Here is a 55,276-nt window from a genome sequence, read left to right on the forward strand (position 1 = left end):
GTTCCGCCATGGCGGCGTCAAAACCCGCGCGGTCGACGCCCAGCCCCTGCGTGCGCAGCGCATCCTCGGTCAGGTCGTAGGGGAAGCCATAGGTGTCGTAGAGCTTGAACGCGGTTTCGCCGGGCAGCGTGCCGCCTTCGCCCAGCCCCGCAGTCGCTTCGTCCAGCAGGCGCAGACCGTTTTCCAGCGTGCGGCGGAAACGGGTTTCCTCGCGCAGCAGCGTTTCCTCGATCAGCGGCTGGGCACGGACCAGTTCGGGATAGGCGCCGCCCATTTCGGACACGAGGCTGCCGACCAGGCGATACATCAACGGGTCTTTGGCGCCGATGATGTGGGCGTGGCGCATGGCGCGGCGCATGATCCGGCGCAGCACATAGCCGCGGCCTTCATTGGCGGGCAGCACGCCGTCTGCGATCAGAAAGCTGGTGGAGCGCAGATGATCGGCGATGACGCGGTGGCTGGCCTGGAGGTCGCCATCGGTCGCGGTGCGGGTGATCGCGCCGCTTTCGGCGATCAGCGCCTTGAACGTGTCGGTATCATAATTGTTATGGACGCCCTGCATGACGGCGGCGATCCGTTCCAGCCCCATGCCGGTGTCGATCGACGGCCTGGGCAATTCGCTGACGATCTCATTGGCTTCCTGCTCATATTGCATGAACACCAGGTTCCAGATCTCGACGAAGCGGTCGCCATCTTCCTCCGGACTGCCGGGAGGGCCGCCCCAGATATGGTCGCCATGATCGTAGAAGATTTCCGAACAGGGGCCGCAGGGGCCACTGTCCCCCATCGCCCAGAAATTATCCTTGGTCGGGATGCGGATGATCTTGTGATCGGGCAGGCCGGCGATCTTCTTCCACAGGTCGAAGGCTTCGTCATCGGTGTGATAGACGGTCGCGGTCAACTTTTCGGCCGGAAGCCCCCATTCCTTGGTCAGCAGGGTCCAGGCATGGGTGATCGCCTGTTCCTTGAAATAGTCGCCAAAGCTGAAATTGCCCAGCATTTCAAAGAAAGTGTGATGGCGCGCGGTATAGCCAACATTGTCGAGATCATTATGCTTGCCGCCCGCGCGGACCGACTTCTGGCTCGACGTCGCGGTCTTGTAGGGGCGGGTTTCAAGGCCGGTAAAGACATTCTTGAACGGCACCATCCCCGCGTTGACGAACATCAGCGTCGGGTCGTTGTGCGGCACCAGCGGCGCGGAGGGAACGATGGTGTGGCCGTTGGCCCCGAAATAGTCGAGGAAGGAACGGCGAATGTCGTTGGTCGATGTCATGGGGGCGATTTAGTGGGAAGCGGCCCGCCGCACAAGCGGGGCTTTTTGTCGTGGAGGACATTCGCACGTCACGCGGCAGCAACTGTCGATAGCCAGATGGATATAGGCAAGGACACAACGCCGATCAGGCGTAGGCATAGGGGCCGCCCGCCGCCAGCGCCGCCTGATAGGCGGGGCGTGCCTGCATCTCGGCCAGCCAGCGCATGATCGCGGGCCGCGAACCGTTCAGGCCGCCGCGCGCGCGGGACGCTTCGATCGGGAAGCTCATCATCATGTCCGCAGCGGTGAAGCTGTCACCGGCAAAATAGGGACGCGACGCCAGTTCGCTCTCCAGCCAGTCGAGATGATCGTCGAGCATCCGCTGCACCGTGGGCCGGGCGGGGCGGCCAAGCAGGCCGAGCTTGCCTATGATGAGCAGCGCGAGCAGCGGCGGCATCATCGATCCTTCGGCATAATGCATATATTGGCGGTAGCGGATCGCCCCCGGCGCGTCTGCCGGTGGGCCGAATCGGCCTGCGCGGGCGACCAGATAGTCCATGATCGCGCCGGTTTCGATCAGCGCATGGCCATCCACCTGCACCACCGGAGAGCGTCCCAGCGGATGGATGGCGCGCAACGTGGCTGGCGCACGCATCGTCTTGCGGTCGCGTTCGTAGCGGATGACCTGATAGGGTTCGCCCAGTTCCTCCAGCAGCCAGAGAATACGTTGCGACCGGCTGTTGTTGAGGTGATGGACGATGATCATTTGGGTTCCGGCGCTCCGTTACGGGCCTGTTGCAGCACATCGGCAAAGGCTGCAACGCCAGCGCCCGGTCCCCCCGGATGGTTCCACACCGCGCTGCTGACCGCCAGAAAATCCGCGCCTGCGGCGACCAGTGGCGCTGCGTTTTCCGCCGTCACCCCGCCGATTGCGACGCAGGGCAGTTCGAACAGCGTCGTCCACCACCCCAGGATGGACGGTTCGGCATGGTGCAGCACCGCCTTCGTCGTCGTGGGAAAGAAGGCGCCGAACGCGACATAGTCGGCCCCCGCCTCCCCCGCTTCCATCGCCAGATGGCGGCTGTCATGACAGGTCACGCCAATCTGCACCTTGGGCCCAAGGATTTTGCGGGCCTCCCGCGGGTCGCCATCGCCCTGCCCCAGATGCACGCCGTCCGCCCCCAGGCGCTGCGCCAAAGCGACGCTATCGTTGATGATGAACGCGACGTCACGTTGCGCGCAAAGCGCCTGCAACGGCGTGCCGAGCGCGGCAATCGCGTCCTCTTCCAGCCCTTTGAGCCGCAACTGAAACGCGGCCACTTCGCCGCCGTCCAGCGCCGTGGCCAGCGTGTCGACGAAACTGGCGTCGATGGTGGGCGGGGAGATCAGATAAAGCTGGCAGGCCGGGCGGAAACCCTGTTCGAACTGGTCGGCGAAATGCGGGTCGAGCGCCAGCTCTTCATCTGTGAAATCGGTCATGCTTCGCGCTTAACCCATAGCAGAGGAGCGCGAAAGGGGGGCCGGGCGGGCCTGCGCCCACCCGACCGGCAATCAGGCAGCGACGGGCGTTTTCGCGACCGACGCGCCGTGGATTTCGTCAATCGCTTCGCCCAGCGAGGCGTTGAATTCATCATCGCTCATCTGGTGGCGCAGATCGTTGAGCAGCGCGCGGCTGAAGCTGGCGATGATGCCGCGATTCTTCGCCAGTTCGACGCAGGCTTCCGGACGGGCAAAGCCGCCCGACAGGGCCACGACGCGCAGGACGCGGGGGTGATCGACCAGCGGGTCGAACAGGCCCGGCTGGACCGGCAGCGACAGCTTGAGCATCACCTGCTGATCAGCGGGCAGCGCATCGAGCGCCTTGAGCAGTTCGTCGAGCAGGATCGCGTCAGCCTCGGCCCGCTCCGGCGACTTGATGTTCACTTCCGGCTCGATGATCGGCATCAGGCCAGCGGCGAGCACTTGGCTACCGATTTCGAACTGCTGCTTGACGACCGCGGCGATGCCTTCGCGGTTGGCAAGGTTGATGACCGAGCGTTCCTTGGTTCCGAACACGCCCAGCCCCTTGGCGCGGTGCAGCAATATGTCGAGGTCGGGATTGGGCTTCATCACCTGAACGCCGTTCGCCTCATCCTCCAGACCCTTGTCGATCTTGATGAAGGGCACGACGCCGCGCTCGATCAGCGCCTGCGGGGTCGGCTTGCCATCGACGGTGCCGTCCATCGTGCGTTCAAACAGGATCGCGCCCAGCACCTTGTCGCCGGTGAACACGGGCGAGGTAATGATGCGGCTGCGCATCGCGTGGATCAGGCCGAACATTTCCTCGTCATTGGCCCACGCACCTTCTTCGATACCATAGCCCTTGAGCGCCTTGGGCGTCGATCCGCCGCTCTGGTCGAGTGCGGCGATAAAGCCTTCGCCTGTCGCAATCTTCTGTTTCTGAACCTGATCCAGCATCTGCACATACTCTCTCTTGAATGGGATAGCGCTGCCCTCTCCAAGACGGCGCTACCGTTGACCGGGTCGTCAGACCATCAAAGCCTTTACGCCCGGTAAATCCTTGCCTTCCATCCATTCCAGGAAAGCGCCGCCCGCCGTCGAGACGAAGGTGAAATCGGCTGCTGCCCCTGCATGGTTAAGGGCCGCCACAGTATCGCCGCCGCCAGCGACCGAGGTCAACTGGCCTTCCTTGGTCAGTGCCGCCGCGGTGCGGGCCAGCGCGACGGTCGCCGTGTCGAACGGCGCAATTTCGAACGCGCCCAACGGCCCGTTCCACACGAGCGTCCGGCAGGTCTTGAGCACATCGGCCAGCGCCTCGACAGCGGCGGGGCCAACATCGAGGATCATTTCGTCATCCGCAACCTCATGGACGTTGCAGGTGCGGACCGAGGGCGGGTTGGCGGCAAATTCCTTGGCCACCACCACGTCATAGGGAAGATGGATGGTGCAACCCGCCGCTTCCGCCGCGTCGAAAATGGCTTCGGCGGTGTCGGCCAGATCCTTTTCGCACAGCGATTTGCCGACATCGACCCCGCGCGCATGGAGGAAGGTGTTGGCCATGCCGCCACCGATGATCAGATGATCGACCTTGGTGACCAGATGGTTCAGTACGTCAAGCTTGGTCGACACCTTCGCGCCGCCGACGACGGCGGCGACCGGCTTGACCGGCGTGCCCAGCGCCGCTTGCAGCGCATCAAGTTCGCGCTCCATCGCACGCCCGGCGAAGGATGGCAGCTTGTGCGCCAGCCCTTCGGTCGAGGCATGGGCGCGGTGCGCGGCGGAAAAAGCGTCGTTGACGTAGAAATCAGCGATGGCCGCCATCGCATCGACCAAGGCGGGATCATTCTTTTCCTCGCCCGGATGGAAACGGGTATTTTCCAGGATCGCTATGTCACCGGCGCGCATCACGGCAATGCCGTCCCTCGCCGCGTCACCCTGGCAATCGGGAATGAACTGGACTTCGCGCCCCAGCACCTGGGTCAGGGGCCGGGTGATCTTCGAGAGCGAATATTCCGGGTTCTTCTGCCCCTTGGGACGGCCGAAATGGGCCAGGATCAGCACCTTGGCACCGCGATCGGCCAGTTCCAGCACGGTCGGCATGGCCGAACGCAGGCGGGTGTCATCGCTGACCGAGCCGTCCTGCATCGGCACATTCAGATCCTCGCGCACCAGCACGGCCTTGCCGTGAATGTCGCCCATATCATCGAGTGTCTTGAACGGCTTGGTCATGGATATTCCCTGTTGCTTCTCAACAAAAAGGGGACGGTTTTACCCGCCCCCGCTTCCCTTACAGGAACTTTGCCACCACGCCGCTGGTGTCGATCATGCGGTTGGAGAAGCCCCATTCATTGTCGTACCAGCTGAGCACGCGGACCAGCTTGCCGTCGATGACCGCCGTTTCCAGGCTGTCGACGGTCGAGGATGCCGGGTCGCCATTGAAATCGATCGAAACCAGCGGTTCGTCGGTATAGGCCAGAACGCCCTTCATCGGACCGTCGGCTGCGGCTTTCAGCAGGCCGTTGACTTCCTCGATCGTGGTGGCGCGGCTGGGGATGAACTTCAGGTCCACAACCGACACGTTCGGGGTCGGCACGCGCACCGACGAACCGTCCAGCTTGCCCTTGAGCGCAGGCAGAACTTCACCCACCGCGCGGGCGGCGCCCGTGGTGGTCGGGATCATCGACAGGGCAGCGGCGCGGGCGCGGCGCATGTCCTTGTGGATCTGGTCCAGCGTGTTCTGGTCGTTGGTGTAGCTGTGGATCGTCGTCATGAAGCCGCTTTCGATGCCGATGGCATCGTGCAGCACCTTGGCGAGCGGTGCCAGGCAGTTGGTCGTGCAGCTGGCGTTGGAAATGACGATGTCGTCAGCGGTCAGCGAGTCATGGTTGACGCCGAACACGATGGTCTTGTCCACGCCGGTTGCGGGCGCGGAAATGACGACGCGCTTGGCGCCAGCGGTCAGATGGGCGCTGGCCTTGGCCTTGTCCGCGAAGATGCCGGTGCATTCCAGGGCGATTTCCACGCCCTGCGCCGCGTGGGGCAGCTTGGCGGGGTCACGCTCGGCGGTCACGGCGATGCGCTTGCCGTCGATGACCAGGAAATCGCCATCGACGCTGACGCCGCCCTTCCAGTTGCCATGCACCGAATCGCGCTTGAACAGCAGGGCGTTCGCCTTGGCGTCGCCCAGGTCGTTGATGCTGACCAGTTCAAGATCATGGTCGGTGCGCGAAAGAATGGCGCGCGCCACCAGGCGACCGATACGTCCGAAACCGTTAATTGCTACCTTCGTTGCCACTGCACTAGCCTCCGCAAGTTGTTGTTCGGTCAGTTGTTGAGAGCAGCCACGATCTGCGGCGCAATCTTTGCGGCCGTCAGGCCGAAATGGTCGTAAAGCGCTTCGGCAGGCGCGGACGCGCCGAAACTGTCGATGCCAAAGCGCAGGCCAGCGATGCCGGTATGGCGTTCCCAGCCAAAGGTCGTGCCCGCCTCGATCGACACGCGCAGCACATGGTGCGGCAGCAGGTCGTCCTTGTAGCTTTGCGGCTGCGCGTCGAAATGCGTCCAGCTGGGCATGGAAACGACATCGGCGCCAATGCCCTGTTCTTCCAGCGCCCTGGCGGTATCGACTGCGATCTCGACTTCGGAGCCGGTGGCGATCAGAACCACCTTGCGCTCGGCGGTCGCTGCAACCAGGCGATAGGCGCCCTTGGACGACAGATTTTCGCTCTTTTCCGTGCGCAACTGCGGCAGGTTCTGGCGGGTGAGCGCCAGAACCGACGGGCCGGTTGCATCCTTCAGCGCAAGTTCCCAGCATTCTGCCGTCTCGACAATGTCGGCGGGGCGATAGACGTCCAGATTGGGGATCATCCGCATCGACATGACATGCTCGATCGGCTGATGGGTCGGACCATCTTCGCCAAGGCCGATGCTGTCATGGGTCAGCACATGGATGACGCGCTGCTGCTGGAGCGCGGCCAGGCGGATTCCAGCACGCATATAGTCCGAAAAGACGAGGAAGGTGCCGCCATAGGGGATGACGCCGCCATGCAGCGCCATGCCGTTCATCGCGCAGGCCATGCCGAATTCGCGAATGCCATAATAGACATAGCGACCCGCATAGTCATCGCGCGTCAACGGCTCGGTCGACTTGGTCTTGGTATTGTTGGAGCCGGTGAGGTCTGCCGAACCGCCCAGCGTTTCGGGCAACAGGTCGTTGATCGCGCCCAGCGCCAATTCGCTTGCCTTGCGGGTCGCGACCTTCTGCGGCGCGGCGATCAGGCTGTCGATATAGGCTTCCAGCGAGAAATTATCGGGCAGATCGCCAGCCATGCGGCGCGTGAATTCCGCGCCCTTTGCATCGCTTGCAAGGCGCGCTTCCCAGGCGGCGCGAACGTCGCTGCCCTTCGCGCCAATCGCCTGCCACGCGGCGGCAATGTCCTCAGGGATAACGAAGGGCGCTGCGTCCCAGCCCAGAAATTCGCGCGCGGCGGCGACTTCGGCCTCGCCCAGCGCGGACCCATGAACGCCCGACGTGCCTGCCTTGTTGGGCGAACCATATCCGATCTTGGTGGCGCAGGCGACCAGCGACGGGCGCGAATCAGCGACCGCCTCGGCCAGTGCGCGGCGCACATCGGCCACGTCATGGCCATCGCACGACACGACATGCCAGCCGGTCGCTTCGTAACGGGCGCGGACATCTTCGCTGCTCGACAGGTCGACAGCGCCGTCGATGGTGATCTTGTTATCGTCCCACAGCACGATCAGGCGGCCAAGGTTCAGGTGACCGGCCAGGCCAATCGCTTCATGGTTGATGCCTTCCATCAGGCAGCCATCGCCCGCAATCACCCAGGTGCGGTGATCGACCAGCGCGTCGCCGAACTGGGCGTTCAGGTGCCGCTCGGCAATCGCCATGCCCACGGCAGTGGCAAGGCCCGAACCCAGCGGGCCGGTAGTCGCCTCGACGCCAGCCAGCTCGAAATTTTCAGGATGCCCTGCGCACGGGCTGTGCAACTGGCGGAAATTGGCGATGTCCTCGATCGTCGGGCGCGCATAGCCGGTCAGGTGCAGCAGGCTGTAGATCAGCATCGAACCATGGCCAGCCGACAGGACGAAGCGGTCACGGTCGGCCCATTTGGGCTGGGTCGGATCGAATTTCAGATAATCGCTGAACAGCACCGTCGCGACGTCGGCCATGCCCATGGGCATGCCCGGATGGCCGCTATTGGCGGCCTGCACCGCGTCCATGGAGAGCGCGCGGATGGCGTTGGCGAGCGACTTATCGGAAACGGTCATCGGCAGCGTGTGTCTTTCCTGAGCAGGACGGGCCTCCCCGCAAGCTGTACGGGCGAGTCGAGATCGCGCCTCCTTTGTCGCGTCAAGCCCCATGCGTCAACCGCAGCGGGCCGGAAAGCGGCTACTTGTCCGCCCAATGATCGCTTTTGTACCGCATCAAGTTTCGCTATGCACAGGCTATGGCAAGCGAGCGCATGATGCAGGCAATTGGCACGCTGGAACGTGCAGTGGGTCGGCTCGAACAGGATGTGGCCCGCCTTGTGGCGGCCCCGCCCCCCTCCTCACCCTCCAATGGCGAACCGGATATGGATGTGGACGGCGCGCGCGCGGCGCTGCGGTCGCTCGATGAACTGATTGCCGATCTGAAGGGCCGGACCATTGGCTGAAACCACGCTGCACCTAGCCGGGCGTCATTATGACATCAGATGCCGCGATGGGGAGGAGGCGCATCTCGCCCATCTCGCCAGCCTGATCGAGGAAAAGGCGAAAGCGGCGCAGCAGGGCGCGCCGGGCATGACGGAGGTGCGCAGCCTGTTGTTCGCCGCGCTGTTCCTGGCCGACGAACTGAACGACATGCGCCGCGACACCGCAGCCCGCCAGCAAAGGCTGGCGCTGGAAGCAGAGGACGAACCGGCGGCGCAGGCGATAGAGGCGCTGGCGGCACGAATAGAAAAGCTGCGCACCGGGCTTGCCGCCCGCGCCACGGACGCCTAGATTGGGGTGGACGGGTACTGCCTGGTACGAGCTTTAGCGAACATCCCTGAGGCGATAATCACATCCTAGGGGGCTGTCCCTGGGCGGGTTCCGGCCCGATCTACATGGTCCCCACCTGACGTTGAGGCGTCAGAGGATTTTCCAGCAAACGGCCAAGGCGGTCCCGTCACCCTTCCAACGCAGGCGATCCAAATATAGACGTGCTCCCGCGCAGGCGGGAACATGGTGCGTACGGCAGGATCGGGTTCCCGCCTGCGCAGGAACATCATAGCGAACGGGCAGAGATACGAATGAACGGCGACACCATCGACAAGACGAGCTTGCGCCAGATCGCCCGCGATCGCCGCCGCGCGTTCGTCTCGACGCTTGACCCGCTGGCGCACCGGCTGGCGTTCAAGGTGCTGCCTTCACCCCTCGCCCGCCGCATCGCGGACGCGCAGGTGGTAGCGCTCTATATGGGACTGGACGATGAAGCCCCGGCGCAGCGGCTGGCGCAGCAACTGATCGCCATGGGCAAGACCGTGGCGTTGCCGCGCGTGCTGGATCGGCTGGGCAGCATGGACTTCCTGCGCTGGCAGCCTGACGACATATTGCTGCCCGGCCCGTTCCGCACCAGCCACCCAGCACCCGGCGATGGCCCGGTGACGCCGGACGTCATCATCGCTCCGCTGGTCGGATTCGACCGCGCGATGAACAGGCTGGGTCAGGGCGGCGGCTATTATGACCGCGCCTTTGCCCGCCTGCCCGACGCGCTGCGCATCGGCATTGCATGGTCGGTGCAGGAACAGGATATGGTTCCGGCCGACCCATGGGACTTGCCGCTGCACATGGTGCTGACCGAAGTGGAACTGATCGAAGGCCTTCCCGCCGCAGGAGCTGTCGCATGAACATAGACCCGCGCCATTATCATCAGCCCAGCTGGCGCAAGCCGGTGGGGATGCTGGCGATTGTCGGGCTGATCGCATTATGGGCGGTCATGGTGGCCAGCCTGTCCGGCATCATCGGCACGCTGCCGATATGGGCGCAGACGCCGATCTATGTCGTGCTGGGGATCGTGTGGATCTGGGTGCTGCCGCTGCGCCGCCTGCTCGCCTGGATGGAGACGGGGCGCTGGCGCTAAAGCCGACCATGTATCGAAGAAAACACTTTCCGATGAAGGAAAGTGGCGCGAGTGACGGGGCTCGAACCCGCGACCTCCGGCGTGACAGGCCGGCACTCTAACCAACTGAGCTACACCCGCGCAGGGTGACATCCGTTCGGGATTTCACTCCCCAGACGATGCTGTCTGATCCACCTTATTCCCACCTTCCTGTCAAGGAAAGTGGCGCGAGTGACGGGGCTCGAACCCGCGACCTCCGGCGTGACAGGCCGGCACTCTAACCAACTGAGCTACACCCGCGTTCGGTGTGGAAGCGCCGTCTATGTGCGTCCGCCGGGACTGTCAACCGTCCGTTTCGGCTGTTTTCGCATTCTCGTCACTTTCTTTGCGCGGCGCGACCGTCAGCGTCCCCTGCTCGAACAGGAAACCGGCGATATCCGGCGTGCCTGCGGCGGAAACGACGGTCTGGATGATGATCAGCAGCGGCACACCCAGCAGCGCGCCCGGCGTCCCCCACACCCAGCCCCAGAAGGTGAGCGACACCAGAATCAGCAGCGGGTTCATCGTCAGCCGCCGCCCCAGCACCGTCGGCGTGATGACGTTCGCCTCGACCAGATGGAAACCGACCTGCAAGGCCGCGGGCATCATGGCGACCCACACATCGTCAAATACCATCAGCCCGCCCAGCGCCAGCAGCACCGCCGCCAGCATGGGTCCGAAATAGGGGATGAAGTTGAGCAGCGCGACGATCCCGCCCCACATCAGGGGCGATGGCATACCGATCAGCCACAGTGCGAGCGCGACCGCCAGCCCCAGGCACAGGTTGATGACGGCGATGGTGATGACATAGGCCGATGTGGCGTCGACCACATTCTGGATCACCCGCGCCACCGCCAGCGCGCCGTCGAAACTGTCCCGGCTGTTGATCGTGCGCCGCCGCAGGCGGGTCCAGCCCGCCAGGAAGAAATAGATGATGAGCAGCGCAAACACCATCTGGATGATAGCCGCAGGGGCCGATGTGGCGGCAAATTGCAGCAGGGAACGCGGCGTGTCGACCGTCGCCGTCTGCGCCGCTGCAACCGGCCCTGTCGCCAGCATCTGCACCGTTTCGTCGACGAAGCGCTGGAGATTGGAGTAAAAATCGATCAGCGGAGCCAGGTTCGCCTGTATCTGTGGCAAACGCTGCGGCAGGATACGGAACCAGTCGGTCGCTGGCACGATGATCAGCACCAGCGCGGTATTGGCCACGATCAGAAAGCCGATCACCGCCAGCAGCGCGGCCAGCCCCGACGGCAACCGGCGCCGCTCCATCCATTCCAGCAGCGGCACCAGCGCGATCGCGATCACCAGCGCGGCGGTCAGCGGCAGGAAAAACTCCGCCCCCGCACGCAGCGCAAAGGGCAGCGCCAGAATCAGCCCGATCCCCGTCGTCAGCGCGATCGACGCGAGCAGCCGGTCGCGCCTGCGGTTGATTTCCAGCTGTTCCGGCGGTTTCACGGTGAATTGATTCTCCGGTCGAAAGACCCGCCAGATGTGCGCTCGCCGCCAGCGGGCGTCAATTTGCAAAGCGTCTCCGATCGTGGGCTGATCGCGGAAAAACAGTCGCTTAACCAAATATTGGGCCGGCCGTTCTAGGATGGGAACGGGGACGCAGAACGGGGACAGGCATGAAAGCCGCCACATTGTCATGGATCATCGCGCTGAGCGGCCTTGCCGTGCCGCACGCGGCATCGGCGCAACCGGGCGTCGAACTGGACACGCAGATGTTTGTCGAACGGGTGACAACCGACGTCAACGGACGGTCCCGCCGCATATTGGCAAGCGCTGACAAGGTCGCGCCCGGCGATCAGCTGATCGTCATCGTCCATTGGCGCAATGCGGGCAACGCGCCGCTGCGCGATCAGGCGGTGGTTCGCTCGCTGCCGCGCGGCATGCAGATCGACCCGACCGATCCGACGATGCAGGTGTCCGTCGACGGCGGCGCGCATTGGGGCCGGATGGATCAGCTATGGCTGCCCACGCCCCTGGGTGGCACGCGCCGCGCCGTGGCGGCAGACGTTACCCATATCCGCTGGTCGTTGCCGCAAGCGGTGCCGCCCGGCCATGCCGGACGGCTAAGCTATCGCGCGACTATGCGCTGATTATCAATCCACGAACAGAAGAGCGGGATTTTCCAGCAGTTTGCGGACGGCCTGAACATAGCTTGCCGCGTCCCAGCCATCGACGACGCGGTGGTCGCAGCTGATCGACAGGTTCATCAGCTTCGCCGCGACAATCTCCTTGCCCCGGAAAACGGGCCGCTCGATCACGCGGTTGGGACCGATGATCGCGACTTCGGGCCGGTTGATGACCGGCGTGGTGGCGATCCCGCCAAGCGGACCCAGCGACGTCAGCGTCAGGGTGGAGCCGGACAGTTCCTCCGACTTGGCCTTGCCCGACCGGGCAGCGTCGGCCAGGCGACGGATTTCCCCCGCCAACTGCCAGACATTGCGGTCCTGCGCGTCGCGGATCACCGGCACCATCAGCCCCGCATCGGTCTGCGTCGCCAGCCCCAGATGAACCGATCCGTGGCGCGTGACCACGCCCGCCTCATCATCATAACGGGCGTTGAGCATCGGAAAGTCGGGCAAAGTCTTGCAGATGGCGACGATCAGCAGTGGCAACATGGTCAGCTTGGGCTTGTCGCCCCGGCTGGCGTTGAGCTGTTCGCGCAAGGCTTCCAGCGCGGTGACGTCGATTTCCTCGACATAGGTGAAATGGGGAATGTGCCGTTTGGACGCGGCCATATTCTCCGCAATCCGGCGGCGCATGCCGATGACCTTGACCTGCTCGTCGGGGCGGCGCGCCGATTTTCCCGCCGCGCGATAGCCCTGCCCCTGTCCGTAGAGCAGATAGGCGTCGAGATCGGCATGGCGAATATGATCGCCCGCCGACTTCACCTGCGCGAGGTCGATACCCAGATCCTTCGCACGGGCGCGGACGGCTGGAGAGGCGAGGATGGGGGATGAAGCCTCATGCCCGCTTCCGTTAGGGCTGAGCGAAGTCGAAGCCTTCGGCTCAGCCGCAGGCGACGCCGCCTCTCCTTCGGTTCGGCTGGGCCGTTCGACAGGCTCCGCGCCTGCCCCCGGCTCGATCGCGGGGCGAACGGATGTCGGTTCCTCGATAACCGCTTCACCCGGCACTTCCGCCTCGATCGCCTCGACCGATGGCGGCGGCGCGGCGACATCCTCGCCTTCCACCTCGATCTCGACCAGCATGCTGCCGATCGACACCTGATCGCCCTCCTCGCCCGCCAGTCGCACGACGGTCCCCGCGACCGGGCTTTCCATCTCGACCGTCGCCTTGTCGGTCATCATGTCGGCTATCGGCTGGTCCTCTTCGACCCGGTCGCCGACCTTGACGTGCCAACCGACGATTTCGGCCTGCGCAATGCCTTCGCCGATGTCCGGCAGCTTGAATGTGAACAGAGCCATGGCGCTCAATCCTTCATGATCTTGTTGATGGCTTCGCGGATGCGGACGGGGCCGGGGAAATAGGCCCATTCCAGGCTGTGCGGATAGGGCGTGTCGAACCCGGTCACCCGCTCGATCGGCGCTTCGAGATAGTGGAAGCAGCGTTCCTGCACCTGCGCCAGCAGCTCCGCGCCAAAACCGCTGGTGCGGGTCGCTTCATGCACGATCAGGCAGCGGCCGGTCTTTTTCACCGACGCTTCGATCGTTTCGATGTCGAGCGGGACGAGGCTGCGCAGGTCGACGATCTCCGCGTCCAGCCCCAGCATCGCAACGGTATGTTTGACGACATGGACCATCGTGCCATAGCACAGGATGGTCAGCGCCCCGCCCGCCCGCGCGATCCGCGCCTTGCCCAGCGGGATGCGGTAATAGCCGGTCGGCACCTGCGCGTCGCGATGCCCGGCCCAGCTGGTCGCCGGCGTGTCATATTCGCCATCGAACGGGCCGTTATAGATGCGCTTGGGTTCAAAGAAGATCGTCGGATCATTATCCTCGATCGCCGCGATCAGCAGCCCCTTGGCATCATAGGGGGTGGACGGGATGACCGTCTTGATCCCCGAACAATGGGTGAAAATGCCTTCGGGTGACTGGCTGTGCGTCTGCCCGCCGAAAATCCCGCCGCCAAAGGGCGATCGCACCGTCATGGGCGCGATGAACTCGCCCGCCGAACGATAGCGCAGCCGCCCCGCTTCGGACACAAGCTGGTCGAGCGCGGGATAGATATAGTCGGCAAACTGGATTTCCGGCACGGGCCGCAGGCCATAGGCGCCCATGCCGACCGCCACGCCAATGATACCGCATTCGGTGATCGGCGTGTCGAACACGCGGTTCTTGCCATATTTCTGTTGCAACCCGGCGGTGGCGCGGAACACGCCGCCGAAAAAGCCGACATCCTCGCCCATCACCACGACGGTGGGGTCGCGTTCCATCATCACGTCCATGGCGCTGTTGATCGCCTGGATCATGTTCATCTGCTGCACGTCCGTGCCTGCGTCTTGCGTCATGACATCACTCACAGCCCCGCCGCCTTCCATTCGTCCAGCATCTGCTGCTGCTGTTCCTTCAGGTGCCGGGGCATCTCCTCGAACACATCCTCGAACATGCTTTCCATCGGATGGTGGAGGCCATGGCCAAGGATGCCGTTCTTTTCCGCCTCGCGGGCGGCGTCGCGGACCAGTTCGGCCAATTCCTTGTCCATCGCGGCGTGGCGGTCCTCGTCCCAGATGCCAAGGGCGATGCAGTGCTGCTTCAACCGCGCGATCGGATCGCCCAGCGGCCACAGGCTGCTTTCTTCGGCAGAGCGATAGGCGGACGGATCATCCGATGTGCTGTGCCCCTCCACCCGATAGGTGAAATGTTCGATCAGCGTCGGCCCGGCATTGGCGCGCGCCCGGTCCGCGGCCCAGCGGGTCGCGGCATAGACCGCCAGCACGTCATTGCCATCGACGCGCAGGCCGGCAATGCCATAGCCCACGGCGCGCGCGGCAAAGGTCGTCGCCTCCGCCCCGGCAAAGCCCGAAAAGCTGCTGATCGCCCACTGGTTGTTCACGATGTTCATGATGACGGGCGCGCGATAGACGCTGGCGAAGGTGCAGGCGCTGTGAAAGTCGCCCTCCGCCGTCGATCCTTCGCCGCACCAGGTCGCCGCGATCCGGGTGTCGCCGCGCGCTGCGCTCGCCATCGCCCAGCCGACCGCCTGGGGATATTGGGTGGTCAGATTGCCGGAGATCGAGAAGAATCCGGCATCCCGCGCCGAATACATGATGGGCAGCTGGCGGCCCTTCAGCCGGTCGCCCTTGTTCGAATAGATCTGGTTCATCATGTCGATGATCGGCCAGTCGCGGGCGATCAATATGCCCTGCTGGCGATAGCTGGGGAAACACATGTCGTCGCGGTCCAGCGCCAGCGCCGCGCCGATCGACACGGCTTCCTCACCCGTCGACTTCATGTAGAAACTGGTCTTGCCCTGCCGCTGCGCCCGGAACATGCGCGCATCGAACGCGCGGGTCAGCGCCATGGTGCGCAGCATCCGCAAGAGCGTTTCAGGGGGCAGATTGGGATTCCACTGGCCCACCGCCGCGCCATTTTCGTCCAGCACGCGCACCAGCCCATAGGCCATGTCGCGCATCGTCGCGGGCTGCGCCGTCTCGTCGGGCCGTGGTGCCGCGTCGGCAGCGGGAATGTCGAAATGGGTGAAGTCCGCGCTCTCGCCGGGCCGGGCTGGCGGTTCGGGAACGTGCAGGCGCAGCGGGGGGAAATTATGCCCGGCCTTGCCCTGCAATCCTGCCGAATCGTGGGGATCGGTCATCCTGCCTCCTATGCTGCATCGCAATAATGTTGCTTGCTAATAACATTATATTACGTCGCCGCGAAAGGCAAGCCTTCCTGACCCATTTTTCCTCGTCGCCATGTTCGGCTCACTGTCGGCCTAGACAGCAACCGGCGCAGCAATATGGGCCTGCGGCGTATAGTCAGTCACCTCGAAATCCTCGATCGCGTAGCTGAAAATGTCCGAAGGCCGCCGATTGATCCGCAGCTTTGGCGCGCCCGACGGAATTCTCTCCATCTGCTCCTCCACCAACGCAGTGTGGTTAAGGTACAGATGGACGTCGCCACCCTGCCAGACCACCTCGCCCGGCTCCAGATCGCATTGCTGCGCCAGCATCCGTGTGATCATCGACAGGCCGAATATGTTGAACGCAAAGCCCAGCCCCAGGTCGCAACTGCGCTGAAACAGCAGGCCGTTGAGCTTCCCGTTCGCGACCTGGAACTGATAGGTCATATGACAGGGCGGCAGCGCCATATTGGCGACTTCCGCCACGTTCCAGCCGGTAAACAGCAGGCGGCGAGACCCCGGCGTCGACCGGATCGCCGCGACCAGATCGGCAATCTGGTTATGCCCTTTCTCCGCGCGCCGGTAGAGCCCCTCTCCCGCCGCCTCGTAACGCGGCCAGTTGACCCATTGCGCGCCATAGACCGGCCCCAGATCCCCCCATTTCAATGCGAACGCCTCATCCTCGATGATTCGCGCCTCGAACGCATCCCGGTCGATCGCCTCGCCGGTGGCGCGGCGATAGGCATCCAGCGGCCAGTCGGTCCAGATATGGACGCCCTGCCGCACCAGTTCGCGAATATTGGTGTCGCCCGACAGGAACCACAGCATCTCGCGGGCTGCGACCTTCCAGTAAACTCGCTTGGTCGTCAGCAGCGGCACTGCGTCGTCGGCCAGCGAAAAGCGCATCGTCGCACCCAGGATCGACCGGGTGCCAACCCCGGTGCGGTCGATCCGTTCGTCGCCATGACGCCAGATATGGCGCATCAGGTCTATATATTGCTGCTCATAATGGGGCATCGTGTCGCGCAAGGGCGGGCATCCTGTATGAAGGCTGTGGATCACCGCCCGCTGTAGCCCAGCCAGTCCCGCCCGCCAATCTCCCCTTCATTCCGGACCAGAATAGGGGGCTATTCAACCAGAATGGCGCGGCTTGGGCTGGCGTGGCGAAGCCGGCCCGCGTCACATTTCCCGTATGGCCGGACTGGAGCTCATCATCCTTGACGCCGCCTGGCGCCCGCGCGACCGCGTGCCGCTGGCGGACGACTGGCGCGCCGTCGTCAGCCAGTTGCTGGCGCTGGACGGGCAGTGGCTGGCGCTTCACCAGCAACGACCCGGCGTTGCCGTCGCCCTGCCCCGTCCGACCGACATCGCCCTGACCCGCACCCTCGCCCGGCGGCTCCGCCCGCTCGACATGCGGCTGGCCGACCATATGATAGAGGCCGGGGAAAGCCGGTTCAGCTTCCGCGCAGCCGGGCTTTTGTGAGACGCAAAAAAAGCCGCTCTGGCCGCTTGCCAGCCTGAAAAGCCGCCTCTATAGGCTGCGGCCTGCCTTACGGGGTCGCCTCATCGCGGCTTCGGCATCGGTCGGGGAATAGCTCAGCCTGGTAGAGCACTGTCTTCGGGAGGCAGGGGCCGGAGGTTCGAATCCTCTTTCCCCGACCACATTTCTTCACAGCATCCGGATATGATCCACCCCGCCGGGGGAAAAGGCCGTGCGCGGCCCGATTTGTTGCGTCCACGCAACGTGCGGCCTGCCCTGCCATGGCCAGCATCTTTCGACAGATGTCATATGTCGAAAGCGGGCAAGGTAAAGTTGTGCAGTCGTAAAAGATGTTTGACCCAGCCCTGCCCTGCCGCGATGATCCCACCCATCGGTACGGCCAACCGGCCGCATCCCAAGCACAATCCGACCCGCTTGACGCGGGCATTTGCAGGTGGAGACGAACCTTGCACAGAAGAGATTTCCTGGCCTTTGGCACCATGGGCATAGGCGGCCTGATCCTGCCTTCGATGTTCGGCAAGGTGATTGCCGCGGAGGAACTGAACAGCGCCATCGACGTCACCGTGAAGAAGGCACTGGCCGACGCGGCGTTGAATGCCGCCAAGAGCGCTGGCGCAACCTATTGCGATGTGCGCGTGGGCCGTTACCTGCGCCAGTTCGTCATCACCCGCGAACGCAATGTCGAAAATGTCGTCAACACCGAATCGACCGGCGTTGGCATCCGCGTGATCGCAAATGGCGCCTGGGGCTTTGCCGCCACCAACGATATGACAAGGGAAGCCGTGGCCAAGGCAGCGGCAGAGGCCGTCGCCATTGCAAAGGCCAATGCGCCCACCCAGTCCGCCCCGGTTCAGCTTGCCCCGGTCAAGGGCGCGGGTGAAGTCAGCTGGCGCACGCCGATCGTCAAGAACAGCATGACCGTGCCGATCAAGGACAAGGTCGACCTGCTGATGGGCGTGAACGCCGCTGCCATGGACGCGGGCGCGGACTTCATCCGCTCCATCCTGTTCCTGGTCAATGAGCAAAAATATTTCGCCAGCACCGACGGCAGCTATATCGACCAGGATGTGCACCGCATCTGGGCGCCGATGGAAGTCACCGCCGTCGACAAGACGACGGGCAAGTTCCGCGTCCGCGAAGGCCTGTCGGCGCCGATGGGGCTGGGCTTTGAATATCTGGACGGCGCAGCGTCCGGCAAGACCGTGCTGCCCAATGGCGTCACCGTCTATGGCAACAGCTATGACATGAAGGAAGATGCGATCGCCGCCGCCAAGCAGGCGCGCGCGAAGATCAATGCGCCTTCCGTCAAGCCCGGCAAATATGATCTGGTGCTCGACCCCTCGCACACCTGGCTCACCATCCACGAATCGGTCGGCCATCCGCTCGAGCTCGACCGGGTGCTGGGATATGAAGCCAATTATGCCGGCACCAGCTTTGCCACGATGGACAAGCTGCAAAGCCATTTCCAATATGGCAGCGACAAGGTGAATATCGTCGCGGACAAGACCCAGCCCGGCAGTCTGGGCGCGGTCGCCTATGATGATGAAGGCGTCAAGACCAAGAAGTGGGACCTGATCCGCGACGGCAAGCTGGTCGGCTATCAGGCGATCCGCGATCAGGCGCATATCGAGGGCAAGAGCGAGAGCGACGGCTGCTGCTATGCCGACAGCTGGTCCAACGTCCAGTTCCAGCGCATGGCGAACGTCAGTCTGGAACCCGGCAAGGCCAAGCAGAGCGTCGCCGACATGATCGCCAATGTCGAAGATGGCGTCTACATCATCGGCGACGGCAGCTTCTCGATCGACCAGCAGCGCTATAATGCGCAATTTGGCGGTCAGCTCTTCTACGAGATCAAGAACGGCAAGATCACCCAGCAGATCGAGGATGTCGCCTACCAGATCCGCACGCCGGAATTCTGGAATGCCTGTGCGGGCGTATGCGACGCCAGCGACTATCGCCTGGGCGGCTCCTTCTTCGACGGCAAGGGCCAGCCTGCGCAGGTTTCGGCCGTATCGCACGGCTCCAGCACCGCGCGTTTCAACGGCATCAACGTCATCAACACCGCCCGTTCGCTCGGTTGATCGGTCAGGGAGAGAAAAATATGAGCATCCTTTCCGAAGCACAGGCCAAGGCGATCCTGACCAAGGTCGTGGGCTTTTCCAAGGCGGACGAATGCACCGCGCAGCTGACCGGTTCGACCCGCGGCAATGTGCGCTTTGCCCGCAACGACGTGTCGACCGCTGGCATTACCGACAATATTGATCTGTCTGTGCAGGTCGCCTTTGGCAAACGGGTCGGCATCGCGACCATCAACCAGTTTGACGACGCCGCGCTGGAGCGCGTGGTGCGCCGGGCGGAGGAACTGGCGAAGCTGGCCCCGGAAAACCCGGAATTCATGCCCGCCGTCGACAAGCAGACCTACACGCCGACGCCGACATTCAGCCCCGCGACCGCCGGGATTACCGCCGCCTATCGCGCCAAGGTGGCGAGCGATTCGATCGCGCCCTGCCGCGCCGAAAAGCTGATCGCGGCAGGCTATCTTGAGGATCAGGCCGGGTTCGTCGCCTTCCTCAACAGCAAGGGCAATTACGGGTATCAGACCGGCACGAGCGCCGATTATACCTGCACCGTCCGCACCGAGGATGGGCGCGGCTCCGGTTGGGTCGGGCATAATGTGCAGGACGTCGCCAACTTCAACGCAAGCGAGGATATTCGCGTCGCGATGCGCAAGGCCAGTGCGTCAGCGGACGCCAAGGCGCTGGAACCGGGCAAATATACGGTCATTCTGGAACCGGCGGCAGCCGCTGGCCTCATTCAGTTCATGTTCTTTTTCTTCGACGCGCGCTCCGCCGACGAAGGCCGCAGCTTCCTCTCGAAAAAGGGTGGCGGCAACAAGCTGGGCGAACAGGTGTTCGGGCCGCAGGTCAACTTCTTCGCCGACCCGGCTTATCCGGGCGCTGCCGTCTATCCCTGGGATGAGGAAGGCCTGCCGCGCACGAAAATGCCGATCGTCGAGAATGGCAAACTCGTGAACATGGAATATTCGCGCTACTGGTCGCAAAAGCAGGGCAAGCCCGCCATGGCGCAGCCCGGCAACCTGATCATGACCGGCGGCACCAAATCGACTGCGGATCTGGTGCGCACGACCGAGCGGGGCATATTGGTGTCGCGTACCTGGTATATCCGCATGGTCGATCCGCAGACGGTGCTGCTGACGGGCCTGACCCGCGACGGCACCTTCTATATCGAAAATGGCCAGATCAAATATCCGATCAAGAATTTCCGCTTCAACGAATCCCCGGTCATCATGCTCAACAATGTCGAAGAGTTGGGCAAACCCGTCCGCGTGAAAGGCGACGAAGCGGACACGCCAATCATCGTGCCGCCGATGAAGCTGCGCGATTTTACCTTCACGTCGCTGTCGGACGCGGTGTGATATCAACGACCATCATCCTCCCCTGCAAGGGGAGGTGGCTGGCCAACGGCCAGACGGAGGGGTGTCGCCCTATCGAAAGCAGGACACCCCTCCGTCAGCACTTCGTGCTGCCACCTCCCCCGCCGGGGGAGGATTTCCCTGACGGAACAACTCTCGTTGCATGACTCTCAAATCCTGAGACGCCGGGCGTTTATGCATTTGATGGCGGGCGGTCTGGCCAGCGCAATGCTGGCCCGACCGCTCGCGGCCGCGGAGGGCTATGATTTCTGGTTCACGCGACTGCGATATGATTCGGGCGACTGGGATGTCGACCAGCGGATGCCGTCCAACCTGATCACGTCGCTGATCGACTATACGACATTGCGGGTGGACCCGAAGGAGCATGTCATCGCCCTGTCCGACCCCAGGATGCTGACCGCGCCCTTCTGTTATCTGGCCGGGCACAAGCTGGTGGAGTTTTCGACGGCAGAACGGCGCAATTTCGAACGCTATGTACGCAATGGCGGGTTCGTGCTGGTCGATGATTGCAACCACGATATTGACGGCCTGTTCGCCCGGTCGTTCGAAGCGCAGATGGCCAAGATTTTCGGCAGCAAGGCGCTCAAGCAACTGCCCAATACGCACCCGCTCTATCGGTCCTTCTTCAAATTTGACGGCCCGCCCAATACCGGCTTCGAACTGAATGGCTGGGGCGACGATCTGGTTCATGACTATCTCAAAGGGATAGAGATAGAGGGGCGGCTGGGCGTGCTCTACAGCAACAAAGATTATGGCTGCGAATGGGACTATGACTGGCGCAACAAGCGGTTCCTGGCCGAGGACAACACCCGGTTCGGCGTCAATATCGTGATGTATGCGCTATCGGTGTGATCGATAATTTTTACGCCTCCAATTAAACCCCGTTCGGGCTGAGCCTGTCGAAGCCTTGTTCTTCCCTTCAAGAAGGACGCCCCTTCGACAGGCGCAGGGTGAACGGTAAGCATGAAATTGCCCAGTAAGGGACCGTCTATGACCAGCATCACCGAAGCCGATATTCAGGGCCAGCTTGCCCGCCTGACCGAGTTGCGCGCCGCAATTGGCCAGGCGATCGTTGGGCAGAGTGAAGTCGTCGAACAATTGCTGATCGGGCTGCTTGCGGGCGGTCATTGCCTGCTGGAGGGCGTGCCGGGACTGGGCAAGACATTGCTGGTCCGCTCGCTGGGCGAAGCGCTGAAGCTGGACTTCCGCCGCGTCCAGTTCACCCCCGACCTGATGCCCAGCGACATATTGGGCACCGAACTGCTGGAGGAGGATCATGGCACCGGCCATCGCAGCTTCCGCTTCCAGAAGGGGCCGGTGTTCACCAACCTGCTGCTGGCCGACGAACTCAACCGCACCCCGCCCAAGACGCAGGCCGCGCTGCTGGAAGCGATGCAGGAAAAGACCGTCAGCTATGCCGGCGTGACGCACCGGCTGCCAGCGCCCTTCTTCGTGCTGGCGACGCAGAACCCGCTGGAACAGGCGGGCACCTATCCCCTGCCCGAAGCGCAGCTGGACCGCTTCCTGCTGCACATCCGCGTCGACTATCCGACCGAGCAGGAAGAACAGGATATTCTGGCCCAGACCACAGGGGCGAAGGCGAACGCCGTACCCGCCGTGATGCATGGCGATGAAGTGCTGGCCCTCCAGGCCTGGGTGCGTCAGGTGCATTTCAGCGACGATCTGCTCCGCTGGGTCACCCGCATGGTGCGGGCCAGCCGCCCCGGCGATGGCGCGCCCGACGAGATCCGCAAATATGTAAAATGGGGCGCGGGACCGCGCGCTGGCCAGTCACTGATCCTGACGGCCAAGGCGCGCGCATTGCTCCATGGGCGGCTTGCCGCCACGCGGGAAGATATTATTGCGCTCGCCGCGCCGGTCATGCGCCACCGCCTGCTCCTGTCCTTCGCGGCGGAGGCAGAGGGGCGTAGCGCCGACGATGTCGTGGCCGCCTTGCTGCGCGCCGTCCCGCTTAGCTGAACCGCGCATGGTCGATTTCATCCCCCCTGATGTGCGGAACAGGCTGAAAAGCCTGCGCCTCGTCACGCGCCGGGCGGTGGGATCGCATGGCATCGGCCTGCACCAGAGCCACAGCCGGGGCGCGGGCCTCGAATTCGCTCAATATCGCGCCTATGAGCGCGGCGACGAATTGCGCCAGATCGACTGGAAACTCTATGCCCGGTCCGACAAATTCTTCGTGCGCGAAGCGGAGCGGGAAAGCCCGGTCGCGGTGTGGATATTGATGGACGCCAGCGCTTCGATGACGCAGGCCGATGCCGCGCGCCCGGACTATAGCCGCTTCGACGCCGCAAAAGGACTGGCGGCCTGCATTGCCGATCTGGCGATGCGGCAGGGCGATCGTTTTGGCTGGATGGCGCTGAGCGATCAGGGTCTGGCGCTGTTATCGCCCGCCGGTGGCGCGCGGCAGCGGGACCGGCTGCTGCTGGAACTGATTGGAGTGAACGCGGTCGGCGGCTTTGCGCCGGAGGACCAGCTTGGCCCCGTGTGGGAGCGGATCGGCGCGCGCGATCTGGTCATTCTGCTCAGCGACTGTTTCGATCCCGGCGCGGTCGAACTGGCGGAAAAGCTGGCGGCGGCGGGTCGCGAGACATTGCTGATCGAAATGCTGACGGTCGCCGAGCGCGATTTTCCCTTCGATGGCGGCTATCGATTCCGCGACCCCGAAACGGGCGAGGAATTGCTGGCGGACGGTCCCGCCCTGCGCAGCGAATTTCTTGCCCGTTTCGGGGCGGCGCGCGATGCGCTGCATGATCGGCTGGACGCGGTGGGAATCCGTTACGCCACCCACATGCTCGACCAGCCGATCGACGTGCCGCTGCGCCGCCTGTTCGGCGCGCATGAAGCGGCGGAATATCAATGACGCCAGCCCTGTTGCTGCCCGGCGCGCTGGCCGCGCTGCTGGCGCTCATCGTCCCGCTGGTCATCCATATCGCCCGGCGCAGCGAACAGGTGCCGACCGACTTCGCCGCCTTGCGCTGGTTGCGGCAAAAGCCCCGGCCCCGATCGCGGCTGCGGTTCGACGAATGGCCGCTACTGCTGCTGCGCCTCCTCCTCTTGGCGCTGGTCGCGCTGTGGCTTGCCCAGCCCGTGCTGTTCGGGGCCGGAGACCGCAAGCCCGTCGCGGCGTTGGTCCCCGGTGTCGATCCCGCCCGTGCGCCCACTGGCGATGTCCGATCGGTCTGGCTGGCCCCCGGCTTTCCGTCGATCGACCAGCCGTCGCCATCCGGCCCATTCCCTATCGCCAGCCTGATCCGTCAGCTTGACGCTGAAATGCCTGCCGATGTTCCGCTGACCATCATCACGCCGCAGGTCGTCGAAGGGGCGGATGCCGACCGTCTCCGCCTGTCGCGCAAGCCGGAATGGCGGATCGTGCCGGGCGCCATGCCTGCCCCGCGCACCCAGCCTGCCCCAATAACGCCGCTGGCCATCCGATATGATGCGCAGCATCGCGGCGGCATCCGCTTCCTGCGCGCCGCCGCGCTGGCATGGCAACCCGCTGGTCGCGATGCCGCGATCGACACAGGCGCGATCGATGCGCCACTGCCGGACCAGCGCCATGTTCTGATCTGGCTGGGCGGCGGGACAGTGCCGGACGGGCTGAGCCGCTGGATCAAGCAGGGCGGCACGGCGCTGGTCGCGTCGGACATGCTGGTTCCGGCCGACAAGCCGCGCGCGCCGCTCTGGCGTGACGCACTTGGCGCACCGCTGGTAGAGACTATGCCTTTGGGCCAGGGGCGACTGCTGCGCCTCACCCGTCCATTGACCCCGGCCATGATGCCGGCCCTGCTGGACGCCGATTTCCCCACCCGTCTGCGTGCCGTGCTGACCCCGGCCCCGCCGCCGCCAGCGCGGGTTGCCGCCGCTGACTATGCGCCGCTGACTGGCGGACGCGCCTATGATCAGCCGCCGCAGGATATGCGCCCGTGGCTGGCGATGCTGATTGCGGCGCTGCTGATCGCCGAACGCTGGCTGGCGACCCGCCGCAGCCGGGGGATCAGTCCATGAGCGCGAACGATCTGCTCGCCCGCTGGACGGCCCCAGCAAAGTATCGCGCGATGGCCGACAGTCTCGCCCTTGCCGTGCCGCTGGTCGTGGGACTTGCGGCCATTGGCTGGCGCTTGTCGGGCATCATCGCCGCTGTTGCGGCCACCATGATCGCAGCGGCGATCGCCCTGTTTGCCGCGCGCTATCGTGCCCGGCGCTATGATCAGGGCTGGCTGGTCCATGCGCTGGATCGCGAGCGGCCGGACATGGAGGACAGCGCCAACCTGTTGTTCGCCAACCCTGCTTTACTCGGCCCGCTTGAGCGGCTCCAGCAGGCGCGGCTGCTCGACAGGATCGACCGCGACAGTCCCGACAGCCTGCGTCCCGACTGGTCCCGCCGCCTGATCCTGCTCGCGGAGATCATGGGCTTGATCGCGGTCGGCCTCGCGCTGTTCTGGCCGCGCCCCGGTCATGGGCCGCCGACGCTGGCCCCCAGCACGGAAGCGCTGCCCGCAACGCCCGGCATCCCGCGTCTGACCGCGCAGAATCTGCGGATCGTCCCGCCTGCCTATACCGGCCTGCCGCCGCGCGATTCCGCATCGCTGGACGCGCGCGCGCCGGTTGGATCGCGGATCGAATGGACGCTGCGCTTTGATCCACAGGCGACTGTCCCGGCGATCCTGCCGGTCGGGGGCGCGCACATCGCCCTGCGCCGCGACGGCCCGAACTGGATCGCCAGCCGCCCGCTCGACGCCTCCTTCCTCTATCGCGTCGATCCCGCATCGGGCCGTGGCCCGACGCCGCCTCTCCATCGGGTCGACGCCATTGCCGACAGTCCACCACAGGTGCGCGCGATCAGCCCGGCCACCAGCCTGACGATGGTACAGGCCGGTCAGCGCAACTGGACCCCGGTCTTTGCCGCCACGGACGATTATGGCGTCGCCGCAACCGCACGGCTCCGCGTCACGCTGGCGATCGGTGAGGGCGAGAATGTGACCTTCAGCGAGCGCGAAATAGCGGTTTCGGGCAGCGGCCCGCCACGCGATCGACGTTTCAGCCCCCGACTGGATTTCGGCGCTCTTGGGTTTAGCGCGGGCGGCGACATGGTGGTGCAACTGATCGTGCGCGACATGCGGCAACCCGCTGCGCAGGAAGTGCGCGGCCCCAGCCTGATCCTGCGCTGGCCATCGTCCAGGCAGCCCGAAAGCAGCGGGCTGGAGGGCATGGTCAACATCACCCTGCCTGCCTATTTCCGCAGTCAGCGACAGATCATCATCGATGCTGAAGCGCTCCTCAAGCAAAAGCGCCGCCTTGCCGCCGATCGCTATCTTGCCCGTTCCGCCAGCATCGGCAGCGACCAACGGATATTGCGCGGCCGCTACAGCCAGTTTCTGGGCGGCGAAGAGGAAGGCGAACCGGAACCGCCGACCAATGACGGCGAACAGCATAGCGACGATGATGGCCACGACCATGGCGGCCCGCCCCGGCAACCCGCGCCGGGCTTTGGCGCGCCGGAGGATGTGCTGGCGGACTTTGGCCATCCGCACGATGACGCGCCCGCTTCCAGCCTCGATCCCGAAACCCGCGCCATCCTGAAGAACGCAGTCGATGAAATGTGGCAGTCCGAGATGCAGCTGAGGCAAGGGCATCCCGATCTGGCGCTGCCCTTCGCCTATCGCGCGCTGCGTTTCATCAAGGAGGTGCAGCAGGCGACCCGCATCTTCCTGTCGCGGGTCGGGCCGGAACTCCCGCCGATCGACCCCAGCCGCCGCATGACCGGCAAGCGGGAGGGGCTGGCTAGTCGCGTTCTGGCGATCAGCCCGGTCGAAGGACGGGACGGTCCCGCTGCGGCGGCCTGGCGCGCGCTGGGCGATGGGCCGGGCGCGATCCGGGGGCCGATCGCGCTGGATGCGCTGGACCGCTGGGCGCGGGGGCAATCCGCCCATTTGCCCGATCCGCTGGCGCTTTCAGGGGCGATCGACGCCGTCCGCCGCGATCCCACCTGTCTGCCCTGCCGCGCCAAGTTGCGCGCCCTGCTCTGGACCGCCATGGAACGGCCTCCCGCCCAGCCTGCCCGGCGCCACCCCGCCGATGCTGGCGGTGCGCGCTATCTTGGGGCGATAGGAGGCGGCAAGCCATGACCGCCGCATGGATTACCGCCATCCTGTTGAGCGCGGCCATTATTGTGGCGAGCGTGCGTCTGATCCTGTGGCATCGCAGCGCAAGCGCGCCGTCGCCCAGGCGACTGATCGCGCTGCTGCTGCTCCAGCCGGTCTGCGGGATATTGTTGTTTTTGATGCTATTTCCCCCAGCTACGACCACGAGCAGCGACGCGCTGCGGATCGCGACACGCGGCACGTCCCATCTGGCGGCTGGTCCTATGGTCCTGCTGCCCGAAGCGCCCGACATTGGCGCCGGCGAACATGTGCCCGACCTTGCGACCGCCTTGCGGCGGCACCCCGGCACCAGCGAGATTATCGTGCTGGGCGACGGCCTGCCGCCGCGTGACATGGATGCGGCAAAGCGAGTCGCCGTCCGTTTTGAGCCGCGCCCTCTGCGTCAGGGTATCAGCCATGTTGCGCCGCCCCCGCTCGTCGCGCCGGGGAGCAGCTTCAGCCTGGTTGGGCAGTTGAGCGCCCTGCCCCGCGCCACCGTCGAATTGCTCGACCCGGCCGGGCAAGTGACGGACAGCGTTCAGGCTGACGCCGACGGGCACTTCACGCTAACAGGCACCGCGCGCGCCGTTGGAGCCGTACTGTTCACCCTGCGCTTGCGCGATGGCCGCCGCACCGTCGAACAGGCCAGCGTCCCGCTACTGGTCGCTGACAGCCCGGTGCCGCGCCTGCTGATCCTGTCGGCCGCGCCCAATGCCGAAGTCAAATATCTGCGCCGCTGGGCTGCCGATGGGGGCTTTGCCGTCACAACGCAAATGAGCGCGGGCGGCGGCATTGCGCTGGGCGACGCCCCGATCGCGATGGACGGCGCAACGCTGCGCCGGTTCGACGCTGCGATCGTCGACGACCGCAGCTGGGCAGCGCGACGCGGCGTGCTGATGGACGCGGCACGCAACGGTCTGGGGCTGATCCTGCACCCCAGCGGGCCGATCGACGCGACGACGCGCGGACAATGGCAGGCATTGGGCTTTGGCCTGACGGGCAAGGGTGGCTTGATTCCCCTCGCCCTGCCCAAGCCCCTTGCCCCCACCATCGCACGCACCCGGCAGGGCATCGGCAGCGACGACAGGCCTGCCGACATCGCCCTGCCCGACGAAATGCTGCCGGAGATCAGCCGTCTTGGCCTGACGCCGGAGGGTGAGAGCGCCGTGCCTTTGCTGCGCGATGCTGGTGGCGTGACGCTGGCGGCCTGGCGGGCGGTGGGTAGCGGGCGAGTTGCGCTGTTCACTGGTATCGACAGCTATGCGCTGACGCTGACGGGCCATCGGGGGCTGCATGGCGACTGGTGGAGCGCGATGCTGGCGACCGTTGCACGCCCCGCCCCCGGCATGACGCCCATTACGACACCGGGATGGGCGGGCGAGCGGATGATCCTGTGCGGCCTGACCGCCCCTGCTGAGGTCGAAGGCCCGGATGGACAGATGGCGAATCTGTTGCCGGCAGCGGGTTGCGCTGCCTTCTGGCCGGAGAAGGCTGGCTGGCACCAGCTGCGCCGGGCGGGGGATGACCAGGCCACGCCCTTCTACATCCAGCCTGCCAATGCCCTGCCGGTGATGCGGGCCGCGCGGGATCGGGACGCGATGTTGATGCTACGCCCGCCAGCATCGGGCGACAAGGCCGCCACGGGCAAGTCAGTCCCCGGATCGCCTTGGCCGTTCGCGCTCGGCTGGTTGCTGGCAAGCGCGCTGCTGTGGTGGCTGGAGCGGGCGCGGGTCGGCCGCGCCGCTGCGCCTCAATCGGCGAGGTAGAAATCCCGCAGCGCCCGCGCGTCGTGCAGGGCGTTGTGCGGCACCCGGCTGTTGGCCGCGGCGCTAAAGCCCGCCGCATTGATCAGTTCCAGCCGCAGACCGAAATCGACCCCCGCCATCAGGCCCGGCCCCTTCACCAGCAAAGCGCAGAAATGGGCCAGATCCTCCGGCCAGTCGGCGATGATCAGCGGATCATCATCCCCTTCCAGATAGGCGGCGACATGATCGGCCGCATCGGCCCGGTTGAGTTCCAGATATATGCCCGGCGGCACATGGCGCAGATAGGGAACGACATGCTGCGCTACCCATGGCTCGACATCGTCCGGCAGCGGCAGCGCGACGTAAAATTCCTGGTCGCCATGTTCGGGAACCAGCGCGACGCTGATCAACCCACCGCCAAAACCGTTAAATTCAGTGTCGAGAAAATAGCGCATGAAAAAAGGAACTGCCTGCCGTTCGATAGGTCTGGCCATCGCAAGACGGCGCCTGCGAATGCCTGTAGCATTTGCGCGGGGCTTGCCAAGCTGCCATGCGCGCCAGCGACATATCATCCAGGAAAGACACCAGCATGATCCCGCGCGAATATCTTGGCTCCGCCGCCATTCCGGGCGGGGAGGAATTGAAACTCTACCGCCGGGGCGGCGATTTCATGATCGTGCTGGATCGCAACGAATTGATGAGCAGCCGGATGAGCGGGTCGGAAAAGGCGCTGGCGGTCATGACGATCGAGCGGCTGGCGGGCCGCAAGGCGCCTCATCTGCTCATCGGCGGATATGGCATGGGCTTTACCCTGCGCGCAGCGCTGGCGATCCTGCCCGCCGACGCGCGGATCACGCTGGTAGAACTGGTGCCGGAAATCATCGCATGGGCGCGTGGCCCGATGGTCGATCTGGCTGCCGGATGCCTGGATGATCCGCGCGTCGAACTCGTCATGGGCGACGTGGCGAGCGTGATCGCGGACGGCAGGGGCAGCTATGACGCAATCCTGCTGGATGTGGATAATGGGCCTGACGGGCTGACCATGGCGGCGAATGACCGGCTCTATTCCGCTCAGGGACTTACGATTGCGCGCGATGCGCTACTCCCCGGCGGCATTCTGGCCGTCTGGTCGGCGGGATCGGACGATGCCTTCACCCGCCGCCTGCGCAATGCCAAATTTGCCGTCGACGAAGTGGCGGTGAAGGCGCGCGACAATGGCAAGGGGCCGCGCCATGTCATCTGGTTTGCGGCGAAGCGCTGACCCTTAGATCCCGTTCGGGATGACAGGCCACCCGCCTTGTTCCAGCGCCGCGCTGAGCGCCGTGAGGCACTGGTTGAGCGCGCTGGCGTCGGTCGAGCGCACGACGAAGTTCGCTCCCGTGCGCCCTTCGCGGAAAAAGGGATAGCTGCCAATCTGGCATCCCTCATGCGCCTGCTCCGCCGCGCCCAGCAGGTCGGCAATCTCGCTCTCTGCAACCCAGCAGCCGATCGTAGCGGACAGCAGCGGCAGCCCGCCCTCCAGCGTGCCGGTCAGGCTGTCCAGCATCCCGGCGGTGATGTGCGGCACGCCCGCCATGATGAAGATATTGCCATGGCGGATACCCGGCGCGCCTGACATGCGGTTTTCTATCAGGCTGGCCCCGGCGGGAACCCGCGCCATGCGCAGCCGCGCTTCGGTCAGCCCGCCGCGCGTTTCATAATAGCCCGCCAGCATCGCCCGCGCCTGAGGATGCACTTCCACCGGCACGCCCAGCGCCGCCGCGATCGCATCGACGGTTATATCGTCATGGGTCGGGCCGATGCCGCCGGTGGTGAACAGATAATCGTTGCGCGCGCGCAGGATGTTGACTGATTCGACGATGGCGTCGCTATCGTCCGCCACCACCCGCACTTCGCGCAGGCGGATGCCCTGAACATTGAGCCAGGTCGCGATCTGGCTGATATTCTTGTCCTGCGTGCGGCCAGACAGGATTTCATCGCCGATCACGATCAGCGCTGCGGTCCAGATGCGGGTAGGATCGGCCATGGCGCGTCCATAGCCTGCGCATGGCGCCCTGCCTAGTGGATTGATTTTGACATCGTAAAGCCCGCTGGAAATCAAATATTTCTGATGGTCTGCTGCGTATCGGGCATGCGCGTGTGACATCCCCTCACGCTCAATCGAATATCAGGATCGGACCACTGGCCGCCCCTCTCGCATTATGGCGCGGGTGCCCCTATAGTCATGTCATGACCGAATATATGACGATGACGGCCGATGCGCCGATTTCCCGTTCGGCCGCGATCAAATTATATGACGCGGCGGGTTTTGAAGGCATGCGCCGCGCCGGACGGCTGGCGGCCGAGATACTCGATGCGTTGGTACCCCATGTCGTACCGGGCGTGACGACCGGCGAACTGGACGACATCGTGCGCCGGATGACGCTGGACGGTGGCGGTGTGCCCGCGACGCTTGGCTATCGCGGCTATACCCACAGTTGCTGCACATCGATCAACAATGTCATCTGCCACGGCATCCCCGGCGATTATCGGCTGAAGGACGGCGATATCGTCAATATCGACGTTACCCCGCTGGTCGATGGGTGGCATGGCGACACCAGTCGCATGTTCATCGCGGGTGACGCGCCGATCAAGGCGCGGCGGCTGGTCGAGGTGACCTACGAATGTCTGATGCTGGGGATCGAACAGGCAAAGCCCGGCAACCATCTGGGCGACATTGGCCATGTGATCCAGCGGCACGCCGAAAAGCACCGCTATGGCGTGGTCCGTGATTTTTGTGGCCATGGCCTGGGCCGGGTGTTTCATGACAGCCCGGAGGTCGTGCATATCGGCCGCCCCGGTACGGGCCCGGAACTCAAGCCCGGCATGTTCTTCACGATCGAGCCGATGATCAATATCGGCAAGCCCGGCGTCAGGATGATGGAAGATGGCTGGACGGCGGTAACGCGCGACCGCACCCTGTCCGCCCAGTTCGAACATAGTATCGGCATTACCGAAACCGGATGCGAGATTTTCACCAAGAGCCCCGCCGGACTGGATGCGCCGCCCTATAGCTGAGCGCGCGCAAGTCGCTGCTTAAAAAACGGGCAGCCCGGTAGGGAAATGCCCTGAATCCGGGCAATATGGACAAAGATTGCTGCATCGCCGAAAGCATGTTCTAGCGATTCGCCATTTGGCACGGTAATTGGATATCAAGAGGGACGGCGCCTGGCCTTTTGGGGGGCATGACGAACGTCACTTGAGGAGAGAGGAATGCGGGTCGCACCCGCATTCTGTCGTGCGTTATGGGTTGGGAATACTAGTGATGAAAAAAGTCGAAGCCATCATCAAGCCGTTCAAGCTGGACGAGGTGAAGGAAGCACTCCACGAAGTGGGCGTGTCGGGTATTACCGTGACCGAAGCCAAGGGCTTTGGCCGCCAGAAAGGCCATACCGAACTTTATCGCGGCGCTGAATATGTCGTCGATTTCCTGCCCAAGGTTAAGCTGGAAGTCGTCGTCGACGATGCGCTGGCCGACCGGGTGGTGGAGGCGATTTGCGCCGCAGCGCAGACCGGACGCATCGGCGACGGCAAGATTTTCATTTCCAACGTCGAGGGCGCCGTGCGGATCCGCACCGGCGAGCGGGACAGCGACGCGATCTGATTTCACGCAAATTCTGGTCATCCCGGCATCGGGGCGGCGGAACAACGGGCATCCATCTACCCCTTCGGGGGGGTAATAAACGAGAAGGGCAAGCGCACATGGCCAATACGCCAAAAGACATTCTCAAGATGATCGAGGAAAAGGAGATCGAGTGGGTCGATGTCCGTTTTACCGATCCCAAGGGCACCTGGCACCACCTGACGATGTGCGCGAACGTCATTGGCGAAGATGAGCTGACTGACGGCCTGATGTTCGACGGCTCCTCGATCGAGGGCTGGAAGGAAATCAACGAATCGGACATGATCCTGAAGCCCGATCTGGACGCGGTATTCTTCGATCCGTTCAGCGCGACGCCGATGATGATCCTGGTGTGCGACATCGTCGAACCCGAAGATGGTTCGCTCTATTCGCGCGATCCGCGTTCGACCGCCAAGCGCGCCGAAATGTTCCTCCAGTCGACCGGCCTTGGCGACACGGTCTATATCGGCCCGGAACCTGAATTCTTCATGTTCGACAGCGTCGAATTCGACAACACCTACAATTCCAGCTTCTACAAGCTGGACGATGTCGAACTGCCCACCAACAGCGGCACGAAATATGACGGCGGCAATATGGGTCACCGTCCCCGCGCCAAGGGCGGCTATTTCCCGGTCGGCCCGGTCGACGTGACCACCGACATTCGCGCCGAAATGGTGACCACGCTGATGGAAATGGGCCTGCCCATGGACAAGCATCACCATGAAGTCGCCGGCAGCCAGCACGAACTGGGCCTGACCTTCGGCAAGCTGGTCGAAACCTGCGACCGCATCCAGATCTACAAATATGTCGTGAAGATGGTTGCCCAGGCCTATGGCAAGACCGCAACCTTCATGCCCAAGCCGATCAAGGCGGACAATGGTTCGGGTATGCACACGCATATTTCGATCTGGAACAAGGGGCAGAACACCTTTGCCGGTGACGGCTATGCCGGCCTGTCCGACACCTGCCTGTTCTTCATCGGCGGCGTGATCAAGCATGCCAAGGCGCTCAACGCCTTCACCAACCCTACCACCAACAGCTACAAGCGCCTGGTGCCCGGCTTTGAAGCCCCCGTGCTGCTCGCCTATTCGGCGCGCAACCGTTCCGCTTCGTGCCGTATCCCCTATGGTGCGGGCACCAAGGCGAAGCGCGTCGAATTCCGCTTCCCCGATCCGCTTGCCAACTCCTACCTCGCCACCGCCGCGTTGCTGATGGCCGGTATCGACGGGATCGAAAACAAGATTCACCCCGGCGAAGCCATGGACAAGAATCTGTACGACCTGCCGCCTGTGGAACTGGCCAAGGTGCCGACCGTGTGCGGTTCGCTGCGCGAAGCGCTCGAAAGCCTGGAAAAGGATCAGGACTTCCTGCTGAAGGGCGGCGTGTTCACCAAGGACCAGATCGACGCCTATATGGAACTGAAATGGCCTGAAGTGTATCGCTGGGAAATGGCGCCTTCGCCGGTCGAATTCGACATGTATTACAGCGGCTGATCTTTTTCAGCGTTGCGAAAAAGGACAAGGCCCGGTCGCTTGCAAAGCGGCCGGGCCTTTCCCGTTCCGGTCATGATCCGGCAAAATTCATTTACCGGCGCGAAATGTTAAGGGCTGGCGGCCTATTGCCTGTCGGAGACAAGGCAAAGGCACAGGGCAGTCATGCGGAACGAGCGGATCGGGATGGCGCAGGGTGCGCGCGGCGACATGCTGTTTGCCGCGCCATGGTCTGCGCTCGAACAATGTTTGCTGGTTGCGATCTGCCTCGCAACATTGTTCTTCACGCTGGCAACCCCGCCGTTTCAGGCGCCGGACGAAAATCAGCATTATATGAAGGCGCTGCTCCTGTCCGAAGGCGGCGTATTGACAACGCAGCATGGCGAGGCGATCGGCGCGGTGCTGCCTCGCGCGGCCATCGACCTCCACGCCGTCTATTTTCCCACCGACGTGCCAGCGACTGTGCGCAGGTTCGATGCGGCAAAGCTGGGAAATAGCTGGAATGCGGATGCGTCGCGGCCCGGCACCGTCTTTGCCGAATTCCCCAATGTCGCAAGCTATGCGCCGACACTCTATGCACCGGGCGCTGCGGGCCTGCTGATCGGCGACGCGCTCGGCCTGCCGCAACTGGGCCGCTTCTATGCCGGGCGGATCGTCAATGCGCTGGTGGCGCTGGCGCTGCTGATCGCCGCGCTACGGCTGCTGCCCTTTGGCCGGATGGCGATGCTGGGCACGGCGCTGCTGCCCACCTTTGCCTATCAGATCGGATCTATGTCGCCCGATGCCGTGATCAACGGCATGGGCTTCCTGGGACTCGCGCTGGCGCTGCGTGTCGGCTTCATGGACCGTGGATCGGCCGGACTGGTTCTGGCGGCGCCGTTGCTGGCCCTCGCTAAGGGCGTCTATCTGCCGTTGATGGCGGCGGGTTTGCGCTGGCCCCAATATCGGCGCGACATGCGGATGTGGCTGGTCCTGGGCGCGATGGCGCTCGGCGCGGCCGCCTTCATCGGCTGGATGAAATATTCTGGTGGCAGTCAAGCGCTCTATCATATCATGTCGCGCAAGACGGGCGAGAGCGTGCTAACCGCGCCACTGGCCGACCAGTTGGCGGTGATCCTGAACGATCCCGTCGGTTATGTCCGCATCCTGACGTCCAGCGTGATCGAGCGCGCGCCGGTCTATGCGCTCCAGATCGTCGGGCGCTTCGGCTGGAACGCCATCCTGCTGCCGCTGATCGCCTACCCGCTGGCGGCGGTCATGCTGGCAGCCGCGATACTCAGCGGCGCGGAGGCCCGCTTTGGCGGGGCGCAGCGGCTGTGGTGGCTGGCGGTCGCCGGCGGCGTCGCGGTGCTGATCGAAACCGCCATGTACCTGACCGGCACGCCGCCGGGCGCGGACTTCATTCAGGGAACGCAGGGGCGCTATTTCCTGCCGATCCTGCCGCTGGTGCTGCTGGCGCTCTCTCCCGACCGGGCCGTGCGCGGCGCGCGCACTCTGTCTGCCGCCTCGGCCTGCCTGCTGCTGCTCATTGCGGCGGCCAGTGCCTATGACAGTTTCTGGGTCCATGGTTTCGTCACCAGCGACGGCATGCCGCCACATGACAGCGTAACGCGGGCGTTGTTGCTACCCTCGCCGCGCTGGTAGCCAGACGCGGCACAGCGCGAGCCAGCCCAGCCCCTCGATCCATCCGTCGGTGACGTCGCTTGGCCAATGCACGCCGAGCCAGACCCGGCTGGCTCCGATCAACGCGATCATCATGCCCGCCGCCCAATAGCCGCTCCGCCGCCGCGCCAGCATGGCCAGCGCGCCGAACATCATCATGTTGCCCGCCGCATGGCCGCTGGGAAAACTATAGCTATGGACGATGTCGAGATGGGGCAGCAGGTCCGGGCGCGGAGCGGTGAAAATCTGTTTGAGGATCAGGTTGAGCGCCGTCCCGCCCGCCATCATCAGCGCAAGCCACAGCGCATCGCCGCGGCGGCGCAACCAGAGCAGCGCAGGCAGAACCAGCGCCAATATCGCAAGCCTGCCGATCGTATCGCCGATCGCAGTCGCCAGCCGCATGAGGGGCGTCAGATGTCGCCCAATATCGCCGTCCCGCGCCGTCCCCGCCCAGCCCATCAGCCCGACATTCAGCCAGTCGAGCCATCCCGCCCGCTGCATCATCGCAACGCCCAGGACGCAAAAAAGCGCGAGAGCCAAAGCCCCCGCGCCTTTTACCGCTGTCCAGCGATCAGATATGGAGCGCACGGCCATAGGCCGCCAATACGCTTTCATGCATCGATTCCGAAATGGTCGGATGCGGGAATACCGTGTGCATCAGTTCCGCCTCGGTCGTTTCCAGCGTCTTGCCGATCGTATAGCCCTGGATCATCTCCGTGACTTCCGCGCCGATCATGTGCGCGCCCAGCAACTCGCCGGTCTTGACGTCGAACACGGTCTTGGTGAAGCCTTCCGCTTCGCCAAGCGCGATTGCCTTGCCATTGCCGATGAACGGGAACATGCCGACCTTGACCTCGTAACCCGCTTCCTTGGCCTTTGCTTCGGTCAGGCCGACGCTGGCGATCTGCGGGTGACAATAGGTGCAGCCGGGGATGTTGCGCACGTCCATCGCATGGGGGTGGACATCCTTGTTGCCCAGCGCCTGCGCGATGGCTTCGGCCACGATCACGCCCTCATGGCTCGCCTTGTGCGCAAGCCATGGCGGAGCGGTCACATCGCCGATCGCCCAGAAACCCTCGACATTGGTGCGGCCATAGGCATCGGTCTTGATATGATAGCGCTGGTCGGGTTCGACGCCGACATCTTCCAGACCCAGATTTTCGACATTGGGGACGATGCCGATGGCGACGATGACGTGGCTATATTCAGCCTCTATCGCCTTGCCAGCCTTGTCCTTGATGGTCGCGGTCACGCCCTTGTCGCTGGTCGCGATCTTCTCGATCTTCGCGCCGGTCAGCACGGTCATGCCCTGCTTCTTGACTGCCTTTTCAAGGAAGGCGGAAACGTCGGCATCCTCGACAGGGACGATCCGGTCCATCATCTCCACGACGGTCACGTCAGCGCCCATGTCGTTATAGAAGCTGGCAAATTCGATGCCGATCGCGCCGGAACCGATGACCAGCAGCTTGGTCGGCATTTCCGGTGGCGTCATGGCGTGGCGATAGGTCCACACGCGCTTGCCGTCGGCCTTGAGCTGCGGCAGGTCGCGGGCGCGGGCGCCCGTCGCGATGATGATGTGCTTGGCGGTCAGTTCTTCGGACTTGCCGTCCTTGGTGACGGTCAGCTTGCCCTTTCCGGTCAGCTTCCCATCACCCATATGCACGGCGATCTTGTTCTTCTTCATCAGGTGCGTCACGCCCTGATTAAGCTGCTTGGCGACACCGCGCGAGCGCTTCACCACCGCTTCGATGTCGGCGCTGATCTTTTCCGCCGCCAGGCCATAATCCTTGGCATGCTGCATATAATGGAAAATCTCGGCCGACCGCAGCAGCGCCTTGGTGGGAATACAGCCCCAGTTGAGGCAGATGCCGCCCAGATTTTCACGCTCGACAATGGCGGTTTTCAGGCCAAGCTGCGCGGCGCGGATCGCGGCGACATAGCCGCCGGGGCCGGAGCCAAGGACGATGAGATCGTAGGTATCAGCCATGGGTCACACTCGCTTCTGGTATATTAGGCTTCCGCAATCGGCGGAACTGAACGGGGCTGGCGATCCTCGCCAATCGCCACGAAGGTGAAGGTCGCGCGGGTAACGCGATAACTGCGATCGTCGTGGCGCGTACGACGCCATGCTTCGACGTCGATCTTCATCGACGTGCGCCCGACGGATTTGAGGGACGCGAACACCGAAACTTCATCGCCCACGACGACCGGGCGCAGGAAGGTCATGCCTTCCACCGCGATGGTGACGGCACGGCCATGACTGTGGCGCGCCGCGACCGATCCCGCGGCCGAATCCATCAGGCTCATCAACCAGCCGCCGAATATGTCCCCATAGGGATTGGTGTCGGCGGGCATGGCAATGACGCGCACCGCCGGACTGGCTTCCGGCGGCTGTTCGTCCATACGCCCCATCAGGCCAGCATGCCGATCGGATTCTCGATCAGTTCCTTGAACGCCTTCATCAAGCGCGCACCATCGGCGCCATCAATGGCACGATGGTCGAAACTGCCGGTGGCCGACATGACCGTCGCAATCTGAAGGCTGTCGTCGACAACATAGGGCCGCTTATCGCCCGCACCGATCGCCATGATCATGCCCTGGGGCGGGTTGATGACGGCTTCAAACTGCTTGATGCCGAACATGCCCATGTTGGAAAGCGATGCGGTGCCGCCCTGATATTCGTTGGGCGACAATTTGCCTGCCTTGGCGCGATCGGCCAGATCCTTCATCTCGGTCGAGATCGCGGCAACGCCCTTGCCATCCGCGCCGGTCACGATCGGGGTGATGAGACCGCCGGGGATCGACACGGCGACGCTGATGTCGGCGCGCTTGAATTGCAGCATCTGGTCGCCCGCAAACTGCACGTTGCATTCGGGAACTTCCATCAGCGCGACGCCCAGCGCCTTGATCAGCAGGTCGTTGACGGACAGCTTGACCTTGCGGCTGGCCAGGCCCGCATTGAGCTCGCCACGCAGCTTGAGCAGCTTGTCGAGCTGAATGTCGACCGTCAGATAGATGTGCGGCACCTGCTGCTTGGATTCGGTCAGGCGGCGCGCGATCGTCTTGCGCATGCCGCTGAGTTTGACCATTTCGTGCGGGATGCCGAAATCCTGCGCGCCGCTGGCAGCGGCGGGCGCCGGGGCTGCCGCCTCTGCCTTGGCGGCGGGAGCCGACGCGGGCGCGGCAGCCGGTGCGGCGACACCTTCCTTTGCGCCGTCCAGATCGCTCTTGACGATACGGCCATTGGGGCCAGTCCCCGAAACCGCAGCCAGATCGATCCCCTTGCTCTGCGCCAGGCGGCGCGCCAGCGGGCTGGCCTTGACACGCTTGTCGCTGGAGGCTGGCGCAGCAGGCACGGCGTCAGCCTTCGGCGCGGCAGCGCCGGGTGCCGCGGCCTCTGCCTTGGTGGGGACAGGATCGGCCTTGGGCGCGGGCTTGCCGCCGCTGGCAGCCGCCGCCTCCACATCCTCGCCCTCTTCGGCGATAATGGCGATGACGGTGCCAACCTTGACGCCTTCGGAACCTTCGGAAACGAGGATCTTGGCGATGACGCCTTCATCCACCGCTTCAAATTCCATCGTCGCCTTGTCGGTTTCGATTTCCGCCAGCAGATCGCCGGACGATACCGTATCCCCTTCCTTTACCAGCCATTTGGCCAGAGTCCCTTCCTCCATGGTCGGGGACAAAGCGGGCATCTGGATCGTCTTGCTCATGCGTTCGGGGCCTCTTCTTATCTCTACGGCGCGCGCCAATGGCTGCCCGTTTTCACCCATTCGCCGGATCGGTCAAGCGAGCGCTTGCGGAAGGGGCAAATATGGCCCACATTTCACCGCACTGGTTCGTTGGACCGAAAATGACCCCCTGCCGGGGCCATCAAAGCGACATGGGGGGCGATGGAAGTGCGGACATATCTGGTTGTCGTGGACGAATCGCCCGAAGCGGAAACCGCCCTGCGTTTTGCCGCGCGACGTGCTGCGCAAACGGGCGGCGCGGTCCGTATCCTTGCCCTCATTCCCCCGGCCGAGTTCGTTCAGTGGGGCGGCGTGCAGGCGACGATGGAGGATGAGGCGCTGCAACGCGCCGAAGCGCTGGTGACGAGCGCGGCAGGCACGCTGACCGACGAGTCCGGCATCCGCCCCAGCATTACCGTGCGGCAGGGGGATGCTGTGGCCGTCGTACGCAAAACGCTGGACGAGATGGAGGATGTCGCCGCCCTAGTGCTGGGCGCGGCAGCAAGCGGCCCGCCCGGCACGCTCGTATCGCATTTTGCCGGGGCCGACGCGGGACGCATGCCCTGCCCCATCATGATCATTCCGGGCGGGCTCGACGCCGAAGCGATCGACCGGCTGAGCTGATCCTGCCGATCAATCCTCCCCGGCAAGGCGGTGACGAGCGTGCTCCACCGCTTCATGGTTCCGCGTGCCCGTAAGGATCGCAGTTACCGCTTATGCTTGCCCCGCTTCGAGCCGATATGCCGGATATTGACCGGCCGCCCGCGATGAGTGCGGCTGCCCGGACGGGTACGATCGCGCTTGACCGGGCCGCCCCGTGAAGGCGGCATACCAGGCAGTTCGAAGCGGAGCGAACCGTTGATCGGGTCGGCCTCCGCCAGTCGCAGTTCCAGCCGCTGGCCTACCGTATAACGATCGCCGCTTTCCACGCCTTCCAGCGCCTTGCCTGCCTCGTCATAGAAAAAGCGTTCGCTGCCCATGGTCGATACAGGCACCAGCCCGTCGCCGCCCAATTCCTCGACCGTCGCGAAAAATCCGAAATTCTGGACGCCGGTGATCCGCGCCTTAACCGTTTCACCAACATGGGCCGCCAGAAAAGCGGCGACGTAGCGATCGACCGTGTCGCGCTCGGCCTCCATCGCGCGCCGCTCGAACTGGCTGATCATCTCGCCGACCCGCCCCATATTCTCATAATCCTCGACACTCAGCGCGGTTTTGGCGGGGATGCTGCTGCCCTTGGCCGCGGGCAGTTCCAGACCATAGGCGCCCACCAGGGCGCGATGGACCAGCAAGTCGGCGTAGCGGCGAATGGGCGAGGTAAAATGCCCGTAGGAACCGAGCGCCAGGCCGAAATGGCCCATATTGACCGGGCTGTAATAGGCCTGGGTCTGGCTGCGCAGGATCTGCTCCATGATGAGCGGCTTCTCCTCCGCCTCCCCGACCCGCTTGATCAGTTGGTTGAAGGTGGCGGGGCGGATCACCTGTCCAAGTGCGAATTCGATGTCGAAGGTCGCCAGATAATCCTTGAGCGCGACCAGCTTGTCGCGGCTGGGCGGCTCGTGGACGCGGTACATGACCGGCGCTTTCTTCTGCTCCAGCGCCTTGGCCGCGGCGACGTTGGCCGCGATCATATAGTCTTCGATCAGCATATGGGCGTCGAGCCGTTCGCGGACAGCGACGCTGACGATCTTGCCCCATTCGTCCAACACGACGCGCCGTTCGGGCAGGTCGAGCGCCAACGGTTCGCGCTTCTCGCGCGCCTTGTGCAGCAGCGCCCAGCAGGCCCAAAGCGGCCTGAGCGCGATGTCGAGCATCGGATGGTCGGCCCTGCCGTCGATCGCGGCCTGCGCATCCTCATAGGCGAGCACGGCAGCAACGCGAATGATCGCGCGGGAGAAGCGCCATGACGTCACCTTGCCAGCGGCGTTGATGACCAGATGGCAGGCCATGGCGGCACGATCCTGCTCCGCGCGGAGCGAACACATGTCCGACGAAAGCTGGTGCGGCAGCATCGGTATGACCAGGTCGGGGAAATACACGCTGTTGCCGCGCTTGCGCGCTTCCTTGTCGAGCGCGCTGCCAGGCCGGACATAATAGCTGACATCGGCGATGGCGACGATCGCGCGGAAGCCGCCGGGATTGGCTTCATCCTCGTCCGGGGTGGCCCAGACCGCATCGTCATGGTCCCTCGCGTCGGACGGATCGATGGCGATGATCGGCAAATGCCGCAGATCCTCCCGCTTCTCCGCGTGAAGCGGAAGGGCGGAGGCCGTGACGGCTTCTTCCTCTACCGCGTCGGGAAAGACATGGGGGATGCCATGTTTGTGAATGGCGATCATGCTGAAGCTGCGCGGGGCGAACGGGTCGCCCAGAATATCGGTAACGCGCGCGCTGATCCGGGGCGGACGGCCGGTTGGTTCGGCCAGCACCAGATCACCGCGCTTGGCAGTGCCTACATCGCTGATCTGCATATCCTTGCGGATGCGCTTGTCGACCGGGCGCAGCCACAGCTTGCCGTCGGCCATTTCCTCGACCACGCCCAGCAGCATCTCTGTTGCCTTGGGCAGCTTCTTCATCGGATGGGCGATCCAGCCCTTCCCGGCTTCCTCGGTGCGGGCAAGGATGCGGTCGCCAATGGTCAGCGCGCCGCGCTTGCCCCGCTCCGCCACGCGCAGGCGAGGGGCGGGCTGGCCTTCGGCTTCCCACCGTTCGGGCGTCGCGATCAGGGTGGTGTCGTCCACATCGATGATGCGCAGCACAGTAACCTTGGGTACGCCACCCAGCTTGTGGAACGCGCGCGCCGGGCCGACGTCGATCAAGCCTTCATCGGCCATATCCTTCAGCAAGGCTTTAAGGGCGATTTTTTCCTGGCCCTTAAGGCCAAAAGCCTTGGCGATCTCGCGCTTGCCCGCTGGCTGGTCGGACGTGGTGATGAAATCCATCACTTCATTGCGGGTGGGGAAACCGGCGGGACGCACCTTGTCGCGAGCCGGGCGCTTGGGGGACGAAACCTTCTTATCATTTGATGTCATGGGATAGCTATAGGGTGGCCGCTGGCCCTGCGCCAGTGGCATGGCGGACCTGCCGCAATGGTTCGTTCAAGGCGCCATGCACATCCTCATCACCCTTGCTGCCGCCGCCGCCGCGCCTCATCCCGTCCCCATCGACCGATCTAGCGCCGACCATTATGTCTGGGGCGAGGTGAATGACGGATGGCATCTGGTCAAGCGCGACGACATGTCGGTGATTACCGAACGGATTGCGCCCGGATCGAGCGAGATGCGCCATTATCATGTCCGCGCGCGCCAGTTCTTCTATGTCCTGTCGGGCGAACTGACGATGGAGGTAGACGGCGTCACCCATTTGCTGCGTACGGGCCAGGGCATCGAAATTCCGCCCGGCGTACCGCATCAGGCGCAGAACCGCAGTGCAGCGCCGGTGGACATCCTCGTCAATTCGACCCCGAAAAGCCATGGCGACCGGGTGGAAGCGCCGCTTCCCTAATGTGGTCGACTTCAGAATTGGATCACTAGGCCGCCAGCTTGCGCGCCCGCTCGCGCCAGGCTTCGGCAAGGACGGGGGTGTTGGCAAGGGTAAGAACCGCCGACGGGTCTTTCTTGTGACCACCGCCGATCAGCAGTTCAAAGACGCGGGCAATACTCCAATCCGGCAGCGGGCGCTCGATCAGGGTCATCACGCCGCCAGCCTGCGCCTCCCCCTGCTCGATAACACGGAAATAGAGGCCGCAACGGGCCGTTTTCACAATGGTCGCCATGACGTCGCGCGCGGCGAATCGGTGATCGAGCTTCCAGCAGGGCTGGCGACCATGACTGACCTCGACGATGGCGCTGCCCAGCGTGAAGCGGTCGCCCAGGCAAATCTGATGCTCTGTCATCCCGCGCGATGCGATATTTTCGCCAAAGGCGCCAGGCGCGTCGAGCAATGGCTGGCCGGGCTTGCGGTCGCGCCACCAGGCATAATGATCCTGCGGATAGAGATGGATGGCCTTGTCCCAGCCGCCATGGTGGATCGGGTCGGCAACCTGATTACCGATGAAGCCGTCCCAAGTAATCTGTACCGGGCCTGCCACCGGCGTTTTGGCAATCGCGCTATAGTCGCCGTCGCGAAAGGGAACGGGCGTGCCGACGAGCAGCGCGTCGATGGTCATGAAGGGCGTGTCCATGCGCTTTCATGCCATGGCCGTACCGCTCATGCGAGATGCCGGCTGCAACATATTGGCGTCAGGCGGTCTGGATTTCCGAACTGAGCTTGAGCACCTGCGCGCCATTGTCGGCATGGATCAGATAAGCGGGGTTCGCAGGCGACCCGTTGCGGCGGACGGGTACGCCTTCGATATGGCGCTCCACCGGACGGTCAAATTGCTCCGTTATATGTCCCCGGCCGACGCCCTGCCCCCAATTCCATCTGACTCGCGCACCTTTACGGAATGTCTGCGACATAGGAGCATCCTCTTACCCATGGGCGCAACCGCGTCAGCCGGTGTCCCAAACCTAACGAAGGGCATAATTCCCAAGGGGTTACCCGGTTCCCTTGGGTTTTCACTTTTCTTCGGCTAAGGGGGCACGATGGATGCTAGCGGCCTTCGCATTGCCCTGTTCAGCGGCAATTATAATTATGTGCGCGATGGGGCCAATCAGGCGCTCAATCGCTTCGTGGGCTATTTGCTGCGGCAGGGTGCGGCCGTGCGGGTCTATTCGCCCACCACCGACACGCCCGCCTTTGCCCCCGCTGGCGATCTGATCAGCACGCCGTCCGTGCCAGTGCCGGGACGCAAGGAATATCGCATTCCCTATGCGATGTCCTCCAGAGTGCGCCGCGATCTCAAGGCATTCGCCCCCAATCTGGTCCATTTGTCCAGTCCCGACCCGCTGGGCCACCGCGCGCTCAGCTGGGCGCGGCAGCATGGTTTGCCGACGGTCGCATCGGTGCATACAAGGTTCGAAACCTACCCGCGCTATTATGGCCTGGCCTTTCTGGAGCCGGTCATCGAAGGAATATTGCGCCGCTTCTATCGCCGCTGCGACGCGATCGTCGCGCCATCCGAATCGATGGCGCAACTGCTGCGCGAACAGCGGATGAGCTATGATGTCGGCATATGGACGCGCGGCATCGACCGGGAGATTTTCAATCCGGGTCGGCGCGATCTGGGCTGGCGGCGTTCGATCGGCATATATGACGACGTACCCGCCATTGGCTTCATCGGCCGTCTGGTGATGGAAAAGGGGCTGGACGTGTTTTCCGACACGATCGATCAGCTTGCGGCGCGCCAGGTGGCGCACAAGGTGCTGGTGGTTGGCGAAGGCCCGGCGCGCGAATGGTTCCAGAACCGCCTGCCCGGCGCCATCTTCACCGGCTTTCAGCAAGGCGCTGACCTGGGCCGCGCGGTCGCCAGCATGGATATGCTGTTCAATCCGTCGGTGACCGAAACCTTCGGCAATGTCACGCTGGAGGCGATGGCGTGCGGCGTGCCGACCGTGGCAGCGCGGGCCACCGGCAGCGAAAGCCTGCTGAGCGACCGGGTGACCGGACGGTTGATCCGCCCCGGTGCGATCGGTGCCTTTGCTGACGCCCTGCAGGATTATTGCCTGAATGGCGACGCGCGCGGGCGGGCAGGCGCGGCGGCGCAGGCGCGAGCGGAGCGTAACGGGTGGGATCAGGTCAATCAGGCGCTGGTCGACACTTATTTGCGCATCATCCGCCAGCGCGAGCAGGGCATGATGCCGCGATCCAGCCCGGTTCCCTGAACGGGCTTTCCTCCCTATATCAACCGGCATGGCCGATCTTTTCGCTTCCGATGACATGCTGACCGGCGCTGAACCTGTCAGCGATGCCGCGCCGCTCGCCGACCGCTTGCGACCGCGCACCCTGGCGGAGGTGGTGGGACAGGAGCATTTGACCGGGCCTGATGGCGCGATCGGTCGGATGGTGGCGGCTGGGCGCTTGTCATCCATCATCCTTTGGGGACCGCCGGGCACTGGCAAGACCACGACGGCGCGGCTGCTCGCCGATGCGGTGGGTATGCGGTTCGAACCTATTTCGGCGGTGTTTTCGGGCGTGGCCGACCTCAAGAAGGTTTTTGCCGCCGCCAAAGAACATGGCCGTCGCGGCGACAAAACCCTCTTGTTCGTGGACGAAATCCACCGCTTCAACCGGGCGCAGCAGGACGGATTCCTGCCCTTCGTCGAAAATGGCACGGTGACTTTGGTGGGCGCGACCACCGAAAATCCAAGCTTCGAACTGAACGCAGCCCTTCTGTCGCGGGCGCAGGTGTTGATCCTGCGGCGGCTGGATGCCGCGGCGCTGGAACAATTGCTGGACCGGGCAGAAGCGGTGACGGGGCGTCCCCTGCCGCTGGACGCCGATGCGCGCGAGGCTTTGGTTGCCAGCGCCGATGGCGACGGGCGCTTTTTGCTCAACCAGGTCGAAACGCTTTATGCGATCGACATAGCAGAGCCGCTTGATCCGGCAGGACTGTCCGCCCTGCTCCACCGCCGGGTCGCGGTATATGACAAGGATCGGGAGGGGCATTACAACCTCATCTCCGCCCTGCACAAGTCGCTGCGCGGATCGGATCCGCAAGCCGCGCTCTACTATATGGCGCGGATGCTGGTTGCCGGGGAGCAGCCGCTCTACGTCCTGCGCCGACTGGTGCGCTTTGCCGCGGAGGATATTGGCCTTGCCGACCCGCAGGCGCTGGTCCAATGCCTGGCAGCCAAGGAGGCCTATGATTTTCTGGGCAGTCCCGAAGGCGAAGTGGCCATCGTCCAGGCCTGCCTCTATTGCGCGACTGCGCCCAAATCCAACGCCGCCTATATGGCGATGAAGGCGTCGTTCAAATCAGCGCGCGATACCGGATCGCTGATGCCGCCGCAGAATATATTGAACGCACCAACCAAGCTGATGAAGGATGTCGGCTATGGCAAGGGCTATCAATATGATCATGATGCGGCGGACGGATTTTCCGGAGCGAATTACTGGCCTGACGACATGACCCCGCAACGCTTCTATGCGCCAACGGACCGGGGCTATGAGGCACGGATTGCCGAGCGGATCGCCTATTGGGAGCGGTTGCGGGCGGAGCGCGGCGCGGGGTGACGCCTGACTTTACGCGCTTTGCCGCGATCGACTGGTCCGGGGCCAAGGGCGCGCGGCACAAGGGGATTGCGGTCGCGCTGTGCGAAACGGGGCGGGAAGCGCCCCGACTGGTGCCCGCGCCCGGCGGGGTCTGGTCGCGAACCGATGTGGTGGACTGGCTGATCGCAACAGCTGGTGAGGCCCCTACCCTGTTCGGGTTCGATTTCAGCTTTGCGCCGCCCTTCGTTGCGCGCGGCGGCTATCTGCCTGGCGACACTGTGCCCGACAATGGGCCGGACTTCTGGGCCTATGTCGATCGGCTCTGCCCGGACGAGGATCTGGGCGCGGCGAGCCTGCTGGAGGTCGCGCACCGGCGGCATTTCTATTTCGGCAAGGCGGACGGGGTGAAGGCCGACTATATGCATAATCGCGTGTGCGAGGCGCTGTATCTGGCTGGCGGCGGCGGCAAACCCTCGACCGTCTATGACGCGATCGGCGCGGCGCAGGTGGCCAAGGCAAGCTTTGCCGGCATGCGATTGCTGCACCGGGTGCAGGGCACTGTGCCCATATGGCCGTTCGATCCCTTGCCCATGCGCGGATCGCTGGTCGTGGAAATCTATACCAGCCTTGCCGCGTCGGCCGCCGGGCGGGCCAAGGGTCGAGCAAAGATGCGCGATCTGCCAGCGCTGAACGACGCGCTGGAGACGATCGGGTCGAAACGGCATAAGGGCGCGATGCCGGACGACCATGGCGCAGACGCCATATTGACCGCGGCGTGGATGCGGGCGGTGGCGGGACAGGCTGGGCTATGGACGCCAGCCGCGCTCGATCCAAAAATTGCTGCAACGGAGGGCTGGACGTTCGGCGTCATCTGATAGTAAGGGCGTGTCGCCTGACTGGGGCGCCGGATTAGCACAGTGGTAGTGCAGCGGTTTTGTAAACCGAAGGTCGCGGGTTCAAATCCTGCATCCGGCACCAGTCAGGCCATGCCCCCCTGCGTTGAAAGCGAAGCCCCAAACGCAAAATGGGGGCCGACATTGCTGTCGGTCCCCACTGCCGTCGGGTCATGCGATCCGCTTCTCTGGCGAGAGGCGATCATCGGCCCGGCGTTGTCCTGGCATTGGCCCGAAAGCCTGTTTGCCAAGGACTGCTCCAGCTTGGGCCAAGGGCAGCCAGGCTGGCTCTGGTCCGCAATATCCGAAGCCCGACGTTCACTTTCGCGCGTACCCGGCTACGGTCTTTTGGACCGATCCGTCGGTTTATGTCACCCTCGCGAAAGACATCTTCCAGCGGACCTTCGGTACAGCGTTAAATTCCTGTTTTACCAAGGATTCTCGGAAACGGATCGCTCCGTTCCCAGCTGTTCCGATACAAGGAAGGTCTCACCAAAACCGAGTCGTGCAAAGCAGAATCGGCAACGGCCCGTAGCCAAAGCGTCATAAAGCTGTGGATAACTTTTTCGCTCTCTTCAAATTGAAGGCCGCCAGCCCAACCGGGCGTCGGACAACCATGCCAAATGATGGCTGAACCGCCCGTTCATCCCTGCGCCGCGTCCGTTCGCCTCAAAATTTAGCGATGGATAAACAGTGGCTTATCTCGTTGTGTGCTGTTCATGCAACCTGCGTCAAGGTGCAGGGGTTCAAGCATCAAATCAACGCATTCGGAGGAGAAACTTATGCGTAAAGCCCTACTCGCCCTGGCCGCTGTCTCGCTGGCCGTCCCCATGTCCATGGCCGTCCCGACCGACGGTGCGCAGGCACGCAAACATTATCGGTACAAGGAATGGCGCGGACGCGATGGCCGGACCTACTGCCGCAAATCGGACGGCACGACTGGCCTCATCATTGGCGCTGCTGGCGGCGCATTGCTGGGCCGGGCGATCGACACGCGCGGTGAGCGCACGACCGGCACCATATTGGGCGCGGTGGGCGGTGGCCTGCTGGGTAAGGAAGTCGACAGCAAGCGTCGCTGCCGTTAACTCCAGCCTGTAAAAAAAGGGCCGCCTCCCGTCGGAAGCGGCCCTTTTATTGGCTTAAAGCTCGTAGAGCTCAGTTCGACGCGGCGCCGCGGGCTTCATCCACCGAAAACCTGACCTGCTGGCCACCCGACATGCCCCAAACCTTCCCGTCCTTGACAGAGAGATTGAAGGCAACAGCGTCGGGAAAACGACGGCCGGAAATGACGCGGCCCGACTTGGTTTCCTTGACGTCATAGACGTAGGTATAACCTTCGTGGGTGAAGCGCTGCTTGGCAGCATCTTCAGCCTGAGCGGGAGCAGCGATGGCAACGAAAGCGCCGAGGGCGCTGGCGGCAACAAATTTGGACAGCATTCGCATGGGTAAACTCCTTGTGAATGCCGATCAAACACCTCTTGAATGTTCTTTTCTGTTGGGACTTTTTTATGTCGCAGCGCAGCAAAGCGGCAATCGCAAAAAGCGCCCCTGCAATTGCGTGTAACGCAACCGGAACGTTTTTTGAGTATCAAGCCTTTGATAAGGCGACGATATGATCAAATTCGGCCTTTGACACGGGCGAGACGGACAGGCGCGATTGCCGCAGCATGACCATGCCGGCCAGCGCGGGATCGGCCTTCATCGTCTTGAGCGTGACGGGCTTGGCCAGCTTTTCGCGGGCGTGAACATGGACCGCAATCCACTTGCCGCTATCGTCGGTGCTGTCGGGGGCCGCTTCCTCGACAATCTCCATGATGCCCACGGCCTCCACCCCGATATTACTGTGGTAGAACAGCGCCAGATCGCCCCGGCGCATCGCCTTCATATTGAGTTGGGCCGCGTGGTTGCGCACGCCGTCCCATTCCGCTTTCCCCTTGGCGACCAGGTCGTCATAGGAAAAAACATCGGGTTCCGATTTCATCAGCCAATAGTTCATTTTGCCTCCTTGCATCACCGCTCCGCCGCGATCAAGGATGGGAATATCGCTTAACCATCCTTATGTTGCGCGCCCCGTCCCCATAGTTTCAGACCCCTAATTTCGGAGAGAATAAAGTGTCGCAATCGGTGCTGGATCAGGTGCCCGTCCTGTCTATGGCGGAATTGAGCAAGGCGGATTTCGCGCAAGGGTTCGGCGATTCCTTCCAGCGATTCGGCTTCGCGATGGTGCGCGATCATGGCATGGACCCGGCGCTGATCGACGCGGGATGGACGCTGGCGCGCGACTTTTTCGCCCTGCCCGAAGCCACCAAGCGCGCCTATGACGCCAAATATAATGGCGGTCAGCGCGGCTATACCGCGTTCGGCACGGAAATCGCCAAGGGCGCGAGCGAGAATGACCTGAAGGAATTCTGGCATGTCGGGCGCGATCTTCCCCCTGGCGATCCACTGGCGGAAACGATGCCGCCCAATGTCTGGCCCGATGAACTGCCCGCCTTCCACCCCGTCTTTACCAAACTCTATGCCGAATTCGACCGGGTGGGGGCGGAATTGCTGTCGGCCATCGCACTCTATCTGGGGCTGGAGGAACGCTGGTTCGACGGGCCGATCGACCGCGGCAATTCGATCCTGCGGCTGCTCCATTATCCACCCGTCTCGCCCGAAGCACCCGGCATCCGCGCGGGCGCGCATGAGGACATCAACCTGATCACCCTGCTACTGGGGGCGGAGGAAGGCGGGCTGGAACTCAAGGACCGCAACGGCAACTGGCTGCCGGTGGTGCCCCCGCCCGGCGCGCTGGCGATCAATGTCGGCGACATGCTCCAGCGACTGACCAACCATATGCTGCCATCGACCAGCCATCGCGTGGTCAATCCGCCGCCGGAGCGGCGCGGCCATTCGCGCTATTCGATGCCCTTCTTCCTGCACCTGCGCCCCGACGTGATGATCGACGCGCTGCCGCAATGCGTGAGCGAAGCCAATCCGCGCCGCGATCCGCCGATCAGCGCACATGACTATCTGACCGAACGACTGATCGAGATCGGCCTGATCAAGAAGGGGTAAACGGCGTACTCCCGCGCGGGCGGGAGGCCAGTTCCGATGCCTGAAACCGCTATTTCCGGCTGCGCCCCAAGGTGATGCCGATTTCCTCGCCCCGTTCGGACAGGGCCAGCTTGACGATCTTCACTTCCACATGGGTCACATTGTCGCCCTGAAGGAAGATGGTGTCGATGATATGGTCGGCCACGGCTTCGATCAGGGTAAAATGCACACCGTCAGGCAAGGCGGTCGAGGCGGCATGCTTGAGGTCCATATAGTTTTTGGACTGCGTCAGCGGGGTCGCCGGATCATAATGATCGGCGATCGCCAGCCGCGCGCGGATGGAGATACGCAGCGGCTGGGGGAGATGCGTCTCCTCCGAATAAATGCCGGTCAGTACGTCGACATGAAGGTTATTGACCTCCAGCGTCAGAAAATCGTCAAATCCAGTCTGCATGGCCTGCCATATCCGGCCCTTCCCTGCTGTCAGACGGGGCCAGTTTAGTCTTTCATTTTGCGATGCGGGCGGTAAAGCCCGCCGCTCCCGGCGCGGTCCATGCGCCATTGATCGCGGATCGGCAAGACGTGTCTATGATTGTCCCTCTCGAAAGCCAGCGGCCAGACGCGATCGAGCGTCTGCTCGACGATGCGTTCGGCGTCGATCGGCATGCACGGACGGCCTATCTGATTCGCGGGACGGTCGCATGGATTCCGGCTCTTTCCTTCGCAGTGGTGGATGGACAAGGCGCGCTGATCGGATCGCTGCAAAGCTGGCCGGTCGTGCTGACGCAGGATGACGGCACGCAATGCCCCTATATCATGGTCGGGCCGGTAGCGGTCGCCCCCGCGCATCAGGGCGGCGGCCATGGCCGGGCGATGATGGACGCTGTCGTGGCGGCAGCAAAGGCGCAGGGAACAGCGCCGCTGATGATGATTGGCGACCCGGAATATTATGGCCGCTTCTGGGGCTTTAGTGCCCAGGACACGAGCGGATGGCGTGCGCCCGGCCCGGTCGAGCAACGGCGTCTGCTGGCGCTGTCGGTCGATGGCCGCGCTGTGGGCGGCGCGGGAATGCTTGGTCCCGATATTAGCGTCATCGCCTGATTCCCCTTTGCCATCGGGGCGCTGCGATCCTATCTGCATAGCCTATGCCGATGGACCCGTCACCCGATCTTGCCGACCTGTCGCTCAGCGACATTGCGCGCCTGCTTGCCGAAAAAAAACTCCCGCCGGTGGAGAAATGGAATCCCGACCATTGCGGCGACAGCGACATGCGGATCGCGCGCGACGGAACCTGGTTTCACCAGGGATCGCCAATCGGGCGCGAGGCAATGGTCCGCCTGTTTTCCACCATATTGCGGCGAGAAGCAGACGGCAGCTATGTGCTGGTCACCCCGGGCGAAAAGCTGAGCATCGAAGTCGAGGATGCCCCCTTTGTCGCGGTCGAACTCAAGAGCGAAGGCGAAGGACGCGAACGGGCGCTGGCGTTCCGGCTGAACACCGGCGATCTGGTCGCGGCAGGGCCGGACAATGCGCTGCTGGTACGCGAGACGGCGGACGGGCCACACCCCTATCTTCATGTCCGCGCGGGGCTGGAGGCGCTGGTCGTGCGCAGCGTCTATTATGAACTGATGAACATGGCACTGGATGAGGGCCCCGAGCGGATCGGCCTGTGGAGCAACGGCGCTTTCTTTCCGCTGGACGGCGGGGCATGACCCTGGCCGAGCGGCTGCGCGCCGCGTTGGCCGAAGGTCATGGCCGCGATGGCACCATCCTGTCATCCGACATGCGCGATCCCCGCATCGACGGGCACATCGCGCTCGCCCCCGCCGCCGTACTGGTCGCCATTACCGACCGGCCCGAACCGGGGTTGATCCTGACCCAGCGGTCGGAACGCCTGCGCAAGCATGCGGGACAGGTCGCTTTCCCCGGCGGCCGCGTCGATCCTGGCGATGCCGATGAGATTGCCGGGGCGCTGCGCGAGGCGGAGGAGGAAATCGGCCTGCCGCCGCATCTGGCGCAGGTCATCGGCACGTCCGACCGCTATCATACCTTTACCGGGTTCGACGTCATCCCGGTGCTGGCGGTCATCCCGCCCGACCTGCCCTTGCAGCCGCAGGAAAGCGAAGTGGCCGACTGGTTCGAACTGCCCCTCGCCTATGCGCTGGCCCCGGCGAACCGGACCCGGCATGCCGTCGAATTTGAAGGGGCGGTGCGGCATTATTATGAGATATTGTGGCAGGAACGGCGGATATGGGGCGTGACCGCCGCCATCCTGGCAAACCTGTCGCACCGGCTGGGCGCATTATGAGCGTGGTGCTGCCCGATGCGCCATGGCGGCATCGTCCCGGTCTCGATAATTTGCTGACGGCGCTGGATGCGGCGGGCGGCAAGGCCCGCTACGTCGGCGGCGCGGTGCGCGACGGCTTGCTGGGGCTTGCGGTCAATGATCTGGATATTGCCACCACGCTTGCCCCGCAGGACGTGCTCGACCGGCTGAAGGCAGCGGAGATAAAGGCAGTACCGACCGGTATCGACCATGGTACGATCACCGCCGTCATCGCCGGCTGGCCGGTGGAGATTACGACGCTGCGCCGCGACGTCAGCACCGACGGGCGGCGCGCGACCATCGCCTATACCGATGACTGGCGCGAGGATGCAGCGCGGCGGGACTTCACGATCAACGCCCTTTATGCCGATCCGCTGAGCGGGGAGATCACCGACTATTTTGGCGGGGTTGCCGATCTGGAAGCGCGGCGATTGCGCTTCATAGGCGATGCCGACGCACGCATTGCCGAAGATCATCTGCGCATCCTGCGCTATTTCCGCTTTCTGGCGCGCTATGGCGACGATGAGCTGGACAATATGGCCTATGCCGCCTGCGTCGCTTCGGCCAACAGTCTGATGGCGCTGTCGCGCGAGCGGATTGCCGATGAATTGCTCAAATTGCTGGGGGTCGCCACGCCGATCCATGCGCTGCAGCTGATGGTCGATGGCGGGATATTGACGCCGGTTTTGCCTGAAGTCGACCGCGCCGGGATCGACCGGCTGGAGCGGTTGATAGCGCGGGAGGCCGCGACTGGCCTTGCACCATCGGCGCTGCGGCGGCTCGCGGCCTTGCTGCCGCCCGATGCGGCGCGGGCCGATCTAGTCGGCGCACGGCTCAAACTGTCGAACAAGGCGCGCAAACGACTGACGACGGCGCTGGAGGCTGGCCTCGGCGATATGCCGATTCGGGCGCTCGCGTGGCATATCGGGGTCGAAGGTGCGATCGACAGGTTGCTGCTGGATGCCGATGCGGATCTGTCGCCTCTCTCGGATCTGGACGACTGGACGCCGCCCAAACTGCCGATCGGCGGTGGCGCGTTGATCGCGCGCGGACTGCCCCCCGGCCCCGATGTCGCCAAGGCATTGAATGTCGTGCAGGATATGTGGGTCGCGGAAGGTTTCCCGGACAGCGCGCGGGTTGACGCTATTGCCGATCAGACCGTTTCGAAATTCCAGCGCGCGCGCCAATAGTCGAAGGCGTCCTGTTCGGCCATCGGCTTGGCGAAATAATAGCCCTGCCCCTGCCAGCATCCCAATTGCTGAAGCGCATGGGCAAGCTCCTGCGTCTCGATCCCTTCGGCCGTGACCTTGAGATTGAGCGACTCCGCCAGCGAGAGGATCGTGCGGACGATGACCGTCTTGTCGCGATCCTCCAGCATGTTCGACACGAAGCTCCGGTCGATCTTCAATATGTCGATCGGCAGGCTGTGCAGGCTGGCCAGGTTGGAAAAGCCGGTGCCGAAATCGTCCATCGCGATCGGCATCTGCAAATCCTTGAGCGCGAACAGCAATTTGCGCGCCTTGTCGGGATCGGCGATGATCGCGCTTTCGGTGACTTCGGCCGTCAGGCGATGCCCGGCGATGCCGGAATAGCGCAGCGCTTCCTCGAACATGGACGCGACATCGTCCCGCGCCATCTGGATCGGCGAGAGGTTGACGTTGACGCCGACCGGCATGGGCTGACCGAACCTGGCGTCCCAGCGCGACAATGCTTGCGCCGCTTCATAGGCGGCCCATCGGCCCAAGGGAGTGATGAGGCCGCTTTCTTCGGCCACGGCGATGAATTCGACCGGGGACACATGCCCCAATTCCGCATCGTCCCAGCGGGCGAGCGCCTCGAACCCCGTAATCTCCCCGGTATGGAGGTGGATCAGCGGCTGATAGGCCAGCGACAGGCCACCCTGCGCCAGTGCGTCGCGCAGACGGCTCTCGATCGAAAAGCGGCGCTGCGCTTCCTTGAGAACACCGTTGCGATATATTTCCACCTTGCCGCTGCATTTGGCGATCTTGACCGCTGCCTGCGCCTTGCGAACGATGTCATCGGGGTCATCGCTCAGGCTGGTAGAAAGGGCACAGCCGATCGCGCAGTCCACCCGGATTTGCAGATCGCTCAGTCGGATCGGCGAACTCAGCGCTTCCTTGATCCGCTGGACGATGTGAAGAGCATCCGACAGGCCATTGTTCAGACGGGCGAATATCGCAAAATCATTGCCGCCGATCCGGGCCAGCACATCGCCCTGCCGCAGGCTGGATTTCAGTCGCTTGGCGACCGTGATCAGCAATTCGTCGCCAGCCATCGGGCCAAGCGATTCATTGACCCGGCTGAACCGGCTAAGGTCGATCGCGATGATGCCGAACTGGGCATTGTCAGGCCAGACCGAATTGGCGATCCGGTCGTCAATCTCTTCGCCAAAGCCGGTGCGATTGGGCAGCGCGGTCAATCCGTCGGACAGAAGTTCGCGGCGCAGATTCTTCTCGACCGTCCGTTCGCTGGTACGATCGGTCGCGGTGAACAGGTAAAGTTCGGGATGGTCCGCATCGGCAGGCAAGCGGCCGATGGTGCACATGAAATATTCCGGCCCCAATTTGCCGTCGCGGCGAATTTCAAAACTGTCTGCGACGTGATTCGTCTGAATGAATTTCAGGATTCGATCGCGCCACACGGTCGCGGCCTGGCTGATGGCCCCGTCCCTTTCCTGATGCTGGCGAAACGCCTGCAAGAAGCGGTCATTAGCTGCGACTACCGACAACAGATTGTCATCATGGGATAAAATCGCTGCCGCCTGTGACATGGCGGCCAGCCATTGGGTCGGCG

The 55,276-nt window shown here is 63.8% G+C and carries 55 protein-coding genes, 4 tRNA genes and 1 other RNA gene (2 of these 60 only partly in view); 33 read left to right on the top strand and 27 right to left on the bottom strand.

Going from position 1 to position 55,276, the window contains the following annotated elements; translation table 11 throughout:
* From alaS to tkt, 7 genes are all read right to left on the bottom strand, one after another.
* Positions 1-1,273 carry the 5' portion of an alanine--tRNA ligase gene (alaS, locus tag IWY39_RS03145; protein WP_107124609.1) on the bottom strand. 1,385 nt of this gene lie to the left of the window's left edge, so the window shows 1,273 of its 2,658 coding nt (coding positions 1-1,273); the start codon lies at positions 1,271-1,273; its stop codon lies beyond the left edge, outside the window.
* Positions 1,274-1,397: 124 nt separating this feature from the next.
* Positions 1,398-2,018 (bottom strand): glutathione S-transferase family protein, encoded by a 621-nt coding sequence (locus IWY39_RS03150; RefSeq protein WP_107124610.1) that lies wholly within the window; start codon positions 2,016-2,018, stop codon positions 1,398-1,400.
* Positions 2,015-2,731, bottom strand: coding sequence for a thiamine phosphate synthase (gene thiE / locus IWY39_RS03155; RefSeq protein ID WP_107124611.1), 717 nt, complete (start codon positions 2,729-2,731; stop codon positions 2,015-2,017). The genes IWY39_RS03150 and thiE overlap by 4 nt, the downstream gene beginning before the upstream one ends.
* Before the next feature lie 72 nt (positions 2,732-2,803).
* Complete coding sequence (locus tag IWY39_RS03160) at positions 2,804-3,709, bottom strand: fructose bisphosphate aldolase (RefSeq protein ID WP_019053630.1); 906 nt, start codon at positions 3,707-3,709, stop codon at positions 2,804-2,806.
* 69 nt (positions 3,710-3,778) lie between these two features.
* Positions 3,779-4,981, bottom strand: coding sequence for a phosphoglycerate kinase (locus IWY39_RS03165; protein ID WP_107124612.1), 1,203 nt, complete (start codon positions 4,979-4,981; stop codon positions 3,779-3,781).
* 58 nt (positions 4,982-5,039) lie between these two features.
* Positions 5,040-6,047, bottom strand: a complete 1,008-nt coding sequence (gene gap, locus IWY39_RS03170; RefSeq protein WP_196871391.1) for a type I glyceraldehyde-3-phosphate dehydrogenase — start codon at positions 6,045-6,047, stop codon at positions 5,040-5,042.
* 29 nt (positions 6,048-6,076) lie between these two features.
* Positions 6,077-8,044, bottom strand: a complete 1,968-nt coding sequence (gene tkt, locus IWY39_RS03175; RefSeq protein WP_107124614.1) for a transketolase — start codon at positions 8,042-8,044, stop codon at positions 6,077-6,079.
* 194 nt (positions 8,045-8,238) lie between these two features.
* Here tkt and IWY39_RS03180 point away from each other — a divergent pair, with 194 nt between their 5' ends.
* The 5 genes from IWY39_RS03180 to IWY39_RS03195 all read left to right on the top strand — a co-directional run bounded on the left by IWY39_RS03180 (position 8,239) and on the right by IWY39_RS03195 (position 9,878).
* Complete coding sequence (locus IWY39_RS03180) at positions 8,239-8,430, top strand: hypothetical protein (protein ID WP_107124694.1); 192 nt, start codon at positions 8,239-8,241, stop codon at positions 8,428-8,430.
* Positions 8,423-8,758, top strand: coding sequence for a cell division protein ZapA (locus tag IWY39_RS03185; RefSeq protein ID WP_107124615.1), 336 nt, complete (start codon positions 8,423-8,425; stop codon positions 8,756-8,758). Before IWY39_RS03180 ends, IWY39_RS03185 begins: the two co-directional genes overlap by 8 nt.
* Before the next feature lie 11 nt (positions 8,759-8,769).
* Positions 8,770-8,926: non-coding RNA, 6S RNA (gene ssrS, locus IWY39_RS24535), on the top strand.
* Between the two features lie 122 nt (positions 8,927-9,048).
* Positions 9,049-9,645, top strand: a complete 597-nt coding sequence (locus IWY39_RS03190; protein ID WP_019053624.1) for a 5-formyltetrahydrofolate cyclo-ligase — start codon at positions 9,049-9,051, stop codon at positions 9,643-9,645.
* Positions 9,642-9,878: a DUF2842 domain-containing protein gene (locus IWY39_RS03195; protein WP_019053623.1), complete on the top strand. Its 237-nt coding sequence runs from the start codon at positions 9,642-9,644 to the stop codon at positions 9,876-9,878. The genes IWY39_RS03190 and IWY39_RS03195 overlap by 4 nt, the downstream gene beginning before the upstream one ends.
* A gap of 43 nt (positions 9,879-9,921) precedes the next feature.
* Here the strand turns inward: IWY39_RS03195 and IWY39_RS03200 are convergent.
* The 3 genes from IWY39_RS03200 to IWY39_RS03210 all read right to left on the bottom strand — a co-directional run bounded on the left by IWY39_RS03200 (position 9,922) and on the right by IWY39_RS03210 (position 11,354).
* Positions 9,922-9,998 (bottom strand) — tRNA-Asp (locus IWY39_RS03200).
* A gap of 82 nt (positions 9,999-10,080) precedes the next feature.
* Positions 10,081-10,157 (bottom strand) — tRNA-Asp (locus IWY39_RS03205).
* Between the two features lie 42 nt (positions 10,158-10,199).
* Complete coding sequence (locus IWY39_RS03210; protein WP_026002257.1) at positions 10,200-11,354, bottom strand: AI-2E family transporter; 1,155 nt, start codon at positions 11,352-11,354, stop codon at positions 10,200-10,202.
* Positions 11,355-11,524: 170 nt separating this feature from the next.
* Here IWY39_RS03210 and IWY39_RS03215 point away from each other — a divergent pair, with 170 nt between their 5' ends.
* Positions 11,525-11,998: a hypothetical protein gene (locus IWY39_RS03215; RefSeq protein WP_017182387.1), complete on the top strand. Its 474-nt coding sequence runs from the start codon at positions 11,525-11,527 to the stop codon at positions 11,996-11,998.
* A gap of 3 nt (positions 11,999-12,001) precedes the next feature.
* Here IWY39_RS03215 and IWY39_RS03220 read toward each other — a convergent pair whose 3' ends face one another.
* The 4 genes from IWY39_RS03220 to thyA form a co-directional block, all read right to left on the bottom strand.
* Complete coding sequence (locus tag IWY39_RS03220; RefSeq protein ID WP_107124616.1) at positions 12,002-13,330, bottom strand: dihydrolipoamide acetyltransferase family protein; 1,329 nt, start codon at positions 13,328-13,330, stop codon at positions 12,002-12,004.
* Between the two features lie 5 nt (positions 13,331-13,335).
* Positions 13,336-14,340 (bottom strand): alpha-ketoacid dehydrogenase subunit beta, encoded by a 1,005-nt coding sequence (locus IWY39_RS03225; protein ID WP_107124695.1) that lies wholly within the window; start codon positions 14,338-14,340, stop codon positions 13,336-13,338.
* Between the two features lie 41 nt (positions 14,341-14,381).
* Positions 14,382-15,677 (bottom strand): 3-methyl-2-oxobutanoate dehydrogenase (2-methylpropanoyl-transferring) subunit alpha, encoded by a 1,296-nt coding sequence (locus IWY39_RS03230; RefSeq protein ID WP_196871392.1) that lies wholly within the window; start codon positions 15,675-15,677, stop codon positions 14,382-14,384.
* A gap of 120 nt (positions 15,678-15,797) precedes the next feature.
* Complete coding sequence (gene thyA / locus IWY39_RS03235; protein WP_181316722.1) at positions 15,798-16,721, bottom strand: thymidylate synthase; 924 nt, start codon at positions 16,719-16,721, stop codon at positions 15,798-15,800.
* A 175-nt stretch (positions 16,722-16,896) separates the two neighbouring features.
* Between thyA and IWY39_RS03240 the strand changes: the two genes are divergently transcribed.
* From IWY39_RS03240 to IWY39_RS03285, 10 genes are all read left to right on the top strand, one after another.
* Complete coding sequence (locus tag IWY39_RS03240) at positions 16,897-17,187, top strand: JAB domain-containing protein (protein ID WP_107124618.1); 291 nt, start codon at positions 16,897-16,899, stop codon at positions 17,185-17,187.
* Between the two features lie 102 nt (positions 17,188-17,289).
* Positions 17,290-17,366, top strand: a tRNA-Pro gene (locus tag IWY39_RS03245).
* Between the two features lie 285 nt (positions 17,367-17,651).
* Entirely contained in the window at positions 17,652-19,286 is a 1,635-nt protein-coding gene (locus IWY39_RS03250; protein WP_107124619.1) for a TldD/PmbA family protein, read from the top strand.
* A gap of 20 nt (positions 19,287-19,306) precedes the next feature.
* The gene (locus IWY39_RS03255) at positions 19,307-20,641 is read left to right on the top strand and encodes a TldD/PmbA family protein (protein WP_107124620.1); all 1,335 of its coding nucleotides are present in this window, start codon (positions 19,307-19,309) and stop codon (positions 20,639-20,641) included.
* Between the two features lie 201 nt (positions 20,642-20,842).
* The gene (locus IWY39_RS03260) at positions 20,843-21,511 is read left to right on the top strand and encodes a DUF4159 domain-containing protein (RefSeq protein WP_181316724.1); all 669 of its coding nucleotides are present in this window, start codon (positions 20,843-20,845) and stop codon (positions 21,509-21,511) included.
* A gap of 138 nt (positions 21,512-21,649) precedes the next feature.
* Positions 21,650-22,639, top strand: a complete 990-nt coding sequence (locus IWY39_RS03265; RefSeq protein WP_107124621.1) for an AAA family ATPase — start codon at positions 21,650-21,652, stop codon at positions 22,637-22,639.
* Between the two features lie 7 nt (positions 22,640-22,646).
* Positions 22,647-23,540 (top strand): DUF58 domain-containing protein, encoded by an 894-nt coding sequence (locus IWY39_RS03270; RefSeq protein ID WP_107124622.1) that lies wholly within the window; start codon positions 22,647-22,649, stop codon positions 23,538-23,540.
* Entirely contained in the window at positions 23,537-24,685 is a 1,149-nt protein-coding gene (locus IWY39_RS03275; protein WP_107124623.1) for a BatA domain-containing protein, read from the top strand. The genes IWY39_RS03270 and IWY39_RS03275 overlap by 4 nt, the downstream gene beginning before the upstream one ends.
* Positions 24,682-26,805, top strand: coding sequence for a DUF4175 family protein (locus tag IWY39_RS03280; protein WP_107124697.1), 2,124 nt, complete (start codon positions 24,682-24,684; stop codon positions 26,803-26,805). The genes IWY39_RS03275 and IWY39_RS03280 overlap by 4 nt, the downstream gene beginning before the upstream one ends.
* A complete protein-coding gene (locus tag IWY39_RS03285) occupies positions 26,802-28,586 on the top strand; it encodes a carboxypeptidase-like regulatory domain-containing protein (protein WP_107124624.1) in 1,785 nt (594 codons plus the stop codon). Before IWY39_RS03280 ends, IWY39_RS03285 begins: the two co-directional genes overlap by 4 nt.
* Here IWY39_RS03285 and IWY39_RS03290 read toward each other — a convergent pair.
* Complete coding sequence (locus IWY39_RS03290) at positions 28,571-29,020, bottom strand: hypothetical protein (protein WP_017182216.1); 450 nt, start codon at positions 29,018-29,020, stop codon at positions 28,571-28,573. The two genes, IWY39_RS03285 and IWY39_RS03290, sit on opposite strands and share 16 nt — an antisense overlap.
* 134 nt (positions 29,021-29,154) lie before the next feature.
* Between IWY39_RS03290 and IWY39_RS03295 the strand changes: the two genes are divergently transcribed.
* A complete protein-coding gene (locus IWY39_RS03295) occupies positions 29,155-29,826 on the top strand; it encodes a spermidine synthase (protein ID WP_181316713.1) in 672 nt (223 codons plus the stop codon).
* Positions 29,827-29,829: 3 nt separating this feature from the next.
* Here IWY39_RS03295 and IWY39_RS03300 read toward each other — a convergent pair whose 3' ends face one another.
* Complete coding sequence (locus IWY39_RS03300) at positions 29,830-30,591, bottom strand: competence/damage-inducible protein A (protein ID WP_107124698.1); 762 nt, start codon at positions 30,589-30,591, stop codon at positions 29,830-29,832.
* Positions 30,592-30,794: 203 nt separating this feature from the next.
* Between IWY39_RS03300 and map the strand changes: the two genes are divergently transcribed.
* From map to IWY39_RS03320, 4 genes are all read left to right on the top strand, one after another.
* Positions 30,795-31,622 (top strand): type I methionyl aminopeptidase, encoded by an 828-nt coding sequence (map, locus tag IWY39_RS03305; RefSeq protein WP_019054065.1) that lies wholly within the window; start codon positions 30,795-30,797, stop codon positions 31,620-31,622.
* 247 nt (positions 31,623-31,869) lie between these two features.
* A complete protein-coding gene (locus tag IWY39_RS03310; RefSeq protein ID WP_017182220.1) occupies positions 31,870-32,208 on the top strand; it encodes a P-II family nitrogen regulator in 339 nt (112 codons plus the stop codon).
* 98 nt (positions 32,209-32,306) lie between these two features.
* Positions 32,307-33,719, top strand: a complete 1,413-nt coding sequence (glnA, locus tag IWY39_RS03315; RefSeq protein WP_019054064.1) for a type I glutamate--ammonia ligase — start codon at positions 32,307-32,309, stop codon at positions 33,717-33,719.
* 162 nt (positions 33,720-33,881) lie between these two features.
* A complete protein-coding gene (locus IWY39_RS03320; protein WP_107124626.1) occupies positions 33,882-35,360 on the top strand; it encodes a DUF2142 domain-containing protein in 1,479 nt (492 codons plus the stop codon).
* Here the strand turns inward: IWY39_RS03320 and IWY39_RS03325 are convergent.
* The 4 genes from IWY39_RS03325 to IWY39_RS03340 are packed head-to-tail and all read right to left on the bottom strand — an operon-like array spanning position 35,340 to position 39,091.
* Positions 35,340-35,972: a phosphatase PAP2 family protein gene (locus IWY39_RS03325; RefSeq protein ID WP_107124627.1), complete on the bottom strand. Its 633-nt coding sequence runs from the start codon at positions 35,970-35,972 to the stop codon at positions 35,340-35,342. The two genes, IWY39_RS03320 and IWY39_RS03325, sit on opposite strands and share 21 nt — an antisense overlap.
* A complete protein-coding gene (gene lpdA, locus IWY39_RS03330; protein ID WP_107124628.1) occupies positions 35,950-37,365 on the bottom strand; it encodes a dihydrolipoyl dehydrogenase in 1,416 nt (471 codons plus the stop codon). The genes IWY39_RS03325 and lpdA overlap by 23 nt, the downstream gene beginning before the upstream one ends.
* Positions 37,366-37,388: 23 nt before the next feature.
* On the bottom strand, positions 37,389-37,790 hold the full coding sequence (locus IWY39_RS03335; RefSeq protein WP_026149884.1) for an acyl-CoA thioesterase: 402 nt from the start codon (positions 37,788-37,790) through the stop codon (positions 37,389-37,391).
* On the bottom strand, positions 37,790-39,091 hold the full coding sequence (locus tag IWY39_RS03340; RefSeq protein ID WP_107124629.1) for a pyruvate dehydrogenase complex dihydrolipoamide acetyltransferase: 1,302 nt from the start codon (positions 39,089-39,091) through the stop codon (positions 37,790-37,792). Before IWY39_RS03340 ends, IWY39_RS03335 begins: the two co-directional genes overlap by 1 nt.
* A 186-nt stretch (positions 39,092-39,277) precedes the next feature.
* On the opposite strand from IWY39_RS03340, the gene IWY39_RS03345 reads away from it, so the two are divergent.
* Entirely contained in the window at positions 39,278-39,733 is a 456-nt protein-coding gene (locus IWY39_RS03345) for a universal stress protein (protein ID WP_026002234.1), read from the top strand.
* An 83-nt stretch (positions 39,734-39,816) separates the two neighbouring features.
* On the opposite strand, the gene rnr is transcribed toward IWY39_RS03345, so the two are convergent.
* The gene (gene rnr, locus IWY39_RS03350) at positions 39,817-42,141 is read right to left on the bottom strand and encodes a ribonuclease R (protein WP_107124699.1); all 2,325 of its coding nucleotides are present in this window, start codon (positions 42,139-42,141) and stop codon (positions 39,817-39,819) included.
* A 40-nt stretch (positions 42,142-42,181) separates the two neighbouring features.
* Between rnr and IWY39_RS03355 the strand changes: the two genes are divergently transcribed.
* A complete protein-coding gene (locus IWY39_RS03355) occupies positions 42,182-42,613 on the top strand; it encodes a cupin domain-containing protein (RefSeq protein ID WP_196871393.1) in 432 nt (143 codons plus the stop codon).
* A 25-nt stretch (positions 42,614-42,638) separates the two neighbouring features.
* Here the strand turns inward: IWY39_RS03355 and IWY39_RS03360 are convergent, their stop codons facing one another.
* Both IWY39_RS03360 and IWY39_RS03365 read right to left on the bottom strand, forming a co-directional pair.
* Positions 42,639-43,292 carry an MOSC domain-containing protein gene (locus tag IWY39_RS03360; RefSeq protein ID WP_107124630.1) on the bottom strand — a complete coding sequence of 218 codons (654 nt, stop codon included), beginning with the start codon at positions 43,290-43,292 and terminating at the stop codon, positions 42,639-42,641.
* Positions 43,293-43,350: 58 nt separating this feature from the next.
* Positions 43,351-43,569: a DUF2945 domain-containing protein gene (locus IWY39_RS03365; RefSeq protein ID WP_107124631.1), complete on the bottom strand. Its 219-nt coding sequence runs from the start codon at positions 43,567-43,569 to the stop codon at positions 43,351-43,353.
* 126 nt (positions 43,570-43,695) lie between these two features.
* Between IWY39_RS03365 and IWY39_RS03370 the strand changes: the two genes are divergently transcribed.
* The 5 genes from IWY39_RS03370 (at position 43,696) to IWY39_RS03390 (ending at position 48,182) form a co-directional block, all read left to right on the top strand.
* Positions 43,696-44,874, top strand: coding sequence for a glycosyltransferase family 4 protein (locus IWY39_RS03370; protein WP_107124632.1), 1,179 nt, complete (start codon positions 43,696-43,698; stop codon positions 44,872-44,874).
* A 28-nt stretch (positions 44,875-44,902) separates the two neighbouring features.
* The gene (locus IWY39_RS03375) at positions 44,903-46,225 is read left to right on the top strand and encodes a replication-associated recombination protein A (protein ID WP_017182233.1); all 1,323 of its coding nucleotides are present in this window, start codon (positions 44,903-44,905) and stop codon (positions 46,223-46,225) included.
* Positions 46,222-47,079 carry a hypothetical protein gene (locus IWY39_RS03380; RefSeq protein ID WP_107124633.1) on the top strand — a complete coding sequence of 286 codons (858 nt, stop codon included), beginning with the start codon at positions 46,222-46,224 and terminating at the stop codon, positions 47,077-47,079. Before IWY39_RS03375 ends, IWY39_RS03380 begins: the two co-directional genes overlap by 4 nt.
* 28 nt (positions 47,080-47,107) lie before the next feature.
* Positions 47,108-47,182 (top strand) — tRNA-Thr (locus IWY39_RS03385).
* Positions 47,183-47,879: 697 nt separating this feature from the next.
* Complete coding sequence (locus IWY39_RS03390) at positions 47,880-48,182, top strand: glycine zipper 2TM domain-containing protein (RefSeq protein WP_107124634.1); 303 nt, start codon at positions 47,880-47,882, stop codon at positions 48,180-48,182.
* 70 nt (positions 48,183-48,252) lie between these two features.
* On the opposite strand, the gene IWY39_RS03395 is transcribed toward IWY39_RS03390, so the two are convergent.
* Together IWY39_RS03395 and IWY39_RS03400 are read right to left on the bottom strand one after the other, a co-directional pair.
* On the bottom strand, positions 48,253-48,534 hold the full coding sequence (locus IWY39_RS03395) for a hypothetical protein (RefSeq protein ID WP_107124635.1): 282 nt from the start codon (positions 48,532-48,534) through the stop codon (positions 48,253-48,255).
* Positions 48,535-48,685: 151 nt separating this feature from the next.
* Positions 48,686-49,093 (bottom strand): EVE domain-containing protein, encoded by a 408-nt coding sequence (locus IWY39_RS03400; RefSeq protein ID WP_017182307.1) that lies wholly within the window; start codon positions 49,091-49,093, stop codon positions 48,686-48,688.
* 116 nt (positions 49,094-49,209) lie between these two features.
* Here IWY39_RS03400 and IWY39_RS03405 point away from each other — a divergent pair, with 116 nt between their 5' ends.
* On the top strand, positions 49,210-50,157 hold the full coding sequence (locus IWY39_RS03405; protein WP_107124636.1) for an isopenicillin N synthase family dioxygenase: 948 nt from the start codon (positions 49,210-49,212) through the stop codon (positions 50,155-50,157).
* Positions 50,158-50,206: 49 nt separating this feature from the next.
* Here the strand turns inward: IWY39_RS03405 and IWY39_RS03410 are convergent, their stop codons facing one another.
* On the bottom strand, positions 50,207-50,590 hold the full coding sequence (locus IWY39_RS03410) for a dihydroneopterin aldolase (RefSeq protein WP_017182309.1): 384 nt from the start codon (positions 50,588-50,590) through the stop codon (positions 50,207-50,209).
* Between the two features lie 134 nt (positions 50,591-50,724).
* Between IWY39_RS03410 and IWY39_RS03415 the strand changes: the two genes are divergently transcribed.
* Genes IWY39_RS03415 through IWY39_RS03430 form a run of 4 tightly spaced genes read left to right on the top strand, consistent with a single transcriptional unit; the run spans position 50,725 to position 53,652 of the window.
* Entirely contained in the window at positions 50,725-51,237 is a 513-nt protein-coding gene (locus IWY39_RS03415) for a GNAT family N-acetyltransferase (RefSeq protein WP_026149880.1), read from the top strand.
* Between the two features lie 44 nt (positions 51,238-51,281).
* Positions 51,282-51,848, top strand: coding sequence for a DUF1285 domain-containing protein (locus IWY39_RS03420; RefSeq protein WP_107124637.1), 567 nt, complete (start codon positions 51,282-51,284; stop codon positions 51,846-51,848).
* Positions 51,845-52,444, top strand: coding sequence for a CoA pyrophosphatase (locus IWY39_RS03425; RefSeq protein ID WP_107124638.1), 600 nt, complete (start codon positions 51,845-51,847; stop codon positions 52,442-52,444). Before IWY39_RS03420 ends, IWY39_RS03425 begins: the two co-directional genes overlap by 4 nt.
* On the top strand, positions 52,441-53,652 hold the full coding sequence (locus IWY39_RS03430) for a CCA tRNA nucleotidyltransferase (RefSeq protein WP_107124639.1): 1,212 nt from the start codon (positions 52,441-52,443) through the stop codon (positions 53,650-53,652). The genes IWY39_RS03425 and IWY39_RS03430 overlap by 4 nt, the downstream gene beginning before the upstream one ends.
* Here IWY39_RS03430 and IWY39_RS03435 read toward each other — a convergent pair.
* Positions 53,616-55,276, bottom strand: the 3' portion of a protein-coding gene (locus IWY39_RS03435; RefSeq protein ID WP_107124640.1) for a putative bifunctional diguanylate cyclase/phosphodiesterase. 94 nt of this gene lie beyond the right edge of the window; only the last 1,661 of its 1,755 coding nucleotides appear in the window; its start codon lies beyond the right edge, outside the window; it ends in the stop codon at positions 53,616-53,618. The genes IWY39_RS03430 and IWY39_RS03435 overlap by 37 nt on opposite strands.

Origin of the sequence: Sphingobium sp. JAI105 (genome assembly GCF_015752145.1) — a bacterium.
Lineage (GTDB): Bacteria > Pseudomonadota > Alphaproteobacteria > Sphingomonadales > Sphingomonadaceae > Sphingobium > Sphingobium xenophagum.

Coding starts and splice junctions, on each gene's coding strand:
- IWY39_RS03150 (WP_107124610.1), bottom strand. CDS start 2,018: ATGATCATCGTCCATCACCTCAACAACAGCCGGTCGCAACGTATTCTC.
- thiE (WP_107124611.1), bottom strand. CDS start 2,731: ATGACCGATTTCACAGATGAAGAGCTGGCGCTCGACCCGCATTTCGCC.
- IWY39_RS03160 (WP_019053630.1), bottom strand. CDS start 3,709: ATGCTGGATCAGGTTCAGAAACAGAAGATTGCGACAGGCGAAGGCTTT.
- IWY39_RS03165 (WP_107124612.1), bottom strand. CDS start 4,981: ATGACCAAGCCGTTCAAGACACTCGATGATATGGGCGACATTCACGGC.
- tkt (WP_107124614.1), bottom strand. CDS start 8,044: ATGACCGTTTCCGATAAGTCGCTCGCCAACGCCATCCGCGCGCTCTCC.
- IWY39_RS03180 (WP_107124694.1), top strand. CDS start 8,239: ATGATGCAGGCAATTGGCACGCTGGAACGTGCAGTGGGTCGGCTCGAA.
- IWY39_RS03190 (WP_019053624.1), top strand. CDS start 9,049: ATGAACGGCGACACCATCGACAAGACGAGCTTGCGCCAGATCGCCCGC.
- IWY39_RS03195 (WP_019053623.1), top strand. CDS start 9,642: ATGAACATAGACCCGCGCCATTATCATCAGCCCAGCTGGCGCAAGCCG.
- IWY39_RS03215 (WP_017182387.1), top strand. CDS start 11,525: ATGAAAGCCGCCACATTGTCATGGATCATCGCGCTGAGCGGCCTTGCC.
- IWY39_RS03220 (WP_107124616.1), bottom strand. CDS start 13,330: ATGGCTCTGTTCACATTCAAGCTGCCGGACATCGGCGAAGGCATTGCG.
- IWY39_RS03225 (WP_107124695.1), bottom strand. CDS start 14,340: ATGAACATGATCCAGGCGATCAACAGCGCCATGGACGTGATGATGGAA.
- IWY39_RS03230 (WP_196871392.1), bottom strand. CDS start 15,677: ATGACCGATCCCCACGATTCGGCAGGATTGCAGGGCAAGGCCGGGCAT.
- thyA (WP_181316722.1), bottom strand. CDS start 16,721: ATGCCCCATTATGAGCAGCAATATATAGACCTGATGCGCCATATCTGG.
- IWY39_RS03240 (WP_107124618.1), top strand. CDS start 16,897: ATGGCCGGACTGGAGCTCATCATCCTTGACGCCGCCTGGCGCCCGCGC.
- IWY39_RS03255 (WP_107124620.1), top strand. CDS start 19,307: ATGAGCATCCTTTCCGAAGCACAGGCCAAGGCGATCCTGACCAAGGTC.
- IWY39_RS03260 (WP_181316724.1), top strand. CDS start 20,843: ATGGCGGGCGGTCTGGCCAGCGCAATGCTGGCCCGACCGCTCGCGGCC.
- IWY39_RS03265 (WP_107124621.1), top strand. CDS start 21,650: ATGACCAGCATCACCGAAGCCGATATTCAGGGCCAGCTTGCCCGCCTG.
- IWY39_RS03270 (WP_107124622.1), top strand. CDS start 22,647: ATGGTCGATTTCATCCCCCCTGATGTGCGGAACAGGCTGAAAAGCCTG.
- IWY39_RS03275 (WP_107124623.1), top strand. CDS start 23,537: ATGACGCCAGCCCTGTTGCTGCCCGGCGCGCTGGCCGCGCTGCTGGCG.
- IWY39_RS03280 (WP_107124697.1), top strand. CDS start 24,682: ATGAGCGCGAACGATCTGCTCGCCCGCTGGACGGCCCCAGCAAAGTAT.
- IWY39_RS03285 (WP_107124624.1), top strand. CDS start 26,802: ATGACCGCCGCATGGATTACCGCCATCCTGTTGAGCGCGGCCATTATT.
- IWY39_RS03290 (WP_017182216.1), bottom strand. CDS start 29,020: ATGCGCTATTTTCTCGACACTGAATTTAACGGTTTTGGCGGTGGGTTG.
- IWY39_RS03295 (WP_181316713.1), top strand. CDS start 29,155: ATGATCCCGCGCGAATATCTTGGCTCCGCCGCCATTCCGGGCGGGGAG.
- IWY39_RS03300 (WP_107124698.1), bottom strand. CDS start 30,591: ATGGCCGATCCTACCCGCATCTGGACCGCAGCGCTGATCGTGATCGGC.
- map (WP_019054065.1), top strand. CDS start 30,795: ATGACCGAATATATGACGATGACGGCCGATGCGCCGATTTCCCGTTCG.
- IWY39_RS03310 (WP_017182220.1), top strand. CDS start 31,870: ATGAAAAAAGTCGAAGCCATCATCAAGCCGTTCAAGCTGGACGAGGTG.
- glnA (WP_019054064.1), top strand. CDS start 32,307: ATGGCCAATACGCCAAAAGACATTCTCAAGATGATCGAGGAAAAGGAG.
- IWY39_RS03320 (WP_107124626.1), top strand. CDS start 33,882: ATGCGGAACGAGCGGATCGGGATGGCGCAGGGTGCGCGCGGCGACATG.
- IWY39_RS03325 (WP_107124627.1), bottom strand. CDS start 35,972: ATGGCCGTGCGCTCCATATCTGATCGCTGGACAGCGGTAAAAGGCGCG.
- lpdA (WP_107124628.1), bottom strand. CDS start 37,365: ATGGCTGATACCTACGATCTCATCGTCCTTGGCTCCGGCCCCGGCGGC.
- IWY39_RS03335 (WP_026149884.1), bottom strand. CDS start 37,790: ATGGGGCGTATGGACGAACAGCCGCCGGAAGCCAGTCCGGCGGTGCGC.
- IWY39_RS03340 (WP_107124629.1), bottom strand. CDS start 39,091: ATGAGCAAGACGATCCAGATGCCCGCTTTGTCCCCGACCATGGAGGAA.
- rnr (WP_107124699.1), bottom strand. CDS start 42,141: ATGACATCAAATGATAAGAAGGTTTCGTCCCCCAAGCGCCCGGCTCGC.
- IWY39_RS03355 (WP_196871393.1), top strand. CDS start 42,182: ATGGCGGACCTGCCGCAATGGTTCGTTCAAGGCGCCATGCACATCCTC.
- IWY39_RS03360 (WP_107124630.1), bottom strand. CDS start 43,292: ATGGACACGCCCTTCATGACCATCGACGCGCTGCTCGTCGGCACGCCC.
- IWY39_RS03365 (WP_107124631.1), bottom strand. CDS start 43,569: ATGTCGCAGACATTCCGTAAAGGTGCGCGAGTCAGATGGAATTGGGGG.
- IWY39_RS03370 (WP_107124632.1), top strand. CDS start 43,696: ATGGATGCTAGCGGCCTTCGCATTGCCCTGTTCAGCGGCAATTATAAT.
- IWY39_RS03375 (WP_017182233.1), top strand. CDS start 44,903: ATGGCCGATCTTTTCGCTTCCGATGACATGCTGACCGGCGCTGAACCT.
- IWY39_RS03390 (WP_107124634.1), top strand. CDS start 47,880: ATGCGTAAAGCCCTACTCGCCCTGGCCGCTGTCTCGCTGGCCGTCCCC.
- IWY39_RS03395 (WP_107124635.1), bottom strand. CDS start 48,534: ATGCTGTCCAAATTTGTTGCCGCCAGCGCCCTCGGCGCTTTCGTTGCC.
- IWY39_RS03400 (WP_017182307.1), bottom strand. CDS start 49,093: ATGAACTATTGGCTGATGAAATCGGAACCCGATGTTTTTTCCTATGAC.
- IWY39_RS03410 (WP_017182309.1), bottom strand. CDS start 50,590: ATGCAGACTGGATTTGACGATTTTCTGACGCTGGAGGTCAATAACCTT.
- IWY39_RS03415 (WP_026149880.1), top strand. CDS start 50,725: ATGATTGTCCCTCTCGAAAGCCAGCGGCCAGACGCGATCGAGCGTCTG.
- IWY39_RS03420 (WP_107124637.1), top strand. CDS start 51,282: ATGCCGATGGACCCGTCACCCGATCTTGCCGACCTGTCGCTCAGCGAC.
- IWY39_RS03425 (WP_107124638.1), top strand. CDS start 51,845: ATGACCCTGGCCGAGCGGCTGCGCGCCGCGTTGGCCGAAGGTCATGGC.
- IWY39_RS03430 (WP_107124639.1), top strand. CDS start 52,441: ATGAGCGTGGTGCTGCCCGATGCGCCATGGCGGCATCGTCCCGGTCTC.